General features: G+C 73.7%; 41 protein-coding genes and 1 tRNA gene (1 of these 42 running past the window's edge). 31 read left to right on the forward strand and 11 right to left on the reverse strand.

What is annotated here, in order from left to right:
* Positions 1–171 precede the first annotated feature (171 nt).
* On the forward strand, positions 172–879 hold the full coding sequence (locus IE305_RS00005) for a DegT/DnrJ/EryC1/StrS family aminotransferase (RefSeq protein WP_190127232.1): 708 nt from the start codon (positions 172–174) through the stop codon (positions 877–879).
* A 51-nt stretch (positions 880–930) separates the two neighbouring features.
* Positions 931–1003: transfer RNA gene (locus IE305_RS00010), tRNA-Thr, on the forward strand.
* Positions 1004–1062: 59 nt separating this feature from the next.
* Here IE305_RS00010 and IE305_RS00015 read toward each other — a convergent pair.
* The gene (locus IE305_RS00015; protein ID WP_190127233.1) at positions 1063–3699 is read right to left on the reverse strand and encodes a SpoIIE family protein phosphatase; all 2637 of its coding nucleotides are present in this window, start codon (positions 3697–3699) and stop codon (positions 1063–1065) included.
* Between the two features lie 254 nt (positions 3700–3953).
* On the opposite strand from IE305_RS00015, the gene IE305_RS00020 reads away from it, so the two are divergent.
* The 11 genes from IE305_RS00020 to IE305_RS00070 all read left to right on the forward strand — a co-directional run bounded on the left by IE305_RS00020 (position 3954) and on the right by IE305_RS00070 (position 18891).
* Entirely contained in the window at positions 3954–9458 is a 5505-nt protein-coding gene (locus IE305_RS00020) for a hybrid sensor histidine kinase/response regulator (protein WP_190127234.1), read from the forward strand.
* A gap of 282 nt (positions 9459–9740) precedes the next feature.
* The gene (locus IE305_RS00025; RefSeq protein ID WP_190127235.1) at positions 9741–10430 is read left to right on the forward strand and encodes a response regulator; all 690 of its coding nucleotides are present in this window, start codon (positions 9741–9743) and stop codon (positions 10428–10430) included.
* A 108-nt stretch (positions 10431–10538) separates the two neighbouring features.
* Positions 10539–13310: a DNA translocase FtsK gene (locus IE305_RS00030; RefSeq protein WP_190127236.1), complete on the forward strand. Its 2772-nt coding sequence runs from the start codon at positions 10539–10541 to the stop codon at positions 13308–13310.
* 198 nt (positions 13311–13508) lie between these two features.
* The gene (locus IE305_RS00035) at positions 13509–14330 is read left to right on the forward strand and encodes a helix-turn-helix domain-containing protein (RefSeq protein WP_190127237.1); all 822 of its coding nucleotides are present in this window, start codon (positions 13509–13511) and stop codon (positions 14328–14330) included.
* 153 nt (positions 14331–14483) lie between these two features.
* Entirely contained in the window at positions 14484–16004 is a 1521-nt protein-coding gene (gene rimO, locus IE305_RS00040) for a 30S ribosomal protein S12 methylthiotransferase RimO (protein WP_190127238.1), read from the forward strand.
* The gene (gene pgsA, locus IE305_RS00045; RefSeq protein ID WP_190127239.1) at positions 16001–16627 is read left to right on the forward strand and encodes a CDP-diacylglycerol--glycerol-3-phosphate 3-phosphatidyltransferase; all 627 of its coding nucleotides are present in this window, start codon (positions 16001–16003) and stop codon (positions 16625–16627) included. Before rimO ends, pgsA begins: the two co-directional genes overlap by 4 nt.
* A complete protein-coding gene (locus IE305_RS00050) occupies positions 16624–17172 on the forward strand; it encodes a CinA family protein (RefSeq protein WP_373311479.1) in 549 nt (182 codons plus the stop codon). The genes pgsA and IE305_RS00050 overlap by 4 nt, the downstream gene beginning before the upstream one ends.
* Positions 17173–17281: 109 nt before the next feature.
* Positions 17282–17665: a helix-turn-helix domain-containing protein gene (locus IE305_RS00055; protein WP_086566431.1), complete on the forward strand. Its 384-nt coding sequence runs from the start codon at positions 17282–17284 to the stop codon at positions 17663–17665.
* 219 nt (positions 17666–17884) lie between these two features.
* Complete coding sequence (locus tag IE305_RS00060; protein ID WP_190127240.1) at positions 17885–18355, forward strand: Dps family protein; 471 nt, start codon at positions 17885–17887, stop codon at positions 18353–18355.
* A gap of 73 nt (positions 18356–18428) precedes the next feature.
* A complete protein-coding gene (locus IE305_RS00065) occupies positions 18429–18644 on the forward strand; it encodes a hypothetical protein (RefSeq protein ID WP_190127241.1) in 216 nt (71 codons plus the stop codon).
* A gap of 13 nt (positions 18645–18657) precedes the next feature.
* Positions 18658–18891 (forward strand): hypothetical protein, encoded by a 234-nt coding sequence (locus IE305_RS00070; RefSeq protein ID WP_229890382.1) that lies wholly within the window; start codon positions 18658–18660, stop codon positions 18889–18891.
* A 93-nt stretch (positions 18892–18984) separates the two neighbouring features.
* Here the strand turns inward: IE305_RS00070 and IE305_RS00075 are convergent, their stop codons facing one another.
* The 3 genes from IE305_RS00075 to IE305_RS00085 form a co-directional block, all read right to left on the reverse strand.
* On the reverse strand, positions 18985–19788 hold the full coding sequence (locus tag IE305_RS00075) for a DNA-formamidopyrimidine glycosylase family protein (protein WP_190127242.1): 804 nt from the start codon (positions 19786–19788) through the stop codon (positions 18985–18987).
* Between the two features lie 21 nt (positions 19789–19809).
* Positions 19810–24555 carry an ATP-dependent helicase gene (locus tag IE305_RS00080; protein ID WP_190127243.1) on the reverse strand — a complete coding sequence of 1582 codons (4746 nt, stop codon included), beginning with the start codon at positions 24553–24555 and terminating at the stop codon, positions 19810–19812.
* Between the two features lie 67 nt (positions 24556–24622).
* Positions 24623–25543, reverse strand: coding sequence for a hypothetical protein (locus IE305_RS00085; RefSeq protein ID WP_190127244.1), 921 nt, complete (start codon positions 25541–25543; stop codon positions 24623–24625).
* A gap of 80 nt (positions 25544–25623) precedes the next feature.
* On the opposite strand from IE305_RS00085, the gene IE305_RS00090 reads away from it, so the two are divergent.
* The 4 genes from IE305_RS00090 (at position 25624) to recX (ending at position 28842) form a co-directional block, all read left to right on the forward strand.
* Positions 25624–25818 carry a DUF3046 domain-containing protein gene (locus IE305_RS00090; protein ID WP_190127245.1) on the forward strand — a complete coding sequence of 65 codons (195 nt, stop codon included), beginning with the start codon at positions 25624–25626 and terminating at the stop codon, positions 25816–25818.
* Entirely contained in the window at positions 25782–26951 is a 1170-nt protein-coding gene (locus IE305_RS00095; RefSeq protein ID WP_373311480.1) for an AI-2E family transporter, read from the forward strand. The genes IE305_RS00090 and IE305_RS00095 overlap by 37 nt, the downstream gene beginning before the upstream one ends.
* Positions 26952–27114: 163 nt before the next feature.
* A complete protein-coding gene (gene recA / locus IE305_RS00100; RefSeq protein WP_190127246.1) occupies positions 27115–28245 on the forward strand; it encodes a recombinase RecA in 1131 nt (376 codons plus the stop codon).
* 9 nt (positions 28246–28254) lie between these two features.
* The gene (gene recX / locus IE305_RS00105; RefSeq protein WP_190127247.1) at positions 28255–28842 is read left to right on the forward strand and encodes a recombination regulator RecX; all 588 of its coding nucleotides are present in this window, start codon (positions 28255–28257) and stop codon (positions 28840–28842) included.
* Between the two features lie 18 nt (positions 28843–28860).
* On the opposite strand, the gene IE305_RS00110 is transcribed toward recX, so the two are convergent.
* From IE305_RS00110 to IE305_RS00130, 5 genes are all read right to left on the reverse strand, one after another.
* The gene (locus IE305_RS00110) at positions 28861–30588 is read right to left on the reverse strand and encodes an FAD-dependent monooxygenase (protein ID WP_190127248.1); all 1728 of its coding nucleotides are present in this window, start codon (positions 30586–30588) and stop codon (positions 28861–28863) included.
* A gap of 218 nt (positions 30589–30806) precedes the next feature.
* Positions 30807–31718 (reverse strand): amino acid ABC transporter permease, encoded by a 912-nt coding sequence (locus IE305_RS00115; protein ID WP_190127249.1) that lies wholly within the window; start codon positions 31716–31718, stop codon positions 30807–30809.
* Positions 31715–32365, reverse strand: coding sequence for an amino acid ABC transporter permease (locus tag IE305_RS00120; protein WP_190127250.1), 651 nt, complete (start codon positions 32363–32365; stop codon positions 31715–31717). Before IE305_RS00120 ends, IE305_RS00115 begins: the two co-directional genes overlap by 4 nt.
* Before the next feature lie 83 nt (positions 32366–32448).
* Positions 32449–33366, reverse strand: a complete 918-nt coding sequence (locus IE305_RS00125; protein WP_190128136.1) for a glutamate ABC transporter substrate-binding protein — start codon at positions 33364–33366, stop codon at positions 32449–32451.
* A 167-nt stretch (positions 33367–33533) separates the two neighbouring features.
* A complete protein-coding gene (locus IE305_RS00130; RefSeq protein ID WP_190127251.1) occupies positions 33534–34310 on the reverse strand; it encodes an amino acid ABC transporter ATP-binding protein in 777 nt (258 codons plus the stop codon).
* A 263-nt stretch (positions 34311–34573) separates the two neighbouring features.
* Here IE305_RS00130 and IE305_RS00135 point away from each other — a divergent pair, with 263 nt between their 5' ends.
* Together IE305_RS00135 and IE305_RS00140 are read left to right on the forward strand one after the other, a co-directional pair.
* A complete protein-coding gene (locus tag IE305_RS00135; RefSeq protein ID WP_190127252.1) occupies positions 34574–35284 on the forward strand; it encodes a response regulator transcription factor in 711 nt (236 codons plus the stop codon).
* A 15-nt stretch (positions 35285–35299) separates the two neighbouring features.
* Positions 35300–36712: a sensor histidine kinase gene (locus tag IE305_RS00140; RefSeq protein ID WP_190127253.1), complete on the forward strand. Its 1413-nt coding sequence runs from the start codon at positions 35300–35302 to the stop codon at positions 36710–36712.
* A 38-nt stretch (positions 36713–36750) separates the two neighbouring features.
* Here IE305_RS00140 and IE305_RS00145 read toward each other — a convergent pair whose 3' ends face one another.
* Positions 36751–37749: a TAXI family TRAP transporter solute-binding subunit gene (locus tag IE305_RS00145; RefSeq protein ID WP_190127254.1), complete on the reverse strand. Its 999-nt coding sequence runs from the start codon at positions 37747–37749 to the stop codon at positions 36751–36753.
* A gap of 133 nt (positions 37750–37882) precedes the next feature.
* Positions 37883–39388 (reverse strand): M28 family metallopeptidase, encoded by a 1506-nt coding sequence (locus IE305_RS00150; protein ID WP_229890383.1) that lies wholly within the window; start codon positions 39386–39388, stop codon positions 37883–37885.
* A gap of 241 nt (positions 39389–39629) precedes the next feature.
* On the opposite strand from IE305_RS00150, the gene IE305_RS00155 reads away from it, so the two are divergent.
* The 12 genes from IE305_RS00155 to hflX form a co-directional block, all read left to right on the forward strand.
* Positions 39630–41201, forward strand: a complete 1572-nt coding sequence (locus IE305_RS00155; protein ID WP_190127255.1) for a TIGR02677 family protein — start codon at positions 39630–39632, stop codon at positions 41199–41201.
* The gene (locus tag IE305_RS00160; RefSeq protein WP_190127256.1) at positions 41198–42439 is read left to right on the forward strand and encodes a TIGR02678 family protein; all 1242 of its coding nucleotides are present in this window, start codon (positions 41198–41200) and stop codon (positions 42437–42439) included. Before IE305_RS00155 ends, IE305_RS00160 begins: the two co-directional genes overlap by 4 nt.
* On the forward strand, positions 42436–46533 hold the full coding sequence (locus IE305_RS00165) for a TIGR02680 family protein (RefSeq protein ID WP_190127257.1): 4098 nt from the start codon (positions 42436–42438) through the stop codon (positions 46531–46533). The genes IE305_RS00160 and IE305_RS00165 overlap by 4 nt, the downstream gene beginning before the upstream one ends.
* On the forward strand, positions 46530–47843 hold the full coding sequence (locus IE305_RS00170; RefSeq protein WP_229890385.1) for a TIGR02679 family protein: 1314 nt from the start codon (positions 46530–46532) through the stop codon (positions 47841–47843). The genes IE305_RS00165 and IE305_RS00170 overlap by 4 nt, the downstream gene beginning before the upstream one ends.
* Positions 47840–49363 (forward strand): tRNA (N6-isopentenyl adenosine(37)-C2)-methylthiotransferase MiaB, encoded by a 1524-nt coding sequence (gene miaB / locus IE305_RS00175; RefSeq protein ID WP_190127259.1) that lies wholly within the window; start codon positions 47840–47842, stop codon positions 49361–49363. Before IE305_RS00170 ends, miaB begins: the two co-directional genes overlap by 4 nt.
* Positions 49364–49457: 94 nt before the next feature.
* The gene (locus IE305_RS00180) at positions 49458–50177 is read left to right on the forward strand and encodes a class III extradiol dioxygenase subunit B-like domain-containing protein (protein WP_190127260.1); all 720 of its coding nucleotides are present in this window, start codon (positions 49458–49460) and stop codon (positions 50175–50177) included.
* 589 nt (positions 50178–50766) lie between these two features.
* On the forward strand, positions 50767–51705 hold the full coding sequence (miaA, locus tag IE305_RS00190; protein WP_190127262.1) for a tRNA (adenosine(37)-N6)-dimethylallyltransferase MiaA: 939 nt from the start codon (positions 50767–50769) through the stop codon (positions 51703–51705).
* Between the two features lie 107 nt (positions 51706–51812).
* Positions 51813–52289 carry a hypothetical protein gene (locus IE305_RS00195; RefSeq protein ID WP_190128138.1) on the forward strand — a complete coding sequence of 159 codons (477 nt, stop codon included), beginning with the start codon at positions 51813–51815 and terminating at the stop codon, positions 52287–52289.
* An 82-nt stretch (positions 52290–52371) separates the two neighbouring features.
* The gene (dapF, locus tag IE305_RS00200) at positions 52372–53262 is read left to right on the forward strand and encodes a diaminopimelate epimerase (RefSeq protein ID WP_190127263.1); all 891 of its coding nucleotides are present in this window, start codon (positions 52372–52374) and stop codon (positions 53260–53262) included.
* A gap of 199 nt (positions 53263–53461) precedes the next feature.
* Positions 53462–55594 carry a RelA/SpoT family protein gene (locus IE305_RS00205; RefSeq protein ID WP_190127264.1) on the forward strand — a complete coding sequence of 711 codons (2133 nt, stop codon included), beginning with the start codon at positions 53462–53464 and terminating at the stop codon, positions 55592–55594.
* 140 nt (positions 55595–55734) lie between these two features.
* The gene (locus IE305_RS00210; protein WP_190127265.1) at positions 55735–57231 is read left to right on the forward strand and encodes a M1 family metallopeptidase; all 1497 of its coding nucleotides are present in this window, start codon (positions 55735–55737) and stop codon (positions 57229–57231) included.
* A gap of 158 nt (positions 57232–57389) precedes the next feature.
* Positions 57390–57671, forward strand: partial view of a GTPase HflX gene (gene hflX, locus IE305_RS00215; RefSeq protein ID WP_190127266.1) — the 5' portion only. It continues 1221 nt past the right edge of the window; 282 of the gene's 1503 nt are visible here — the first part of the coding sequence; it begins with the start codon at positions 57390–57392; its stop codon lies off the right edge, out of view.

The following is a 57671-nucleotide window of genomic DNA, read 5'->3' on the forward strand; positions in this document are numbered from 1 at the left end:
TTCAGCGCCGATGGTACTGCAGGGGGGACCCTGTGGGAGAGTAGGACGCCGCCGAACAATCATTCAAAGCTCGGGTGTCTGAACTACGGTTCAGACACCCGAGCTTTTTTGTTTGCATGCGCCGCCGTGGGCTGTCATCCCTCGTTAACGTGTCGCGGGAAGTCTCCCCGCATGGCCACGGAAGACCAGGACGGTCGCGCCCTCACTGCCAGGCTCACCGCCGCGGGCATCGGCGCCGGTGACGAAGTCGTCGTCCCCTCCTTCGCCCCCGCCGAACCGGCCCTGGCGGTCCAACGCGCCGGCGCCCGGCCCGTGTTCGCCGACATCGACCCCGGCACCTTCTGTATCGACCCCGCCGCCGCGGCCGAGGCGATCACGTCCCGTACGGCCGCCGTTGTCGCTGTCGCGCTCTTCGGTCACCCCGCCGACCTCGAAGGTCTCGGAGCGCTGGCCGGCCGGCACGGGCTTCTCCTCCTCGGTCAACCGGACCCCGCCGACCTAGGCCCTCGCCCCGGCCACCGTCACCACGCCGCCTATCTCAACACCCACCTCACCGGTGTGATCACGCCCACTCCGGCGCCCGGTACGGTGCACTGCTACAGCTCGTACGTCGTGCGCGTCCCCGGCAACGGCCGTCCCGACCGGGACGTGTTCGCCCGCGCGCTCCGCGCCCGGGGCGTGCGGGCCCACGTGCCCGTACCCACACCCGTTCATCGACTTCCCCCGTTCCAGCGGGAGTTGTGGCTGCCCGAGGCCGAGCGGGCCGCGGCGGAATGTCTTGCGCTGCCGCTGCACGAGGCACAGTCACGGCGTGAACTCCAGCGGCTCGTCGCCGCGTGCAATGCCCTTGGCGGAGCCCTTCCCGCGGCGGCCGCCTAGCCGGCGGTCACAGACACGTCCGAACATCGGGTATGCTTTATCTCGTTGCCGGCCCCAATAGCTCAGTCGGCAGAGCGTCTCCATGGTAAGGAGAAGGTCAACGGTTCGATTCCGTTTTGGGGCTCAAGAAAAGGGTGAGGCCCCCGCCGATCGGCGGGGGCCTCACCTTTTTGCGTTGCCCGTTCACGGGTGCTCGGGCAGCTGCTCGGGCACTCGCATGGCCAGAATGGCCATGTCGTCCGAGGGCGGCTCCATGGCGAAGCGTTCGACCGCGCGGAGGATGCGCGCCGCCACCGCGCCCGCCGTGAGGCCGGTGCAGGTGGTGAGGACCTCGGTGAGGCCGTCGTCGCCGAGCATGCGCGTGCCCTCGCGGCGCTCCGTGACGCCGTCCGTCACGCACAGGAGGACGTCGCCCGGGTCGAGGGTGACCGTCTGCTCGTACAGCTCCAGGTCGTCCATGACGCCCAGCAGCGGCTGCGGTTCGGCGGCCGGCTCGACCGTGCCGTCCTGGCGCAGGCGCAGCGGCAGCGGGTGGCCGGCGCAGACCACCTTGAGTTCGGCGCTGCCGTCGGGCTGGGGGCGCAGCTCGCCGTAGAGGAGGGTGAGGAAGCGGCTGCGGGCGCCCTCGTCGAGGATGGCGGCGTTGAGGCGCTGGAGGACGGCCGGGCCGTCGAAGCCCTCGCGGGCCAGGAGGCGCAGGGCGTGCCGGGCCAGGCCGGTGACGGCTGCGGCTTCGGGTCCGGTGCCGCAGACGTCGCCGATGGCGAAGCCGTAGGCGCCGTCGCGGATGGGGAAGAGGTCGTAGAAGTCGCCGCCGACCTCGTTGCCCTCGCCGGCGGCGCGGTAGATGACGTCGACCTCCATGCCGGGGACGTCGGGCAGGCCGGGTGGGAGGAGGCTGCGCTGGAGGCTCTGGCTGATGGCGGTGCGCTCGCTGTAGAGGCGGGCGTTGTCCAGGGCGAGGGCGGCGCGGCGGGAGAGGTCCTCGGCGAGTTCGAGGATCTCCTGGCGGAAGTGGTCGTCGGTGGGTTTGCCGAGGGTGAGCATGCCGATGACGCGGTTGCGGGCGACGAGGGGCAGGACGACGGTCTCGCCGCCGACGGCCGCGGCGGTGGCGAAGGAGGTGCTGGGGCCGTTGAGCAGGTGGGCGTTGTCGTTGAGGCCGACGGTGCGCAGGGAGGTGCGCAGGGCGGCGGAGTGGGCGGCTTCGGCGGGGGCGGTCCAGACGCGGGCGCCGGGGGTGGGTACGGGGTCGGGCGGCGCGACCCTGGAGAGCAGGGCCTTGAGGCCGTCGATGCGGTCCTCGTCCTCGTGCAGCACGTAGGAGAGCTCGGGTTCGGAGGACTGGTCGGCGATGGTGTAGACGGCGCACCAGGTGGCGAGCGTGGGGACCGTCATCTGGGCCATGAGGGCGAGGGTCTGGTCGCGGTCGAGGGTGCCGGCGAGGAGGTCGGAGGCCTCGACGAGGAAGGAGAGGGAGCCGCGGCGGAGTCGTTCGAGCTCGCCGAGGCGGGCGGACTCGACGGCGAGGGCGATGCGGTCGGCGGCGAACTGGAGGCGCAGGGCCTCTTCGTTGCCGTAGCGTCCGGGGGCCTCGGCGGCGACGCCGAGGGAGCCGGTGAGGCGGCCCTCGACCTTGAGGGGGACGGTGACGACGGAGCGCATGCCGGTGTCGTTGAGGAGGGGGACGGCGCCGGGGACGGCGCTGAGGTCGTCGTGGACGGCGGGCATGCGGGCGGAGCCGTAGCGGCCGGTGCCGGCCTCGACGGGGACGCGGGCGAAGCGCTGGCGGGCGGAGGGCAGGCCGGTGGAGGCGCGGACCTCGAGCTCGGTCTCGTCGTCGGTGGCGAGGAGCAGGTAGGCGGCGTCGCCGTCGAGCATGTCGCGGGCGCGTTCGACGGTGCGCTGGAGGAGGCCGTCGAGGTCGTCGGGGGCGGGGGAGCCGATGAAGACCTCGAAGGGGTCGGTGGCGGTGCCGCGCTCGCTGCCGGTGTCGCCGCTGCTGTTGCGGGTGGGGCTCTGCAGGACGGCGCGTTCGTCGTCGCGGACGAGCAGGCAGACGGTGGAGGGGGCGCCGGTGGTGTCGCGGACGCGGAGGTGCGAGGCGTAGACGGGGATGACGCGGCCGTCGGCGCCTCTTATGCCGTAGGAGCCCTCCCAGCGGGACAGGCGCAGGGCGTCGGCGATGCCGGTGGAGGTGCCGGGGGTGTGCGGCCAGGCGGCGAGGTCGGCGAGGGGTTTGCCGGTGATCTGGTCGGCGGTGAAGCCGAAGAGGGCGTGGGCGTCGTCGTTCCACGCGGTGATGCAGCCGGTGCGGTCGATCTGGACGACGGCGACGCGGACCCGGGCGTCGGCGACGGGCAGGGCCTCGGCGGGCAGCGCGGGGCCGGCGGAGCGGGTGCCGGCGGGGCGGTCGGGCAGGTCGAGGTGGAACCAGACCGTTTTCTGCGTGGCGCTGTACTCGACGCCCCAGCGGGAGGCGAGGGCGGCGCAGAGCAGCAGGCCGCGGCCGCCTTCGCGGTCGATGCCGGCGGTGCGTGCGCCGGGGTTGTGCACGGGGAGCTCGCGCTCCGGGTAGCGGTCGGAGACCTCGATGCGGACGCCGCTGTCGGTGCGCGCGCACAGGACGTCGGCGTGGGTGCCGGCGTGGACGACGGCGTTGGTGACGAGCTCGCTGGTGAGCACGACGGCGTCGTCGATGACGTCGGGGAAGCCCCAGCCCTGGAGGGCGTCCCGGACGAAGGCCCGTGCGGCGGCGACCGAGCGTCCGACCGGCTCGAAAGTGGCGGCAGCCCGCGCGGTGATCACAGCACTCCTCATTGGCCTCTCATTGCTCCCCCGAGTCTGTGCCCATTTCCGGTGACGTCGATTCGTCCGCCAGGCTAAACCGTCCGCGCAGGTGGTGGGCGACCCTGTGGACAAAGGCGGGGGGCCGCGGGGTGTGCGGGCCGGGCCGGTGCGACCGCATGGTTACGCTCCGACTGGCAACAGCTTCCGTGCTCCGGAAGTGAAACACTGGGAAAGCTCGAAGCGGAAGCCCGAGAGGCGACGATCGACCCTGCGGGAGGGACACGGTGGAGTCTGGCGCAGCGGCGCGAGGCGCAAGCACGCGCGCGAAGGGCGGACGGTCCCGGCCCCAAGGGACGACGGAGGTGGACTCCGCTGCCCTGAGCCGGCTGCTGTCCGCCCTGGAGGCGATGCGGGACGGGAACTTCCGCAGGCGGCTGACGGTGTCCGGGGACGGCGTGATGGCCGAGATCGCCGCTGTGTTCAACGAGGTCGCCGACCGCAACCTGCAGCTCACGGGTGAGCTGGCGCGGGTGCGGCGGGTGGTGGGCCGGGAGGGCCGGCTGACCGAGCGGCTGGAGGTCGGCGCGTGCGAGGGCGCGTGGGCGACGGCGATCGACGCCGCCAACGCGCTGGTGGACGACCTGGTGCGGCCGGTGTCCGAGGTGGGGCGGGTGCTGTCGGCGGTGGCCGACGGCGACCTGGAGCAGCGCATGGACCTGCGGTCGCAGGGGCCGGAGGGGGCGGCGCACCCGCTGCGGGGCGAGTTCCTGAAGGTGGGGCGGACGGTCAACGGGCTGGTCGACCAGTTGTCGGCGTTCACCGACGAGGTGACGCGGGTGGCGAGCGAGGTCGGCACCGAGGGCAAGCTGGGCGGTCAGGCCCGGGTGCGCGGTATGTCGGGTTCGTGGAAGGACCTGACGGACTCCGTCAACACCATGGCGTCGCGGCTCACCGCCCAGGTGCGTGACATCGCGCTCGTGACGACGGCCGTCGCCAAGGGCGACCTGTCGCGGAAGGTCACGGTGCACGTGGCCGGCGAGATGCTGGAACTGAAGAACACCGTCAACACGATGGTGGACCAGCTGTCCTCGTTCGCGTCCGAGGTGACGCGGGTGGCCCGTGAGGTGGGCACCGAGGGCAAGCTGGGCGGTCAGGCGCAGGTGCCGGGCGTGGCCGGGGTCTGGATGGACCTGACCGACTCGGTGAACCTGATGGCGGGCAACCTGACGGCACAGGTGCGCGGCATCGCCCAGGTGACGACGGCGGTGGCCAATGGCGACCTGTCGCAGAAGGTCACGGTGAGCGCGCGCGGCGAGGTGGCGCAGCTCGCGGAGACCATCAATCAGATGACGGAGACGCTGCGGACGTTCGCCGACGAGGTGACGCGTGTGGCCAACGAGGTCGCCTCCGAGGGGCGGCTGGGCGGTCAGGCGCAGGTGCCGGGTGCGGCGGGGACGTGGAAGGACCTCACCGACTCGGTGAACACGGCGTTCCGCAACCTCACCGCGCAGGTGCGGGACATCGCGCAGGTGACGACGGCCGTCGCCAACGGTGACCTGTCGCAGAAGGTGACGGTGGACGTCTCCGGCGAGATGCTGGAGCTGAAGAACACCGTCAACGGGATGGTGGACCAGCTCCAGTCCTTCGGTGCCGAAGTGACGCGGGTGGCGCGCGAGATCGGCGTCGAGGGCGAGCTCGGCGGTCAGGCGCAGGTGCCGGGTGCGGCGGGCACGTGGAAGGACCTCACCGACTCGGTGAACACCGCGTTCCGCAACCTCACCGGCCAGGTCCGCAACATTGCGCAGGTGACGACGGCCGTCGCCAACGGTGACCTGTCGCAGAAGGTGACGGTCGACGTCTCCGGCGAGATGCTCCAGCTGAAGAACACCGTCAACACGATGGTGGACCAGCTGTCGGCCTTCGCCGACCAGGTCACGCGGATGGCGCGGGACGTGGGCACGGAGGGCCGCCTGGGCGGTCAGGCGCGCGTGCCGGGCGTGAGCGGCACGTGGAAGGAGCTGACCGACTCGGTCAACTTCATGGCGGGCAACCTCACCTCGCAGGTGCGGCAGATCGCCCAGGTGACGACGGCGGTGGCGCGTGGTGACCTGTCGCAGAAGATCGATGTGGACGCCCGGGGCGAGATCCTGGAGCTGAAGAACACGATCAACACGATGGTCGACCAGCTCTCGGCCTTCGCGGAGCAGGTGACGCGGGTGGCCCGCGAGGTGGGCACCGACGGCCGGCTCGGCGGTCAGGCGCAGGTGCCCGGCGTGGCGGGCGTGTGGCGGGACCTGACGGACTCGGTGAACGGCATGGCCGGGAACCTCACCGCCCAGGTCCGCAACATCGCCCAGGTGGCCACGGCGGTGGCGCGGGGTGACCTGTCGCAGAAGATCGATGTGGACGCCCGGGGCGAGATCCTGGAGCTGAAGAACACCCTCAACACCATGGTCGACCAGCTGTCGTCGTTCGCCGAGCAGGTGACGCGGGTCGCCCGTGAGGTGGGCACCGAGGGCATCCTGGGCGGCCAGGCCGAGGTGCAGGGCGTGTCGGGCACCTGGAAGGACCTGACGCAGTCCGTCAACTTCATGGCCAACAACCTGACGATGCAGGTCCGGAACATCGCGGAGGTCACCACGGCGGTCGCCAAGGGCGACCTGTCGAAGAAGATCACCGTCGACGCCAAGGGTGAGATCCTCGAACTGGTGACGACCGTGAACACCATGGTCGACCAGCTGTCGGACTTCGCCGAGCAGGTCACCAACGTCGCCCGCGAGGTGGGCACGGAGGGCCGGCTCGGCGGCCAGGCCCGGGTGCGCGACGTCACGGGCATCTGGAAGGACCTGAGCGACAACGTCAACCTGATGGCCAACAACCTGACCACCCAGGTGCGCAACATCTCCCAGGTGGCGGGCGCGGTGGCCAACGGCGACCTGACGAAGAAGGTGACGGTGGAGGCGCGCGGCGAGGTCGCGCAGCTGGCCGACACCGTCAACACGATGGTGACGACACTGTCGTCGTTCGCCGACGAGGTCACGCGTGTGGCCCGCGAGGTGGGCACCGACGGCATCCTCGGCGGCCAGGCGCGCGTACCCGGCGTGAGCGGCACCTGGAAGGACCTCACGGAGTCCGTCAACTCGATGGCCTCCAACCTCACCGGCCAGGTCCGCAACATCGCCATGGTGACGACCGCCATCGCGCAGGGCGACCTCACCAAGAAGATCGACATCGATGCGCGGGGTGAGATCCTCCAGCTGAAGACGACCATCAACACGATGGTCGACCAGCTGTCCTCGTTCGCCGACCAGGTGACCCGGGTGGCCCGTGAGGTGGGCACCGAGGGCATCCTGGGCGGCCAGGCGCGGGTCCGCGACGTGGACGGCACCTGGCGCGACCTGACGGAGTCGGTCAACGAGATGGCCGGCAACCTGACCCGTCAGGTGCGGGCCATCGCCGAGGTGGCCACCGCGGTGACCCGGGGCGACCTCAACCTGAAGATCGAGGTGGACGCGGCCGGCGAGATCCTGGAGCTCCAGGACAACATCAACACGATGATCGCCAACCTGCGCGAGACCACGCTCGCCAACAAGGAGCAGGACTGGCTCAAGGGCAACCTCGCCCGCATCTCCGGCCTGATGCAGGGCCGCCGCGACCTGGAGGACGTCGCCCAGCTCATCATGAGCGAGCTGACGCCGGTGGTCTCGGCGCAGCACGGCGCGTTCTTCCTGGCGATGCCCACCGGGCCGCAGGAGGGCGGCGAGCCCATGGACCCGGACGACTACGAGCTGCGGATGCTGGGCTCGTACGGCTACTCCAGCGGCTCGATGCCCACGTCCTTCCGGCCGGGCGAGTCGCTCATCGGGACGGCGGCCAAGGAGAAGCGCACCATCCTGGTGGAGAACGCCCCGCCCGGTTACCTGAAGATCTCCTCCGGCCTGGGCGAGGCGCCGCCGGCCCACGTCATCGTGTTGCCGGTGCTCTTCGAGGGGCAGGTCCTCGGCGTCATCGAGCTGGCCTCGTTCCAGCCGTTCACGCAGATCCAGAAGGACTTCCTCAGCCAGATCGCCGAGATGATCGGCACGAGCGTCAACACCATCAGCGTCAACACCAAGACCGAGGTGCTGCTCATGCAGTCGCAGGAGCTCACCGAGCAACTGCGCGAGCGGTCGGCGGAATTGGAGAACCGGCAGAAGGCGCTGGAGATCTCCAACGCCGAGCTGGAGGAGAAGTCGGAGCGACTGGCGCGCCAGAACCGCGACATCGAGGTGAAGAACACCGAGATCGAGGAGGCGCGGCAGGTGCTGGAGGAGCGCGCCGAGCAGCTCGCGGTCTCCATGCGCTACAAGTCGGAGTTCCTGGCGAACATGTCGCACGAGCTGCGCACGCCGCTGAACTCGCTGCTCATCCTCGCCAAGCTGCTGGCCGACAACCCCGAGGGCAACCTGTCGCCGAAGCAGGTGGAGTTCGCCGAGACCATCCACGGTGCCGGCTCCGACCTGTTGCAGCTGATCAACGACATCCTCGACCTGTCGAAGGTCGAGGCGGGCAAGATGGACGTCAGCCCGACCCGCATCGCCCTGGTGCAGCTGGTCGACTACGTGGAGGCCACCTTCCGGCCGCTGACGGCGGAGAAGGGCCTGGACTTCTCGGTGCGGGTCTCGCCCGAGCTGCCGGCCACCCTCCACACCGACGAGCAGCGGCTGCTCCAGGTGCTGCGCAACCTGCTGTCGAACGCGGTGAAGTTCACCGACACGGGCGCCGTCGAGCTCGTCATCCGGCCGGCCGGCACGGACGTGCCCGACAACATCCGCGAGCAGCTGCTGGAGGCGGGCGCGCTGCGCGACGCGGACGCCGAGATGATCGCCTTCTCGGTGACCGACACGGGCATCGGCATCGCCGCGAGCAAGATGCGGGTCATCTTCGAGGCGTTCAAGCAGGCGGACGGCACCACGAGCCGCAAGTACGGCGGTACGGGCCTGGGCCTGTCCATCAGCCGGGAGATCGCCCGGCTGCTGGGCGGCGAGATCCACGCCGCGAGCGAGCCGGGCCGCGGCTCGACCTTCACGCTGTACCTGCCGCTCAACCCCGGCGAACTGCCGCCGCAGGGCTACGGGCCGGCGACCGAGGACGGCGAGGGGCCGGCGCACGAGGCGGACGGCGGGCAGCTCGGCATGCCGGAGGGCGCGCAGGGGCAGCCCGCGCGCCAGGCGGCGGGCATGTCGCTGCGCCGCCGGCGGGCCGCGCAGGCGGCGGGCCGGACGGCGGCGCTGGCGGCGGCCGAGGCGGCGTCGCTCGTCGCCCGTGCGCCCGAGGCCGGCACGGCCGAGCCGTACGGACCGGCGGAGGTGCCCATGGAGGTGCCCGGCGGCGGCTTCGGGGGCGGCTTCGGCGGCGGGTTCGACGGGGGCTTCCACGGCGAGAAGGTGCTCATCGTCGACGACGACATCCGCAATGTGTTCGCCCTCACCAGCGTGCTGGAGCAGCACGGCCTGTCGGTGCTCTACGCGGAGAACGGCCGGGAGGGCATCGAGGTCCTGGAGCAGCACGACGACGTCGCGGTGGTGCTGATGGACATCATGATGCCGGAGATGGACGGCTACGCGACCACCGCGGCGATCCGCCGGATGCCGCAGTTCGCGGGGCTGCCCATCATCGCGCTGACGGCGAAGGCGATGAAGGGCGACCGGGAGAAGAGCATCGAGGCGGGCGCGTCGGACTACGTCACCAAGCCGGTGGACACCGACCACCTGCTGACGGTGATGCAGCAGTGGATGCGGACCCCGTGAGGCGGGTACGGAACGGTCGTCACCGTTTGACGACGTACTGTGGGGATCGGTGCCGACAGGTGTGGGAGCGCGGGCACCGGGGAACCTTCTGGTCCCCTGCCGCGTTCCCGCTACGTGCACAGTGACATCGCGGTGACAGGGTGTGGTGACAGGCGGGGTGCGGCTACCATGACCGGCACAAGGACGGGCGGCGCAAGGGAGTCGTCCCCGGGGGCGGCGCCCGGCGCCTCCCCGAGCTCTTCGAGCAGGGGAGGCCCCATGCCGGGGCGAGGAGGACGGGCCATGGTGCAGAAGGCCAAGATCCTCCTGGTCGATGACCGGCCGGAAAATCTGCTGGCGCTGGAGGCCATCCTCTCGGCGCTCGATCAGACACTGGTGCGGGCATCGTCAGGGGAGGAAGCGCTCAAGGCGCTGCTGACGGACGACTTCGCGGTCATCCTGCTGGACGTGCAGATGCCCGGAATGGACGGGTTCGAGACCGCGGCGCACATCAAGCGGCGGGAGCGGACCCGGGACATCCCCATCATCTTCCTCACCGCGATCAACCACGGCCCGCACCACACCTTCCGGGGCTACGCCGCGGGTGCGGTGGACTACATCTCCAAGCCCTTCGACCCGTGGGTACTGCGCGCCAAGGTGTCGGTCTTCGTCGACCTGTACATGAAGAACTGCCAGCTCCGCGAGCAGGCCGCCCTGTTGCGCCTGCAGCTGGAGAGCGGCTCGTCCGGGCGGGCCGGCGCGGTGGAGCCCCAGGAGTCGGCCGGGCTGCTGGCCGAGCTCTCGGCCCGGCTGGCCGCCGTCGAGGAGCAGGCCGAGGCGCTGTCCAAGCAGCTGGACGAGTCCGCCGACGCCGCCGCCGTGGCCACCGCCGCCCATCTGGAGCGCAAGCTCACGGGGCTGCGGCGCGCGCTGGACGCCCTGGAGCCGGGCACCGGCAGCAGCACCGCCGGCTCCCTGCCCTCCCAGGGCTGACCGGCCCTGACGTCACGTCAGCGGCCGTGCCGGGACCCGTGGCGACACGAACGGGTGAACGCCTGACCCCGCGTGTACCGCACGACGGACACCGGTAACCTCGGCATCATGGCCTCACGTACGTCCGGCAAGGGTTCCCAGAGCACGGCGGGCAACTCCACGCAGCGCGCCGGACGCTCGGGGAGCACGGCCCGCAAGGCGCCCGCGAAGTCCGCCGCGAAGGCGCCCGCCAAGAAGTCCCCCGCCCGGCCCGCCGGCCGTCCCCCCGTCCGCAGGGCGCCCGCCAAGAAGGCGGCCCCGCCGCCGCGCCCCGGCGCGGCCCGGCGCATCGGGCGGGGCCTCGCCCACGGCGCCGGCGCGCTGGTCCGCGGCGTCGGCCGCGGCGCCCGGGGGCTGGACCCCGCGCACCGCAAGGACGGGCTGGCCCTGCTGCTGCTCGGCCTGGCCCTCGTCGTCGCCGCCGGCACCTGGTCCAGCCTGCACGGCCCGGTCGGCGACCTCATAAGGCTGCTCGTCACGGGCGCCTTCGGCCGGCTCGACCTGGTCGTGCCCATACTGCTGGCCGTCATCGCCGTCCGGCTCTTCCGCCACCCCGAGCGGCCCGAGGCCAACGGACGGATCGTCATCGGCCTGTCCGCGCTGGTGGTCGGCGTCCTCGGCCAGGTGCACGTGGCCTGCGGCTCGCCCGGCCGCGGCGACGGCTCGCAGGCCCTCCAGGACGCCGGCGGCCTCATCGGCTGGGCCGCCTCCAAGCCCCTCGTCTACACGGTCGGCGAGATCCTGGCGGTCCCGCTGCTCGCCCTGCTGACCGTCTTCGGCCTGCTGGTGGTCACCGCCACGCCCGTCAACGCCATCCCGCGCCGCCTGCGCGAGCTCGGCATCCGGCTCGGCGTCGTCGAGCCGCGCCCCGGCGAGTACGTCCCCGGCGCCGGCCACGACGAGGCGGACGACTACGACGCGGAGTGGCGGGACGCCGCGCCCGCCCGGCGCCGGCCCCGGCGCACGGCGGCCGAGGCCGGCGACCCCGCCGCGGCGGAGGAGGAGGCGCTGGAGCGCCGCCGCGCCCCGCGCCGCAAGGCCGTCCCGGCGGCCGACCGGGAGATGGACGCGGTGGACGCCGCCGCGGCCGCCGCCGTCTCGGTGGACGGCGCGCTGGTCCACGGCATCCCGCCCACCCCCGTCGTCGCCGGCCTCAGCAGCGGCATCTCCACCGACACGGGGCGTGCCGCGGGCCGCCGGGGCGCCGCCCCCGCCGCGGACGAGCCCGGCCCCGGCGCGGACGGGCCGGCCGCCGCCACGAGTCGTACGTCCGTTCGGGAAACCGGTGTCGTGCCGGACCTGACCAAGCCCGCGCCCGAGCCGGACGGCGGGCTGCCCGCACGGGCCGAGCAGCTCCGGCTCGCCGGCGACATCACGTACGCGCTGCCCTCCCTGGACCTCCTGGAGCGCGGCGGGCCGGGCAAGGCGCGCAGCGCGGCCAACGACGCCATAGTGGCGGCGCTGACCACCGTCTTCGCCGAGTTCAAGGTGGACGCGGCGGTCACCGGCTTCACCCGCGGCCCGACGGTCACCCGGTACGAGGTCGAGCTCGGCCCCGCCGTGAAGGTCGAGCGGATCACCGCCCTCACCAAGAACATCGCCTACGCCGTGGCCAGCCCCGACGTGCGCATCATCAGCCCCATCCCCGGCAAGTCCGCCGTCGGCATCGAGATCCCCAACACCGACCGCGAGATGGTCAACCTGGGCGACGTCCTGCGCCTGGCGGCGGCCGCGGGCGACGACCATCCCATGCTCGTCGGCCTGGGCAAGGACGTCGAGGGCGGCTACGTCTCGCACAACCTCACGAAGATGCCGCACGTCCTGGTGGCCGGTGCCACCGGCGCCGGCAAGTCGTCCTGCATCAACTGCCTCATCACCTCGGTGATGATGCGGGCGACCCCGGAGGACGTGCGGATGGTCCTCGTCGACCCCAAGCGTGTCGAGCTGACCGCCTACGAGGGCATCCCGCACCTGATCACCCCGATCATCACCAACCCCAAGCGGGCCGCCGAGGCCCTCCAGTGGGTGGTGCGCGAGATGGACCTGCGCTACGACGATCTGGCCGCCTACGGCTTCCGGCACATCGACGACTTCAACGCCGCCGTACGCGCCGGCCGTGTCTCGCCGCCGCCCGGCAGCGAGCGGGAGCTGTCGCCCTACCCCTACCTGCTGGTCATCGTGGACGAGCTGGCGGACCTGATGATGGTCGCCCCGCGCGACGTCGAGGACTCCATCGTCCGTATCACCCAGCTCGCCCGTGCCGCCGGCATCCACCTGGTGCTGGCCACCCAGCGCCCGTCGGTCGACGTCGTCACCGGCCTGATCAAGGCGAACGTGCCGTCCCGGCTGGCGTTCGCCACGTCCTCGCTGGCCGACAGCCGCGTCATCCTCGACCAGGCGGGCGCCGAGAAGCTCATCGGCAAGGGCGACAGCCTCTTCCTGCCGATGGGCGCGAGCAAGCCGGTCCGGATGCAGGGCGCCTTCGTCACCGAGGCCGAGATCGCGGCCGTGGTGAAGCACTGCAAGGAGCAGATGGCGCCCGTCTTCCGCGAGGACGTCACCGTCGGGTCGGCCCAGAAGAAGGAGATCGACGAGGAGATCGGCGACGACCTGGACCTGCTGTGCCAGGCGGCCGAACTGGTGGTCACCACACAATTCGGTTCCACGTCGATGCTCCAGCGGAAATTGCGTGTGGGATTCGCGAAGGCGGGCAGACTCATGGACCTGATGGAGTCGCGCAACATCGTGGGCCCCAGCGAGGGCTCCAAGGCGCGCGACGTGCTGGTGAAGCCCGAGGAGCTGGACGGGATCCTCGCGGTCATCAGGGGCGGGACCCCGTAGGCCGGCGGACACCCCCGGCCAGGCCGTTTCCCTCGGGCCCGGTCGCAGTTGAGCGAGGGGGGAGGGGCGATGTGGCATCGCCGTTACGCCAGAGCATTCTGATGGCCTACAAAGTCCGGCTTCCCGCTTGCCCGACCGTTTCGCATGCCCCCTAGACTGAATCTCCAGCAGGTGGCTGCACGCTCGAAAGGCGCCCACGTGTCCATCGGCAATTCACCAGAGGGCGACGACCGGCCGGACGACCGGCCCTCCGTCGGACGCTCCCTCCAGCAGGCCCGCATCCATGCCGGACTGACCGTGGACGAGGTCAGTTCCTCCACCCGCGTACGCATCCCGATCATCCACGCGATCGAACAGGACGACTTCAGCCGCTGCGGCGGCCGCGTCTACGCGCGGGGGCACATCCGCACCCTGGCGCGGGCCGTCGGCGTGGACGCCGAACCCCTGGTGGCGCAGTACGACGCCGAGCACGGCGGCCGCCCCGTGCCCACCCCGGCCGCCCCCATGTTCGAGGCGGAGCGGATCCGCCCCGAGCCCCGGCGGCCCAACTGGACGGCGGCCATGGTGGCCGCCATCGTCGCCGTCGTCGGCTTCGTGGGCTTCACCCTCTTCAACGGCGGCGCCAAGGGCGGCCCCGAGGCGGCCGACCCCGCCACCGTCAAGCCCTCGGTCGCACCGAGCGCGAAGAAGAAGGCCCAGGAGAAGCCCACCGACCCCAAGGCCGAGGCGTCCGCCAGCGCCATCGCCGGCGTCCCCGCCAACAAGGTCACCGTGAAGCTGACCGCCGAGAACGGCCAGACCTGGATGTCGGCGAAGGACGGCAACGGCAAGATCCTCGACGAGGGCGTGCTGGAGCGGGGCGCCTCCCGCACCTTCACGGACAACAAGCGCATCGACCTCGTCCTGGGCAACGCCGGGGCCGTGCAACTGTTCGTCAACGGCAAAGAGGTCAAGAACGTCGGCGCCGACGGGCAGGTCCAGCGTCTGACGTACACCCGCGGCGACCCCTCGAACGGCTGACCGGCGGGCCGGGAGGAAACGGGCGGGGACCCGGACGGACACACGGGCGGGAACGGGCAGGGAACGCGCGGAGCGCCACCGTGATGTGGCTCTCCGCGCCCGTCCGGGCACTCGGCAGCGGATGCGGTGCCGGGACAAAGTAGGCTGAGCCCTATGCCCGAACGCCGTACCGTCGCTCTTGTCACACTTGGCTGCGCCCGTAACGAGGTGGACTCGGAGGAGCTGGCAGGCCGCTTGGCGGCGGATGGCTGGGACCTCGTCGAGGACGCCGCCGACGCCGATGTGGCCGTCGTGAACACCTGTGGCTTCGTCGAGGCCGCCAAGAAGGACTCCGTCGACGCCCTCCTGGAGGCGAACGACCTCAAGGAGCACGGCCGCACCCAGGCCGTCGTGGCCGTGGGCTGCATGGCCGAGCGGTACGGCAAGGAGCTCGCCGACGCGCTGCCCGAGGCGGACGGCGTGCTCGGCTTCGACGACTACGCCGACATCTCCGACCGGCTCCAGACCATCCTCTCCGGCGGCGTCCACGCCTCCCACACCCCCCGCGACCGGCGCAAGCTGCTGCCGATCAGCCCCGCCGAGCGCCAGCAGGCCTCCGGCGCCTCCGCCGTCGCCCTCCCCGGGCACGCCCAGGAGGCGCAGGAGCCCCAGGAGGCCCCGGCCGACCTGCCCGACGGCCTGGCCCCCGCCTCCGGCCCGCGCGCCCCGCTGCGCCGCCGGCTCGGCACCAGCCCCGTCGCCTCGGTCAAGCTCGCCTCCGGCTGCGACCGGCGCTGCTCCTTCTGCGCCATCCCCTCCTTCCGCGGCTCCTTCATCTCCCGCCGCCCCTCCGACGTGCTGTCGGAGACGCGCTGGCTGGCGGAGCAGGGCGTGAAGGAGATCATGCTGGTCTCCGAGAACAACACCTCCTACGGCAAGGACCTCGGCGACATCCGGCTGCTGGAGACGCTGCTGCCGGAGCTGGCCGCCGTGGACGGCCTCGAGCGCATCCGCGTCAGCTACCTCCAGCCGGCCGAGATGCGGCCCGGCCTGATCGACGTGCTGACCTCCACGGAGAAGGTCGCCCCCTACTTCGACCTCTCCTTCCAGCACTCGGCGCCCGGTGTGCTGCGCGCCATGCGCCGCTTCGGCGACACCGACCGCTTCCTGGACCTGCTGGCCACCATCCGTGACAAGGCCCCGCAGGCCGGCGTCCGCTCCAACTTCATCGTCGGCTTCCCCGGCGAGACCGAGGCCGACCTCGCCGAGCTGGAGCGCTTCCTCACCGGCGCCCGCCTGGACGCCATCGGCGTCTTCGGCTACTCCGACGAGGAGGGCACCGAGGCCGCCACGTACGACACCAAGCTGGACCCCGAGGTCGTCGCCGAGCGCCTGGCGCACATCTCCAGACTGGCCGAGGAGCTCACCGCCCAGCGCGCCGAGGACCGTGTCGGTGAGACCATCGAAGTACTCGTCGACCGTGTGGACGACGAGGACGGAGTGATCGGCCGCGCGGCCCACCAGGCCCCCGAGACCGACGGCCAGGTCACCCTCGCCATGGACCCGGAGCTCGCCGCCCCGGGCCGGATGGTGGTGGCCCGGGTCGTGGCCGCCGAGGGCGTGGACCTCGTGGCGGAGCCGCTGGAGCCCGTCGGCGGGCTCACGGGCGGGTGTACCGAGGAGGCGGCCAGATGAGCGGACTCCCGGCCTCGGCCGCGAGGGGCCCGGCCCCGGCCGGCGGCGTACGGCAGGCCGGGCTGTGGAACATCGCCAACATCCTCACGATGGTGCGACTGGTCCTCGTGCCGGGGTTCGTCGTGCTGATGCTGCACAACGGCGGCTACGACCCGGCCTGGCGCGCGTTCGCCTGGGCCGCCTTCGCCGTCGCCATGATCACCGACCTGTTCGACGGCCACCTGGCCCGGGCGTACAACCTGGTCACGGACTTCGGCAAGATCGCCGACCCCATCGCCGACAAGGCGATCATGGGCGCCGCGCTGATCTGCCTCTCCTACCTGGCGCTCCTGCCCTGGTGGGTCACCGGCGTCATCCTGCTCCGCGAGATCGGCATCACGCTGATGCGGTTCTGGGTCATCCGGCACGGTGTGATCCCGGCCAGCCGCGGCGGCAAGATGAAGACGCTCTTCCAGGGTGTGGGCGTGGGGATGTACATCCTGGTGCTCGACGGACCTTTGGCCACACTGCGCTTCTGGGTGATGGCGGTGGCCGTCGTGTTGACGGTCGTCACCGGCCTGGACTACGTCCGGCAGGCCCTCGTGCTGCGCCGGGCCGGGCGTGCCCGGGAGAACGCGTCGTGACCGGCCCGGACCTGCCGGATCCCGGGGGTACGGCCGGGCGGCTGCTGGACGCGCTCGTGGAGCGCGGGCAGACCGTGGCCGCCGCCGAGTCGCTGACCGGCGGCCTGGTCGCCGCCTGGCTGACCGCCGCCCCCGGCGCCTCGCGCTCGGTGCGCGGCTCGGTCACCGCGTACGCCACCGACGTCAAGCGGGACGTCCTGGGCGTGGACGGCGCGCTGCTCGACGAGCGCGGCGCCGTCGACGGCGAGGTGGCCCGGCAGATGGCGGCCGGCGTACGGACCGTGCTCGGCGCCGACTGGGGCCTGGCCACCACCGGTGTGGCGGGCCCGGAGCCGCAGGACGGCAAGGACGTCGGCACGGTCTTCGTGGCGGTCGCCGGGCCGGACGGCGCCGGTTCCGTCCGGGAACTGTCTTTGCGGGGCGGCCGGGCGGGTATCCGGAGCGAAAGCGCACAAGCGGTCCTCGCGCTGCTCCTCGGAGAACTCACCGGGGGACGCGTGGGGAACGCGGGGGCAAAGGATACGGAACACCACGGGGGGAATTGATGTTTGCAGCCCTGAGTGAACACGACATAGCTCCCCGCACGGCCGCACCCCGAGGCGGTACGGTGGGGCGTGAAGGAACCGGATTCGCGGTCCAAGGAGGGAGCCACCGATGATTCTGCTCCGTCGCCTGCTGGGTGACGTGCTGCGTCGGCAGCGCCAACGCCAGGGCCGCACTCTGCGCGAGGTCTCCTCGTCCGCCCGGGTCTCGCTCGGATACCTCTCCGAGGTCGAGCGCGGGCAGAAAGAGGCGTCCTCCGAGCTTCTCTCCGCGATCTGCGATGCACTCGACGTACGGATGTCCGAGGTCATGCGCGAGGTGAGCGACGAGCTGTCGCTGGCCGAGCTGGCGCAGTCGGCGGCGGCGAGCGAGCCGGTACCCGCGCCGATGCGGCCGATGTTCAATTCGGTGTCCGTCACCTCCGTGACGGGCGTTCCGGGGGAGCGCGTGACCATCAAGGCCCCCGCGGAGGCCGTGGACGTCGTCGCCGCCTGATCGTCCGGATCGAGCGGGCCACGACCCCGAGGCTTCCTGTTTCACGTGTTTGACGCACGGGATCCCGGTCAGATGTCTGACCGGGATCCCGTGTTTTTTGTGCCGCGTGGTCCTGGAGTGGCCCGGATTCGTGCCGTTCATCCGCCTGTGTCACGGTGGAGGGACGGGACGCCCGGACCACCACCGGAACAGGTAGACCCGGAACAGGAGGAACAGCGGATGTCTGTCGTGAAGAGCCCGCTCAACGAGCAGGACCGCAAGATCGTCGGTGATGCCCTCCAGGGCGCGCTCGTCGACCTGGTCGACCTCTCGCTCGTCGGCAAGCAGGTCCACTGGACCCTCGTCGGCCCCCGCTTCCGCTCCGTGCACCTTCAGCTGGACGAGGTGGTCACCACCGCCCGCGGGCACGGCGACACCGTGGCGGAGCGCGCCGCGGCGCTCGGCATCGCCCCGGACGGGCGGGCCGAGACGGTGGCCAAGACCAGCGGCATCGACACCCTGGGCGGCGGCTGGATCAGGGACACCGACGCCGTACGCACCCTCGTCGACGCGCTCGGCGCGGTGATCGGGCGCATGCGCGAGCGGATCGAGGCCACCGCCGAGCCGGACCCGGTCACCCAGGACATCCTCATCGGTCTCACCCGCGACCTGGAGAAGCACCACTGGATGTTCCAGGCCGAGAACGCCTGAGAACGCCTGAGCCCCGAGGTGCCCGGGCGGCCAGCGGTGGCGGGCCGCGCCCCGCGGGGGTCTCCTGGGGGACATGAGCCAGCCGCACCCGGTGATCCGCTTCACCAACGAGCTGATGACGGTCTGCGACCTCGACCAGGAGGCCGCCGGAACGTTTGTGCGGACCGTCTACCAGGAGGGCATGCACGAGGGCGAGCAGCGGGTGATCGTCGAGGTGCACCGGCGGGACCGGACGATCGCCGAGCTGGAGCGCGAGCTCGCCCGCCTGCGCGGCGAGCCCGCCGAGTGAGGCAGGGGCCGCCGTGGCCGTCCGCCCGTCCGCGCACCCGCCCCGCCGGCGTGCCGTGGAGCACGTGGCGAGGGCCCTGGTGCTGGTGTCGGCCGTGGTGTGGTGCGGGGCCGTCCTGCGGATCCTCACCCACCCGGGCCACACCGGTTTCGTGGAAGGGCTGCTGGCCGCCGGTGGCTGGAGCCTGAGCCTGCTGCCGGTGCACTGCACGCCCCGCTCCCGGCGGGGCGGCGAGCGGGAGGACTGACGGCCCGCCTCGCCCGCCCTCGTAGGTCTTTCCGGCACGCGTCCCACCCGTCACGGGTCTCACCCGTACGGGGGAACGGCGTGGCCGGAGCCGTCAGACCGGCGGGGCCGGGCCGTTCTGGCAGTGCGGGCACCAGTACGTGCTCCGCTCCTGGCCCGCCGGGCCCTGGTCCGCGGCGAGGACCGGTGTGCCGCAGCGGCGGCAGGGCCGGCCGCCGCGCCCGTACACCCACAGTCGCCGGTCGGGCCGGGCGTCGGCGGTGGTGATGCGGGCCGTGCGGTCCTTGTTGGCCTCCAGCAGCTTCTTGGCGAGGGCCGTCAGCCGTTCGGGCGACGGCAGGGACGCCACGGGCAGCCAGGGCGTGACCCGCAGCAGGAAGCACAGCTCCGACTTGTACACGTTGCCGATCCCGGCGAGGTTCCGCTGGTCGAGCAGGGCCTCGCCGAGCGTGCGGCCGGGGTCGGAGAGCAGCCGGCGCAGTGCCTCGTCCGGGTCCCAGTCCTGGCCCAGCAGGTCGGGGCCCAGGTGCCCGACGACGGTGCTCTCGTCCGCGGTGCGCAGGAGCTCCAGCACGGGCAGGCGGTAGCCGACCGCGGTGTGGCGGGCGGTGCCCACGACGGCCCGGATCTGGTGGGCGGGGCCGGCGGGGCGGACCCGCCCGCCCGTGGGGCCGGTCCGCCAGGTGCCCTCCATGCCGAGGTGGGAGTGCAGGGTCAGGCCGCCGCCGAACCGCATGAGCAGGTGCTTGCCGCGCGCCACCACCTCGATGACCTGCCGGCCGGCCAGATCAGTGGTGGCCAGCCGCGGCACCCGCAGGTCGCACCGGACGACCGGATCGCCCGCCAGCGCCCGGTGCAGGTCCCGGGCGGTGCGCCAGACGGTGTCTCCTTCGGGCATACCGCCCATGATGTCGCCTGCTCAGGGCGCCCGCAGACGCAGCCCCCGCGGAGTGGCGTGGAAGCCCTCGGACTCCAGCAGCGCGGCCAGCGGCGAGGAGAGCGCGGGGGAGCCGTTCACCCGCTCCACGGTGACGGTGCCCAGCGCGCCGCCGCGGGCCGCCTCGGCCAGCGCGGCCACCGCCTCGCGCAGCGCCGGGTCGTCCGCGTCCTCCGCCCCGCCCGCCGACGTGTCCCCTGCGGGCCAGGCCAGGAGCGTCTTGCCGCCCCGCTCGACGTACAGGGCGAGCGCGCCGTCGACCAGGACGACCAGCGAGCCCGCCTTGCGGCCCGGTTTGTGGGTGGCTCCCGCCGGCGGGTCCGGCCAGGACAGGGCCGCGCCGTACGCGTTGGCGGGGTCCGCGGCGGCCAGCACCAGCGCGCGGCGGCGCCCCGGCCGGCCGTGCCCGGGACGCCCGGTGTCCCAGGACGGACCATCGCCCGCCCGCTCACGGGCGGTGCTCGCCGCGCGCAGCCGGTCGACGGCGCCCTCCATGGCGAACTGCGCCGCGCCCAGCCCCTCCACGACGTAGCCCCGCCGGGCCTGCCCGCTCTCCTCGAAGGCGGACAGCACCCGGTAGGCGGCGGAGAAGCCGCCCTCGACGCCCTCGGCCGCGACGGCGCCGCGGGTCACCACGCCGTGCCGGTCCAGGAGCGTACGGGCCAGGGCGTGCGCCCGGTGCGTGGTGTCCGGCTCGCGCTCGGGCAGCAGGGCCCAGCGGCCGGCCACGGTGGGCGGTCCGCCGCGGGAGGCCGGGGGCCGCAGGCCGGGGCCGGCCAGGGCGGCACGGCCGGCGAAGCCGCCGTACCGGCCGCGCGGGACGGAGCGGCGGGCGCGGTGCGCGGTGGAGCCGGCCGTGCGCCCGGAGCCCAGCAGGGCCCGCAGCGGCGCGAGCGTGTCGTTGGTGAGCCGGCCCGACCAGGCCAGGTCCCACAGCGCCTCGGCGATGCGGGCCTCCGAGGCGGCCGTGTCGTCCACGTCCGCGCCGGCGGCCCGTACGCGTTCGGCGATCTGGCGGAAGAACAGGCCGTGGCCGCCGGAGAGGGCGTCGAGGACGGCCCGGTGCACCGGGGAGAGCTCCAGCGGGTGGGGCGGGGGCAGCAGCAGGGGCGCGGTGTCGGCCGGCAGCAGCGTCACCCAGCCGTCCTTCCCCGGCAGGGCGCCCGCCCCGGCCCACACGACCTCGCCGGCCGCCGTGAGCTCGTCGAGCATCGCCGGCTGATAATCCGTCACGCGCGCGGGCAGCACGAGCTTCTCCAGCGCGGAGGCGGGCACCGGGGCGCCCTGGAGCTGCTCCACCGCGCGCAGCAGGCCGTCGATGCCGCGCAGGCTGTCGGAGCCCACGTGCTGCCAGGCGGGCAGGAACGCGGCGAGTGTGGCGGGCGGTACGGGCTCCAGCTCGTGCCGCAGCGCGGCCAGGGAGCGCCGTCGCAGGCGGCGCAGCACGGCGGCGTCGCACCATTCCTGGCCCATCCCCGACGGATGGAACTCGCCCTGGACGATGCGGCCCGTGGCGGCCAGGCGTTGCAGGGCGCCGTCGGTCACCGCGGTGCCCAGGCCGAAGCGGGCGGCGGCCTGCGCGGAGGTGAACGGGCCGTGGGTGCGGGCGTAGCGGGCGAGGAGGTCGCCCAGCGGGTCCTTGACGGGCTCGGTGAACGCCTCGGGCACGCCCACGGGCAGCGCTGTGCCCAGCGCGTCGCGCAGCCGGCCGGCGTCCTCGACCGCCGCCCAGTGGTCCTGCCCGGCGATGCGGACGCGCAGGGCGCGGCGGGCGTCCGCCAGCTCCTGCGCCCAGCCCGGTTCGGCGCCGCGCGCGGCCAGCTCGTCACCGGTGAGCGGGCCCAGCAGCCGCAGCAGGTCGGCGACGCCCTCGACGTCCTTGGCGCGGCGGTCCTCCGTGAGCCACTGCAGCTCCTGTTCGAGCTCGGCGAGGACCTCGGGGTCGAGCAGTTCGCGCAGCTCGGCCTGGCCCAGGAGCTCGGCCAGCAGCCGCGAGTCGAGCGACAGGGCGGCGGCGCGCCGCTCGGCGAGCGGCGAGTCGCCCTCGTACAGGAACTGGGCGACGTAGCCGAACAGCAGGGAGCGGGCGAAGGGGGACGGCTCGGGGGTGGTGACCTCCACCAGGCGGACCCGGCGGGCCTCGATGTCGCCCATCAGCTCCGTCAGGCCGGGCACGTCGAAGACGTCCTGGAGGCACTCGCGGACCGCCTCCAGGACGATGGGGAAGGACCCGAACTCGCCGGCGACCTGGAGGAGCTGGGCGGCGCGCTGCCGCTGCTGCCACAAGGGGGTGCGCTTGCCGGGGTTGCGGCGGGGCAGCAGCAGGGCGCGGGCGGCGCACTCGCGGAAGCGCGAGGCGAACAGGGCCGAGCCGCCCACCTGTTCGGTGACGACCCGGTCGACCTCGCCCTTGTCGAAGACGACGTCCGCGGCGCCCACGGGCGACTGTTCGCTGTCGTACGCGGTGTCCTGCCGGGCCGGGCCGGCGTCCAGCAGGTCGAGGCCCATCAGGTCGGCGTCGGGCAGGCGCAGCACGATGCCGTCGTCGGCGTGCATCACCTGGGCGTCGAGCCCGTACCGCTCGGCGAGCCGGGCGCCCAGCGCCAGCGCCCAGGGGGCGTGCACCTGGGCGCCGAAGGGGGAGTGCACGACGACGCGCCAGTCGCCGAGTTCGTCGCGGAACCGTTCGACGACGATGGTGCGGTCGTCGGGCACGTGCCCGCAGGCGCGCCGCTGCTCGTCCAGGTACGACACGACGTTGCCGGCCGCCCATGCGTCGAGCCCGGCGGCCGTGAGGCGGGCGCGGGCGGCCTCCGCGTCGAGGGAGCCGACCTCGCGGAGGAACGCGCCGAGGGCGCGTCCCAGTTCGAGCGGGCGACCCAGCTGGTCGCCCTTCCAGAAGGGCAGCCTGCCGAGCGTTCCGGGGGCGGGGGTGACCAGGACGCGGTCGCGGGTGATGTCCTCGATGCGCCAGGACGTCGTGCCCAGGGTGAAGACGTCGCCGACGCGCGACTCGTAGACCATCTCCTCGTCCAGCTCGCCGACGCGGCCGCCGCCCTTCTTGGGGTCGGCGCCGGCGAGGAAGACGCCGAACAGGCCGCGGTCGGGGATGGTGCCGCCGGACGTCACGGCCAGCCGCTGGGCGCCGGGGCGGCCGGTGACCGTGTTGGCGATCCGGTCCCACACCAGGCGGGGCCGCAGCTCGGCGAAGGCGTCGGACGGGTAGCGGCCGGCGAGCATGTCGAGCACGCCGTGGTACGCCGACTCGGGCAGCGCCGCGAAGGGCGCCGCCCGCCGCACCAGGGCCAGCAGCTCGTCGACGTCCCAGGGGTCCAGGGACACCATGGCGACGATCTGCTGGGCGAGGACGTCCAGCGGGTTGGCGGGGACGCGCAGCGACTCGATGGCGCCCTGCCGCATCCGTTCGGTGACCACGGCGGCCTGGACGAGGTCGCCCCGGTACTTGGGGAAGACGACGCCCGTGGAGACGGCGCCGACCTGGTGGCCGGCGCGGCCCACGCGCTGGAGGCCCGAGGCGACGGACGGCGGCGACTCGACCTGCACCACCAGGTCGACGGCGCCCATGTCGATGCCCAGCTCCAGGCTGGAGGTGGCGACGACGGCCGGCAGCCGGCCCGCCTTCAGGTCCTCCTCGACCAGGGCCCGCTGCTCCTTGGAGACCGAGCCGTGATGGGCGCGGGCCAGCAGCGGCGGCGCGCCCCGGGCCGGGCCCGAGCCGCCCATGAGGTCGGCGGGGGCGTGGTCCTCGGGCAGCGCCTCGCCGGTGGCGCGCTCGTAGGCGATCTCGTTGAGCCGGTTGCACAGCCGCTCGGCCAGGCGGCGCGAGTTGGCGAAGACGATGGTGGAGCGGTGTGCCTGCACCAGGTCGGCGATGCGCTCCTCGACGTGCGGCCAGATCGACGGCTTCTCCTTGCCGTCGCCGCCCTCCTGCACGGGTGAGCCGCCCAGCTCGCCGAGGTCCTCCACGGGCACGACCACCGACAGGTCGAACTCCTTGCCGGAGGGCGGCTGGACGATCTCGACGCGACGGCGCGGCGAGAGGAAACGCGCCACCTCGTCCACCGGGCGGACGGTCGCCGACAGGCCGATGCGGCGGGCGGGCCGCGGCAGCAGGGTGTCCAGCCGCTCCAGCGACAGCGCCAGGTGGGCGCCGCGCTTGGTGCCCGCGACGGCGTGCACCTCGTCGAGGATCACGGTCTCCACGCCCGTCAGCGCGTCCCGGGCGGCGGAGGTCAGCATGAGGAACAGCGACTCGGGCGTGGTGATGAGGATGTCCGGCGGCCGGGTCACCAGGGCGCGGCGCTCGGGCGCGGGCGTGTCGCCGGAGCGGATGCCGACCCGGATCTCGGGCTCCGGCAGGCCCATGCGCACGGCTTCCTGGCGGATGCCGGTCAGCGGGCTGCGCAGGTTGCGCTCGACGTCCACGGCGAGGGCCTTCAGCGGCGAGACGTACAGCACACGGCAGCGCTTCTTGCGGTCGGCGGGCGGCGGAGTGCTCGCCAGCCGGTCCAGGGAGGCCAGGAACGCGGCCAGCGTCTTGCCCGAGCCCGTGGGCGCCACGACCAGGACGTCCGACCCCTGCCCGATGGCCTGCCAGGCCCCGGCCTGGGCGGCCGTGGGCGCGGTGAAGGCCCCCGTGAACCACGCGCGGGTCGCGGGGGAGAACCCGGCGAGGGCCGAAGTCGTGTCGTCCGCCATGCCCACCATCGTGCACCGCACCACTGACAACGGCTCCGGAGCGCAGGTCAGGGGTGGTTCGGGAGGGGCTGCGGGGTCAGACGGTGCGGCCGTACGCCCGCAGGGTCAGCAGCGCGTCGATCGTCACCATCGGCCGGCCCTCCAGGGCCGTGCCCGGGGCCCACGCCCGCCAGAGGACGGGCCAGCCGCCGTCGTCCTGCTGGGCGGCGGCGAGGTGGTCCAGCGCGCGGTCCACCTCGGCGTCGGTGAACCAGCGCCGGGCCAGCGAGTGCGGCGTGCGCGCGTAGTCGTACGGGAAGTGGTACTCGCCGGGCGCGTAGCCGTCCGGGAGGGGGTGGCCGTCGAGCCCGGCGGGGTCCAGCACGGCCAGCCGCTGCTCGCGCACCGCACGCCCCAGCCGCTCGGCCGCCGCCTCGGCCCGCCGCCGGTCCGGCGCCCCGTCCAGGAAGGCCACGGCCGCCATCACCTCGTACGGGTGGGTGCGCGCGCCCCGGCCCAGGGCCTCGACGGCGGCCCAGCAGAAGTCGGTGGCCCGGAACAGCCAGGCGTGCCACACCTCGTTCCGGTGCAGCAGGCCCACCACGGGGCCGGTGGCCAGCAGGTCGCTGGGCGGGTCGTCCACCAGGGGCAGCCAGGGGGCCGCGGGGTAGCCGCGCAGGGACGGGTGCAGGGCGGGCAGGGCACCGTCGGGCGTGGAGACCGCCGTCAGGTAGCGGCACACGCGTTCGGCCCGCTGGTCGCGGCAGCGGCCGATCTCGTCCAGCACCCGCAGCCCGAGCGCGGTGTGCAGCGGCTGGCTCACCGGGCCGCGCAGGTCCGGCTCCAGGCCGTGGCCGAAGCCGCCGTCGTCGCCCGCGTAGGCGGTCAGCGCCGCCTCCACGGCGTCGGGGTGGCCGCCGAGGAAGTGGAAGGCGAATCTGCGCTGCTCCAGGACGCGCGCGGTGAGCCAGACGAACTGCTCGGCGCGCGCGACGGCGGATGATCCGGACGGTGCCATGGACAAGACCGTAGGCCGCCGGACGCCCCGGGTCACCGGCTCGTGCGCGGCTGCACTCTCAGGAGCGGGATACTTGCCCCATGCGGTTGACGGTCTTCTGGCAGCGAATGGCGGATCACTTCGGTGGCGCCTACGCCGACTCCTTCGCACGTGACCACGTGATGTCCGAGCTCGGCGGGAGGACCGTCCACCAGGCGCTCGCCGCCGGCTGGGACGCCAAGGACGTCTGGCGCGGAGTGTGCGAGGCGATGGAGATCCCCCGGGACCGGCGGTGACGTCCCCGGGCTCCGGAATGCCCCGCTGGGTGCCCCGCGCGATCGTGGTGGGGCTCGCCCTCGTGGCCTGCTTCCAGGTCTCCGTCTGGGCCTTCCACCGGCTCTACGGCCTGTTTCTGGACGTGCTGATCGCCTTCTTCGTGGCCCTGGCCGTGGAGCCCCCGGTGCAGCGGCTGGCCGCCCGCGGCATGCGCCGCGGCCTGGCCACCGGGCTGGTGTTCCTGGTGGTGGCCGTGGTGACGACCGGCTTCCTCACCCTGATGGGCTCCATGCTGGCGGACCAGGTCGGCACGATGGTGGAGAACTTCCCCTCGTACCTCGACTCGGTGATCGCCTGGATCAACCACACGTTCGGCACGGACCTGTCCCGAGTGAAGATCCAGAAGAGCGTGCTGCACTCCGACTGGCTGCGGAAGTACGCCAGCAGCGGCGCCTCGGGTGTGCTGGACGTCTCCGCCACGGTCCTGGGCGGCCTGTTCGAGCTGCTGGCCGTCCTGCTGTTCTCGTTCTACTTCGCGGCCGACGGGCCGAGGCTGCGCCGCGCCCTGTGCTCGGTGCTGCCCCCGCGGCGCCAGGCGGAGGTGCTGCGCGCCTGGGAGCTGGCGGTGGCCAAGACCGGCGGCTACATCTACTCGCGCGCCCTGATGGCGCTGGTGTCCGGGGCCGCCCACTACGTGCTGCTGGCGGCGCTCGGCGTGCCGTACGCGCCGGCGCTGGCGGTGTGGGTCGGCCTGGTCTCCCAGTTCGTGCCCACCATCGGCACCTACCTCGCCGGGGCGCTCCCGGTGCTGCTCGCCTTCACCGTCGGCCCCTGGTACGCGGTGTGGGTGCTGGCCTTCGTGGTGGTCTACCAGCAGTTCGAGAACTACCTGCTCCAGCCGCGCATCACCGCGCGGACCGTCGACATCCACCCGGCCGTGGCGTTCGGGTCGGTCGTGGCGGGCGCCGCGCTGCTCGGTGCGGTGGGCGCGCTGATCGCCATCCCGGCGACGGCGACGTTGCAGGCGTTCCTGGGGGTGTACGTGCGGCGGTACGAAGTGGTGGGGACGGCCGGGGCTCCGGGTGCAGGTGGGGAGGACGGGGGTTCGTCGCCGGACCGCGACACGGGTGACGGCCCCGGCGATCCCGCTTGACACTAAATTCGAACATCCATTCTCATGGGGGTTCCGGGCCTGCTGGAGCGGGTGATTCCGCGGAGTTTTCCACAGGCCGGGCCGGCGCCCGGGCGCATTGTCAGTGGCAGGCGTTAGCGTCGTGAACGTGAAGCGATCGACTCAAGCAAACCGGGTGGAACCCATGGCAGGAACCGACCGCGAGAAGGCGCTCGACGCCGCGCTCGCGCAGATTGAACGGCAATTCGGCAAGGGCGCCGTGATGCGCCTGGGCGAGCGGCCGAACGAGCCCATCGAGGTCATCCCCACCGGGTCGACCGCTCTCGACGTCGCCCTCGGCGTCGGCGGCCTGCCGCGCGGCCGCGTGGTGGAGGTCTACGGACCGGAGTCCTCCGGTAAGACGACCCTGACGCTGCACGCCGTGGCCAACGCCCAGCGGGCCGGCGGCACGGTCGCCTTCGTGGACGCCGAGCACGCCCTCGACCCCGAGTACGCCAAGAAGCTGGGCGTCGACATCGACTCCCTGATCCTCTCCCAGCCCGACAACGGCGAGCAGGCCCTCGAGATCGTGGACATGCTGGTCCGCTCCGGCGCCCTCGACCTCATCGTCATCGACTCCGTCGCCGCGCTCGTGCCGCGCGCGGAGATCGAGGGCGAGATGGGCGACTCGCACGTCGGCCTCCAGGCCCGCCTGATGAGCCAGGCGCTGCGGAAGATCACCGGTGCGCTCAACCAGTCCAAGACCACCGCGATCTTCATCAACCAGCTCCGTGAGAAGGTCGGCGTGATGTTCGGCTCGCCGGAGACCACCACCGGTGGCCGCGCGCTGAAGTTCTACGCCTCGGTCCGCCTGGACATCCGCCGCATCGAGACCCTGAAGGACGGCACCGAGGCCGTCGGCAACCGCACCCGCGTCAAGGTCGTGAAGAACAAGGTCGCGCCGCCCTTCAAGCAGGCCGAGTTCGACATCCTCTACGGCCAGGGCATCAGCCGTGAGGGCGGCCTGATCGACATGGGCGTGGAGCACGGCTTCATCCGCAAGGCCGGCGCCTGGTACACGTACGAGGGCGACCAGCTCGGCCAGGGCAAGGAGAACGCCCGCAACTTCCTGAAGGACAACCCCGACCTCGCCAACGAGATCGAGAAGAAGATCAAGGAGAAGCTGGGCGTGGGCGTGAAGCCCGGCGAGCAGGCGCCCGAGGCCGGCCCGGACGCCGCGGCCGGCCCGGACGCCGCCGAGCCCGTCAAGACGGTGCCCGCCCCGGCGGCGAAGGCCGGCGCCAAGGCCGCCAAGGCCACGGCGGCCAAGGCCTAGTCCGCAGCCGTGTCCCACCCGTCTGACCCGTCCCACCACCGGACGGACGGCGACGCCCCCTCCCCGTCGAGGGCCGGGGGCGGGGCGCCGCCGTCTCCCGAGGAGCAGGCGCGGGCCATCTGCCTGCGCCTGCTCACCGGGTCGCCCCGGACACGCCGGCAGCTGGCCGACGCCCTGGCCCGGCGCGGCATCCCGGCCGAGGCGGCCGAGGAGGTGCTGTCCCGGTTCGAGGACGTGGGCCTCATCGACGACGCCGCCTTCGCCGGCGCCTGGGTGGAGTCCCGCCACCGCGGCCGCGGCCTGGCCCGCCGCGCCCTCGCCCGCGAGCTGCGCACCCGGGGCGTGGACTCCGCCGTCGTCGACGAGGCCGTGGGCCGCCTCGACCCGGAGCAGGAGGAGCGCACCGCCCGCGAGCTCGTCGACCGCAAGCTGCGCTCCACCCGTGGCCTGGACCGCGAGAAGCGGCTCCGCCGCCTCGCGGGCATGCTGGCCCGCAAGGGCTACCCGGAGGGCCTCGCCCTGCGCGTGGTGCGCCGCGCGCTGGAGGAGGAGGGCGACGACCCGGAGCTGCTGGAGCAGTACCTGCCGGAGGTGTGAGTCCGGCCGGGCAGGACTTCAGCGGTTCGCCGTCGCCTCCTCCGGCACTGCCGCACCGGAGGGCTCCGCGACCCGAGCGGGCGGGGGCGCCGGGGCCACCGCCCCGCCGCGGGCCGCGTCCGCGCACGCGTACAGCTCCGCCGGCCGCACCCCGGAGAGGGCCGCCACCAGGCAGCCGTCCGGGCGCACCACCAGGACCGTGTGCGCCGGCGCGCCCGGATAGTCCTCGGTCACCAGCAGTTCCGCGCGCATCGGCAGGGCGGAGACGGCCGCGGCGAGGCCGGGCATCAGTCCGGCGCCCATCCAGTGCCGCCGCTCCCACACACCCGTACCGGGCGCCACGAGCACCACCAGCAGGTCGCCGCCGAGCCGGTCCCGCAGCCCCGTGCAGGAGCCGTCCGGCGCGGTCACCGGCACGTCCGCGACCTGCGCCCCGGGCTCCGTGCCCACCAGCACCGAGCCCGCCGGGGGCGCGGCCGGCGCCAGCGGCGTCCGGGCGTGCACCGGCAGCGCGCCCAGCGCCCCCCGGCCCAGATGCCCCTCGGCCAGCAGCCGGTCGTGGCCGCGTACCGCTCCCGGCACCACCGTGCGCCGTACGGCGTGCCAGCCGCCCTCGCAGCGCACCGCCTGCAGGGCCCGGTCGGCGGCGCGCAGCCGGGCCGCCACCGCCGTCCGCCGCTCGGCCTGGTAGCTGTCCAGCAGGGCGTCGGAGGCACCGTGGTGCCAGGCCAGCGCCAGCTTCCACGCGAGGTTCTCGGCGTCCTGCAACCCCTCGTCGAGCCCCTGGGTGCCCAGCGCACCCATCAGGTGGGCGGCGTCGCCGGCGAGGAAGGCGCGCCCGCTGCGCCAGCGGCGCGCGAGGCGGTGGTGCACGGCGTGCACACCGGTGTCCAGGAGTTCGTACGCCGGGATGTCGCCGCACCACACCGTCAACGCGTCGTGCACGCGGGCCAGCAGGTCGTCCGGCGTGACCAGCGCGCCGTCCGGCGGAAGCAGCCAGTCCAGCCGCCACACGCCGCCCGGCAGCGGGCGGGCCGTCACCTCGCCGCCGCGCGGCGGCGAGCGGTGCAGCACCGCCTCGCCCGGCCACGGCAGCTCCGCCCGCAGCGCGGCCACGGCGTGGCGCTCCACGGCGGTGCGGCCGGGGAAACGGGCCCCCAGCAGCTTCCGGACGACGGACCGCGCGCCGTCGCAGCCGACGAGGTAACTGCCCCGCCAGCTCGTGCCGTTGTCGCCGCGCGTGTGCACCGTGACGCCCGCGGAGTCCTGCTGCAGTATCGTCACGCGGCTGTCCCCGGCCACCCGGACGTCGGCCTCCCGTTCGAGGGCGAGGCGGAGTTCGCGGACGAGGGCGTGCTGCGGCAGGTGCAGCGGAGACGGTTCTGCCGGCGCCCCCACCACGTCGTCGGCCCCGTCCGGGCCGCCCTCGGGCGCGTCGCGTTCGCGCTCGGCCGGCTTCTCGTCCTCCCCCGGCTCGGCGAACGGCACCCGCGCCACGACGGTCCTGCGGCGCATCGTGCGCCACGCCGTCCAGCGCGTCCCGCCGTCCGGGACGCATCCCAGCCGCGTCAGCAGGGCCGCCGTCTCCGGGCGCAGGACGACGGTGCGGGCCGCGCGCCGCTCCTCCTGGCCCGGTGGCTGCTGCGGTGCCTCGTCCAGGACCGTGACCGGCACCTCGTACCGGGCGAGCGCGAGGGCGAGGGTCAGCCCGACCGGGCCGGCCCCGACGACGATCACCGGGTCCACGGCACGGCCCCCCGACGCGCGGAGGGACCGGTGACCTCACCGCGCTCGTGGTGCGTACGGGACGTACGGGGACTGGCGGGAGGAAAACGGTGCGCGATCACAGAACGTATGCAACCCATTGCCGGTTCGTGCGTCAAGTGATCAGCCGTCCCGCCACGGCGCGCCGGACGCGTGCGCCCCGTCGGCCCGGGAGGCCCGACGGGGCGTCATGTCCACCGCTACTGCGCCGTGGTGCCCCCGCCCGCGCCGGAGCCGCCGTGGCCGCCCGGGTCCGTCACGGAGCCCGACTCGCCCACCACCGGGGCCATCGCCGGCGCCGCGCCCTTGCGGGAGCGCTGCGTGCGCCGTTCGACCCAGGTGGCCAGCGACGACAGCGCCAGGCACAGCAGGATGTAGATCGAGCCGAACACGATCACCATGGGGATGAAGGCGTAGACGCCGTTCACCGGCTGGGTCTGCTGCGCGAACGACTTGCCGACGAACAGCAGTTCCTCGTAAAGGATGATGAATCCGAGAGAGGTGTCCTTCAGCGTCACCACCAGCTGGCTGATGATGGACGGCAGCATCGACCGGACCGCCTGCGGGATCAGGACGCTCGTCATCACCTGCGTCTTGCGCAGCCCCAGCGCGTACGCCGCCTCGCTCTGCCCGCGCGGCACCGCGTTGATGCCGGACCGGAAGATCTCCGCCTGCACCGAGCCGTTGTACAGCGTCAGCCCGATGACCAGCGCCCACATCTGCTGCGTGGTGAACACCGCCGCGTACAGCAGGAAGATCATGATGAGCAGCGGCATGGCGCGGAAGAACTCCACGACCACCGTGGCCGCCCAGCGCACCGGCCGGTGGTCCGACAGCCGGGCCGCCGCCAGCACCGCGCCCAGCACGAGGGAGAAGACGGCGGCCAGGGCGAACGTCTTCAGCGTCGTCAGCAGGCCGTCGAGGATGCGCTGCTGGGTCTCGGTGTACTCGTAGTCGTCCCACAGGCCCGCCTGGAACTGCCCCGTCACGTCCAGCCGGTGGACGAGGAAGGCGATCAGGCCGAGGATCGCCACGGTGGACAGGACGCCGTAGACGCGGTTGCGGACGCGGGCCCGGGGGCCGGGGACGTCGTAGAGGACGCTGCCGCTCATCGGGCCACCGCCAGCCTGCTCTCCAGCAGCCGGAACAGGCCGCTGATCGCGAACGTGATGATGATGTAGCAGATCGCGATCCAGAGGAAGATCACGAAGATGTTGTAGCCGGAGTCGGCGTTGAGGGTCTTCTGCACCGAGCCCAGCTCGGAGACGTTGAAGCCCGAGGCGATCGCGGTGTTCTTGGCCAGCGCGATCAGCAGGCTGCCGATGGGCGGGATCGCCGTCCGCGCCGCCTGCGGCAGCACGATCTGGCCCAGCGTCTGGCCGAAGGTCATGCCCAGCGAGCGGGCGGCTTCCGCCTGGCCGACCGGCACGGTGTTGATGCCCGACCGGACGGCCTCGCATATGAAGGCCGAGGTGTAGCAGCCCAGGGCCATCACGGCCAGCCAGAACGAGTCCCAGCCCTTCAGGCCCAGCGCGGGCAGGCCCAGAGTGACGGCCAGGAACAGCAGCACCAGCGGGGTGTTGCGCAGCAGCGTCACCCACGCCGTGCCGAACGCCCGCAGCGCGGGCACCGGGGAGACGCGGAACGCCGCGACGACCGTACCCAGCACCAGGGCGAGCAGAGCGCTGAGCGCCGTCAGCTCGACAGTGCCCAGGAATCCTTCGCGGAACAGCGCGAAGTTGTCCGACAGAACGTTCACATCAAGTCTCCGGGAATCGCGTGGCGGTCATCCGGTCCCGGCCGCCCGCACGGGCGGCCGGGCGCCGCTCGTCAGCGCTGGGTTCAGTAGCGCTCGATCGCGGGCGGGTTGGGCGCCTGGGAGCCGGACTTGCCGAGCGTGGCGTCGAACGCCTTCTTCCAGTCGCCGTTCTGCATGTGGGCCTCCAGCGCCTTGTTCACCGCCTCGCGCAGGGCCGTGTCCTCCTTCTTCAGGCCCACGCCGTAGGGCTCCTTGGAGAACGTCGTCTCGGTGACCTTCAGTGCGCCCTTGTTCTCGGCGGCGTAGCCCTTGAGGATCGCGTCGTCCGTCGTCACCGCGTCGACCGAGCCGTTGACCAGGTCCTGCACGCACAGCTGGTAGCCCTGCTGGGCCTTGGCCTCGGCCACGCCGTACTTGGGGTCCTTGATGCGCTTCAGCGGGGTGGAGCCGGTCGCCGAGCAGACCTTCTTGCCCTTGATGTCGTCCGGGCCCTTGATGTCGCTGTCGGCCTTCACCAGGAGGGCCTGGCCGGCGATGTAGTACGGGCCGGCGAAGCCCACCTGCTTCTTGCGCTCGTCGTTGATGGTGTAGGTGCCGACGTAGAGGTCGACGCCGCCGCTGGCGATCTGCGTCTCGCGGGCCTCGGAGGGCACCGTCTTGAACTTGATGTGGGCCTCGTCGAAGCCCAGGTCGGCGGCGATCATCCGGGCGATCTCGACGTCGAAGCCCGAGCGCTTCTTGGTGCCGGGGTTCTCGTAGCCCAGCCCCGGCTGGTCGGCCTTGGTGCCGATGGTGATCGTCTTGCCCTTGATCTTCTCGAAGACCGGCGAGTCCTTGACGTCGGCAGCGGTGTTGACCTTGTAGCTGGACGCGGGGGCCGAGGAGCTGTCGCCGCCCTTGTCGCCCTTGTCGTCGGGGCTGCCGGACTTGCCGCAGGCGGTGGCGGTCGCGGCGAGCGCCAGCGCCACGACGGCAGCGGCGGCGGCGTTGCGGAGCTTCATGGAGGACATCGGACATCCTTTGCTTCTGCGGATGCTGCTGCGTACGGGGGTGGCATACGGGGCGGGCGTACGGGGTGCACGGGCCGTGCGGGGTGTGCGGGCCGTACGGGATGTACGGGCGTACGCGCCCGGGGCGTGACGGGACGGGCCGCGTGCCCGGGCCCGGGTCAGTGGTGCAGGATCTTCGACAGGAAGTCCTTGGCGCGGTCGCTGCGCGGATTGCTGAAGAACTGGTCGGGCCGGGCCTCCTCGACGATCCGGCCGTCGGCCATGAAGACCACGCGGTTGGCGGCGGAGCGGGCGAAGCCCATCTCGTGCGTGACGACGACCATCGTCATGCCGTCCCGGGCGAGCTGCTGCATGACCTCCAGCACCTCGTTGATCATCTCCGGGTCCAGCGCCGACGTCGGCTCGTCGAACAGCATGACCTTGGGGTCCATGGCCAGCGCCCGGGCGATCGCCACGCGCTGCTGCTGCCCGCCGGAGAGCTGCGCGGGGTACTTCCCGGCCTGGGCGCCCACGCCGACCCGGTCCAGCAGGGCGCGGGCCTTCTCCTCGGCCGCCTTCCGGTCCTTCTTGCGGACCTTCACCTGCCCCAGCGTCACGTTCTCCAGCACCGTCTTGTGCGCGAACAGGTTGAACGACTGGAACACCATGCCGACGTCGGCCCGCAGCCGGGCCAGCTCCTTGCCCTCCTGGGGCAGCGGCCGGCCGTCGATGGTGATGGTGCCGGAGTCCGTGGTCTCCAGCCGGTTGATGGTCCGGCACAGCGTCGACTTGCCCGACCCCGACGGACCGATGACGACGACGACCTCGCCACGGGCGATCGTCAGGTCGATGTCCTGGAGCACGTGCAGCGCGCCGAAGTGCTTGTTGACCTTGCTCAGGACGACCAGTGCCTCCGCGGCCCCCGCCGCGTCCTTGGTCACCGATATCTCGCTCATCGGCGTTCCTCGCTCCGTCCTCCTCGATTGGGAGGACCCTAATGAGCCGCAACGACCAACGTCATTACATCTGAGCTGAAATTGAGCATAACGATCGGGACTCAAACGGACACTCTGCGTCAACGGAGTGCCAGGGTCTTACCGGAGTACCGGCTGCATAACAGAAGGCGTCCCACCGGCGGAGAACCCTTGACGCGCCGGGTGCCCATCGGGATGGATGCGGGGGTGCCGCAGCCCACCCCAGAGTCGTCCGGAGGAGGCCGATGAGACTGCTGCTCGTGGAGGACGACGACCACGTCGCCGCGGCCCTGTCCGCCGTGCTCGGCCGGCACGGGTTCGACGTCACGCACGCCCGGAGCGGCGACGAGGCCCTGCGGGCCCTGCTGCCCGACGACGGGGCCCCGCCCTTCGGCGTCGTCCTGCTCGACCTCGGGCTGCCCGACCAGGACGGCTTCGAGGTGTGCGGCCGCATCCGCAAGCGCACCTCGACCCCCGTCATCATGGTGACCGCCCGCTCCGACACCCGGTCGAAGATCCACGGCCTCAACCTCGGCGCCGACGACTACGTCGTCAAGCCCTACGACACCGGTGAGCTGCTCGCGCGCATCCACGCCGTCGCCCGGCGCACCCCGCCCGCCGGACCGCCCCCCGGGCCCCCGGTGGGCACCACCACCGGCCCCGGAGCGCTGCGCCTGGGCCCCCTCACCATCGAGGTGCCCACGCGGCGCGTCAGCGTCGACGGCACCGCCGTCCCCCTCACCCGCAAGGAGTTCGACCTGCTCGCCCTCCTCGCCCAGCGGCCCGGCGTCGTCTTCCGCCGCGAACAGATCATCAGCGAGGTCTGGCGCACCAGCTGGGAGGGGACCGGGCGCACGCTGGAGGTGCACATCGCCTCCCTGCGCTCCAAACTGCGCCTGCCCGCCCTCATCGAGACGGTGCGCGGCGTCGGCTACAAGATCGTCATCCCGGTGTAGGGGCTGCGTCGGCCCGTGCGCACCCGCCTCCTCCCGCTCCTCATCGTCCTGATGGCGGGCGTCCTGCTGGCCCTGGGCTTCCCGCTCGCCGGCGGCATGGCCGCCGTCGCCCAGCAGGAGGTCGTCGTCGACCGCATCGACGACACCGCCCGCTTCGCCGCACTCGCCCAGTACGTCACCACCTGGCCGACCGGGATCGACGGCCCCTCCGACGAACGCCTGATCACCCTCAACTGGGAACTCGCCCGCTACCACGAGCTGTACGGCATCAACGCCGGCGTCCTCTACCGCGACGGCACCGCCATGTCCGCCGCGCCCGTCGACTGGCGTCCACGGCCCGGCAGCGCCACCCACGACGCCTTCCAGGAGGCCCTGGCGGGGCGGCGCAGCCACGACCCGGGCCAGGTGTGGCCCTGGCAGCGCGGCCGGCTCACCGTGGCCTCGCCCGTGATCCGCGACGGCGACGTCGTCGCGGTCGTCGTCACCGATTCGCCCACCGGCCCGCTGCGCGCCCGCATCCTGCACGAGTGGCTGGTGCTGGCCGCCGGGGAGACGGCCGCGATGCTGCTGGCCGTCGGGGCGGCCTTCCGCCTCACGGGGTGGGTGCTGCGCCCCGTACGGACCCTGGACGCCGCCGCCCACGGCATCGCCACCGGCCGGCTCAACTCGCGCGTCGCCGCCGACAGCGGCCCGCCCGAACTGCGCCGGCTCGCCCGGTCGTTCAACGAGATGGCCGACAATGTGGAGGACGTGCTGGAACAGCAGCGCGCCTTCGTCGCCGACGCCTCGCACCAGCTGCGCAATCCGCTCTCCGCGCTGCTGCTCCGCATCGACCTGCTGGCCCTGGACCTGCCCGACGGGCACACCGAGGTCGACTCGGTACGGACCGAGGGCAAACGGCTGGCCCGCGTCCTGGACGACCTGCTCGACCTGGCGCTCGCCGAACACGCCGCCGCCGACCCGCAGCTGACGGACATCGCCGAACTCGTCGCCGACCGGATCGGCGCCTGGTCGCCCGTGGCGGACCGGGAGGAGGTCGCCCTCGCCTGCACGGGGCCGGCCGCGGTCACCGGGTGGGCCGACCCGATCGCCCTGTCCAGCGCCCTGGACGCCGTGATCGACAACGCGCTGAAGTTCACGCCCGCCGGGTCCGGCGTCGAGGTCGGCGTCGAGGTCGTGGGCGACCGCGTCCACATCACCGTCGCGGACGAGGGGCCCGGCCTTACCGAGGAGGAGCTCACCCGCATCGGCGACCGCTTCTGGCGCAGCAACCGTCACCAGAACGTGTCCGGCTCGGGCCTGGGCCTGTCCATCTCCCGCGCCCTGCTGGCCTCGGGCGGCGCCACGCTCTCGTACGCGCGGAACGAGCCCACCGGCCTGCGCGCGACGATAGCGGTGCCCCGCCAGGAGCCGGCGGCGGGCGCCTGAGCCGGGCGGTCCGCGCCGGCCGGTCCGCGCCGGCCGTCTCACGGCTTGACCGAGACGTAGTAGCGGCGGGCGCCCTCGTGCAGGGGCAGCGGGTGGGTGAATATCGCCGAGCGCAGATCCACCTTCTGCGCGGCGTGCACCACCGTGCCGATGCGGTCCCGGCTGCGGATCACCGTGCGCGTGACGCTCTCGGCGAGGTCCGGATCGGTGTCCTGCACGGTGACGAGCAGGTTGGCCACGGCGATGGTCTTCACCACCTGGCTGGCGTTCAGCTCGGGATAGGCGTCCGCCGGCATCACGGCCGCGCGGTAGTACTGCGTCAGCCGCCCCAGCGAGTGCAGGGGGCCGACGAGGTCGCCGAGCTGGACCAGTCTGATGGGCGTGCGCCGCCCCAGCGCCTGCACCGCGTTGGTGGGCAGGCCGCCCGACCAGAAGAACGCGTCTATCTCGCCCCTGGCCAGCAGCTCGGGCATCCGGTCGATGCCCACCCGGACGGCGACGATGTCCTTGCCGAAGTCCAGGCCGGCCGCCTGCAGCAGCCTGCGCGTGATCAGCTGGACGCCGGAGGCGTCCGACCCCACCCCCACCCGCAGCCCGCGGAGGTCGCGGGCCGACTGCACCGGGGAGTCCCTGCGCGTCACCAGCTGCATGTAGTCGTCGTACAGCCGGGCGCACGCCCGCAGCCGGTCGGCGCCCGGCCGTCCCTCCTCCAGGTAGGCGGCCACGGCGTCGGCAGTGGCCAGCGTGAAGTCGGCCCGGCCGCCGGTCAGCCGCTGGAGGTTGTCCAGCGAGCCCTGGCTGTGACTGAGCCGTACGTCGAGGGCGGGCAGGTCGTGCGCCAGGTCCTGCTTGAGGAGGTCGCCGTACTTGGCGTACACGCCGGTCGGCACGCCCGTCGCCACCGTGATCCGCCCGCTGGGCGGGGGCGGCTCGTCCGGCGGCGTCAGCCACCACAGCAGCAGGGCGAGGACGGCAGCGGCCACCGCGCCCACCTCCAGGACGCGGCGCCTGCCCGGAGAGGTCATGCGCGAAGCCATGGCCGGGATCCTGCCAGCCCCGCCCGGCCCCGGCCAGGCCTGTGGAAAACTCACCGCCGCGACCGGTGGACGGTGGTCACCTGCGGCCCGTGGGGCAGGCGTGGGTGACGGCCGTCCCCGGCCGCGGGCCGGCTCAGTGCCCGGCGGGCTCGGTCAGCGAGCTCAGGTCGTGGGCGTAGATGCCGACGGTGTGGGCGATCACGTCGATGTTCGTGTCGAACGACTTCAGGTCGATGTTCTTCAGCGTGTCACCGGCCCCGTGGTAGTTCGGGTCGTACGCGGCGCCCGCGGTGCCGCCGAAGCGCGCCGCCTGCTCGGGGGTCTTGATGCCCTCGGCGCCGGTGAAGGTGCCGCCCGCGGGGATGCCGGCCGCGATGAACGGCCCGTAGTCGGAGCGGCCGTCGAAGTCCGTGCCCTCGTGGGGCGTGCGGCTGCGGTCGAGGAAGCCGTTGATCAGCCGCTCGATCTGTGCGGAGCCCTGCGGGCCGGGGCCCTCGCCCTTGTGGTCCGAGTCGTCGCCGTCGTAGACGAACTCCACCGGGTTCGGCGAGGCGATCATGTCGAAGTTGAGGTACAGCGCGATCTTCTTGCGCTGCTTCTCGTCGAGGCTCGCGACGTAGTGCTCGGAGCCCAGCAGGCCCAGCTCCTCGCCGGACCACCAGGCGAAGCGCACCTTGTTGGCGGGGCGGTGGCCGGGCTTGCGGAGCTCGTCGCCGAGCTTGAGCGCGACCTCCAGCAGGCCGGCGGAGCCCGAGCCGTTGTCGTTGATGCCGGGGCCGGCCGGAACCGAGTCGAGGTGGCTGCCGAGCGCCACCACGTGGTCGGCGCTGCCGCCCTTCGTCTCGGCGACGACGTTGCGCGTCTGCCGCTTGAGGGCCTCGGTCCGCACGTCCAGCGTGACGGTCACGGGGCCCTTGGCGACCGCCGCGGCCAGCGCCTCGCCGTCGGCCAGCGAGATGCCGCCGGCCGGGATGTGGGCGTTCTCCGGACCGCCGACCGAGCCGTGCACGGGAGTGGTGCCGGAGTGGTTGTAGAGGATGAGGCCCACGGCGCCGGCCTTGGCAGCGACCTCCTCCTTCTGCTTGAAGGTGCACGAACCGCGCTTGACCAGTGCGATCTTGCCCGCGAACGAGCCCGACGCGTAGTCGTCCAGGTCGCAGCCGGGCGTCTCGTCCACGCGCGCGGCGGCCAGCGGGGCGGTCAGGCCGCCCTCGGGGGTGGACTTGCTGAAGTCGTAGGCCGCGACCTTGATCTCGCGCTGCCCGGGAGAGACGACGGTCAGCTTCTCGCGCAGCGTCTTCGACTCGTAGAAGTCGAAGTCCTGGTACGAGACGTCGTAACCGGCCTTCTTCAGCAGCCGGTAGACGTATTCGGTCGAGGCCTTGTGGCCGGGCGTGCCGGCGGCACGGTTGCCGCCGTTGGCGTCCGCGATCTGCTGGAACGCCTGCAGATGACGGTAGGCGCCCTTCGCGGACGACGCCTTGACCAGCTTCTTGGCGAGCCGTTCGGCCTCTCTGTGCTGCTGCGACGAAGGCGTGGGCCGGGCCTGCGCGGGCGCGGCGGCGGTGAGCAGCAGGGGAGTGGCGACGGCGGTCGCGGCGAGAGCCGATATCGCCCGCCGGCGGGAAGGTAGGCGCACGGGGGTCCTTTCGGGCGTGGGACCGCCGGGATGACGGTGGTCCGGCACGGTTCGGGAGCGGTCGTGGGGCGACCGCGGTCGGAGGGACAGTAATCGAGACCACCACGGCGGCGGCAGGGGTTTTCCACGCCCCGACACAAGATCGAAACGCCCTGGACAAACCCCTGACGGGCGCCTGGCCTTGTGAGATTCCCGTCATCCGCCGCCCGCGCCGGCCTCCGTCGGAAAGAATGACCGGGCGATGACCTCGATGCCCGAGCCCCAAGAGCCCGCCGTTTACGCGCCGTTCGCCTACCTCGCCGCGCCCGACGCCGCCCTGTACCGCCGGACCATGCAGACCTTCCTGGCGGCGAAGCAGCGCTTCGCGGTGCACCTGCGCCCCGAGGACGTGTACGCCGCCCTGCCTCCCGACGAGCGTCCGGCCGGGCTCGAAACCGTCGTGAAGAAGCTCGACAGCCTCGTCGGGTGGGGCAACCTGCGCGCCGACCCCGACACGGCGCGCGTGACCGCCGTCGAGGACTTCTACCGCAAGAGGTTCGTCTACCAGCTCACCCGGGCCGGCGAGGCGGCGGAGGAGGCCCTGGGCACGTACGACGAGGCACTGGGCCGGCGCGGGGCGTTACAGGCGGTCGCCCTGCAGGACATCGTCACCCAGCTGCGGGCCCTGCTGGTCCTCGCCGCCGAGGACGACCCCGACCCCGCCAAGACGTTCCTCACGCTCGACACGCTGAGCAGCCGCTTCGCGGACCTGGCCGACAACGCCCGGGCCTTCATGGGCTCGTTGCAGCGCACCATCGACCTGTACGACGTCGAGGAAGAGGCCTTCCTCGCCTACAAGGACCGGCTCATCCAGTACCTGGACCGGTTCATCCACGACCTGATCACGCTCGGCGCGCGCATCGCCCAGCTGATCGCGGAGCTCGAGGACCGCCAGGTCATCGGGCCCCTGCTGCGGGTCGCCGGCGCCCGTGAGGCGCTCGACGCCGCCCCGGAGGACGCCGAAGCCGCCGAACGCGAGGCGTACGACCGGTGGCGGGAGCGGTGGGCCGGGCTCTCCGCCTGGTTCGTCGGCCGGGACGGGCGCGAGTCACAGGCACGGCTGCTGCGGGGCCGTGCCCTGGGAGCGATACCCCAGCTCCTGGCGGTCGTACGGTCGCTGAACGAGCGCAGAGCCGGGCGCTCCGACCGGTCCGCCGACTTCCGCACCCTGGCCCGCTGGTTCGCCGAGGCACCCGACGACGACGCCCGGCACCGCCTCTGGCGCACCGCCTTCGGGCTCTCCTCCGCCCGCCACCTGACCGTCGACGCCGACAGCCTCGCCGCCCGCACGGCCCACCCGGTGCCCGCCGCCACACCGTGGGCGGACGCCGAACCCTTGCGCATCAGCCCCCAACTGCGCCGCACCGGCAGCTACGAACGACGCGGCAGGCCCCGCAAGGTCGAGGACCGCTCCGAGGCGCGCCGCTACTTGGCGGAGATCGCCGCCAAACAGGCGGCCGAGACCGCGGCGGCCCGGGCACGGCTCGCCACGGACGGCCCGGTCCGCCTGTCGGCGCTGGGCGGGCTGGACCCCCTCTCCTTCGGCCTGTTCCTCCAGCTCCTCGGCGACGCCCTCGCCACCTGGCGGCCCGGCATGACCCACACCACCGCCACCAGCAACGACGGTTCCATGGAGATCCGCCTCCGGGCGCTCGACGACGGAACGACCGCCGAACTCGTCACCCCCGGGGGAACCTTCCGGGGACCCGACCACGTTGTGGAGATCACCGACCTGACGGAGACCGGCAGGTCCGAGGGGGACGGCAGCCGATGAACTCACCACTCGCAGAGGTACTGGACGGGCAGCACGCCGCGGAGCTGCGCAAGGCGGCGCGGGCCCTCCTCAAGGAGCCGCTGCTGCGGGCCCACGGCCCCCAGGCGGACGGCTTCCGGCTCGTACGGCGCCACGCCGCCGAACTGCGCGAGTGGTTCGACCGCAATACGGGCTGGGGCCTCCGGGCGGACGCCGGGACCGCACGGCTGCTGAAGACCCCCGGCTCCCTCGACGGGCCGCTGCACCCCGCCCGCGACGCCACCCGGGCCGGCGCTCCCTTCACCCGGCGGCGCTACGTCCTGCTCTGCCTCGCCCTCGCCGTGCTCGAACGGAGCGAGGCCCAGATCACCCTCGGACGCCTCGCCGACCACGTCGTCCTGGAGGCGGGCGACCCTCACCTGACGGCCGCCGGCATCCACTTCACCCTGGACCGCCGGGACGAGCGCCTCGACCTCGCCGCCGTCGTCCGCCTGCTGCTCGGCCTCGGCGTCCTGCGACGCGTCGCCGGGGACGAGGAGGCGTACGTCAGCGGCGCCGGAGACGTCCTGTACGACGTCGAGCGACGCGTCCTGGCGGGGCTTCTCGCCGCCCGCAGGGGCCCCTCCACCGTCGTGGCCGCCACGCTGGACGAGCGGCTCGCGGAGCTCGTCGCCGAAACCGCGCTGGACAGCGACGACCTGCGGTTCCGGGCCATGCGCCACGCGCTCACACGCCGCCTCCTGGACGACCCGGTGCTCTACTACGACGAGCTGACCGACGCCGAACTCGCCTACCTCACCCGGCAGCGCGGCTTCCTCACCGCCCGCATCACCGAACTCACCGGCCTCGTCGCCGAAGTGCGCGCCGAAGGCATCGCCATGGTGGACCCCGACGACGACCTGACCGACGTCCGCATGCCCGAACAGGGCACCCACGGCCACGTCACCCTGCTGCTCGCCGAACGCCTCGCGGCGGCCGGCACGCCCCTCACCACCGGCGACCTCCGGCAGACCGTGCGGGAACTGGCCGCCGAGCACGCCGGCTTCTGGTCGAAGTCGGCCAGGGAACCCGGGGCGGAGGGCGAACTCGTCGAGCAGGCCCTCGGCAAGCTCGCCGCGCTGAAACTCATCACCCGGCAGGGCGACCAGGTGGCCGCACGGCCGGCCCTCGCCCGCTACGCCGTCGGCGAGGCCGTCGTCGAACCCCGCACCGCCCGCGCCCCGCGCACGCCCCACCAGCGAAAGGCGAACCAGCGTTGACCGCCCTCCCCGTCCCCGCACGCTCCCGCTGGCAGCCCCTGCGCATCGGGCTCGTCGACCTGTTCCACTACGACGCCGAGGAGTTCCCCTTCCGCGACGGGCGGCTCCTGCTGCGCGGCAACAACGGCACGGGCAAGTCCAAGGTGCTCGCCCTGACCCTGCCCTTCCTGCTGGACGGCGACCTCACCCCGCGCCGCGTCGAGCCCGACGGCGACCCCGGCAAGCGCATGGAGTGGAACCTCCTCCTGGGCGGCGAACACCCCCACCCCGAGCGACTCGGCTACACCTGGATCGAGTTCGGCCGCCGCGACGACACCACCGGCGAGGAACAGTTCCGCACCCTCGCCTGCGGGCTCAAGGCCGTCGCCGGGCGCGGCATCGCCCGCCACTGGTACGTGGTGACCGACCAGCGCATCGGCAAGGACCTCAGCCTCCTCGACGCCACCGGCACCGCACTGTCCCGCGACCGGCTCGCCGAGGCCGTCGACGGCCACGGCCTCGTGTACGACCAGGCCAAGGCCTACCGGAGGGCCGTCGACGAGGCACTGTTCGGACTGGGCGAGCAGCGGTACGCCGCCCTGGTCGACCTGCTCATCCAGCTCCGCCAGCCGCAGCTCTCCAAACGCCCCAACGAAGCGGCCCTCTCCCGCGCCCTCACCGAGTCCCTGCCGCCCATGGACCAGCGGGTGATCGCCGACGCGGCCGAGGCGTTCCGCTCCCTGGACGAGGAGAAGGAGGAACTGCGCGCCGCCGCCGAGGCCGAACGCGCCGCCTCCGCGTTCCTGGAGCACTACCGGCGCTACGCCCGGATCGCCTCCCGCCGGCGCGCCCGCCTGCCACGTACCGAGCACTCCCGGTACGAGCGCCTGCAACGGGACCTCGCCGAGGAACAGGAACGCAAGGAGGAGGCGGAGCAGAGCCGGGCGGCGGCCGCCACCGAGACGGCGACCCTGGAGGAGACGGAGACCCGGCTGCGGGCCCAGGACGCCGCCCTGCGCGAAGGCCCGGAGATGCGCAGCGCCCGCGAACTGGAGCAGGCGGCCGCGGAGGCCGACCGCGCGGCGAGAGCCGGGCAGCAGGCCGGGAACGACCGGGAACAGGCCGAGAGCGCCCACCGACGGGCCCTGGCACGGCTGGCAGCCGCGGAGAACCGGCTCGCCGCGGCCGGGCGACAGGCCGCCGCGGTCCTCGACCGCGTGCACGAGTCCGCCCGGCACGCGCGCGTCACCCTCCCCGAGGAACCGACGCGCGAGACGGCCGAGGAGGCGACGGACCGCAGGAGCCGCACCCTTACGCACGTCGAGCACCTGGCGGACGAAGCGGACCGCGCGGCACGCGCGCGTGACGAGGAGGCCCGGCGGCTCGACGAGGCGGAGTCCGACCTCACCCAGGCCGCCGACGAGGAGGACCGCGCCCAAGAGGCGGTCCGGTCCGCCGGCACCGCCCTGCTGGACGCCGTACGGCAGCACGCCCGGGGATGCCGCGAACTGGCCTGGCCCGATCCGGCCGTGCTGCTCGACGAGATCCAGGAGTGGACCCGGCACCTCGACGGGCCCTCGCCCGCCCGCACCCACGCCCGGCACGCCCACAGCGCCGCGGCGTCCGCGCTGGCCGACGAGGCGGCGGCCCTCGCCCACCACGCGGCCGCCCTCACGGCACGCCGGCGCGACACGGAACAGGAACTCGCCCGCCTCGAAGCCGGAGGACAGCGCGGCCCCGAGGCGCCGTACACCCGTACCCCGGGCCTGCGCGACCGCACACCCGGCGCCCCCTTGTGGCGACTGGTCGACTTCCGCGACGTCCTCGGGGACGGCGAACGCGCCGGGCTGGAGGCCGCACTCGAGGCGTCCGGGCTGCTCGACTCCTGGGTGCGCCCCGACGGCACCGTCCTCGACCCGGACGGCCACGACGTGCTGCTCGCCCCCGGCACCGAGCCCGTCCCCGGGCCGTCCCTCGCCATGGCACTGTGCCCCGCCGTCGACCACGGCGACGCCCGGGCCGCCGGCATCGGCGACAGCACGGTGGCCGGACTCCTCGCGGCGATCGGCCTGGGGGAGAGGGCCGACGCCGGCACGTGGGTGGCGCTCGACGGCCGGTTCCGGATCGGTGCCCTTACCGGCCGGTGGGCGAAGCCCGCCGCGGAGTACGTCGGCGAGGGAGCCCGCGAAATGGCCCGCCGCGCCCGCATCGGCGCCCTCCACGGCGAACTGGCCCGGCTCCAGGAGGAACTCACGGCCGCGTCCGCCCGGGCGGACGCCGTGGCGGACCGGCGCCGCAGGCTCGACGCGGAACTGGCCGCCGTACCCGACGACGGCCCGCTCCGCCAGGCGTACGCGCGGGCGGCCGCCGCCACCGCGACCGCCACCCGGACCCGCGCCCGGCGCGACGAACGGGCCAAGGGCTTCGCCGAAGCGGCGGAGGCGGCCGAGCGGGCCGCCGCCGAACGCGACACGACCGCCGCCGACCTCGGGCTCCCCGCCGACCGCGAAGGGCTCGCCGCCGTGCGCCGCGCGCTCACCGCCACGGCCCTCGGCCTCGCCGACCTGTGGCCCGCCCTCCGGGAGCGCGGCGAGGCGCTCCGGCAGGTGGAGGACGAACGCGACGAGACCGGCCGGACGGGACAGCGCAGCGCCGACTTCGCGCAGCGTGCCGAGGAAGCGGTCCGCGCCGCTGCCGCCGCCGAGGAACGCCACCTCACCCTGCGCTCCACCGTCGGCGCGGCCGTCGCCGACCTCGAACGCCGCCTGGCCGGCAACGCCGCCGCACTGCGCGAGTGCCGCGCCGGACAGCGCCGCGCCCGCGAGCGGCACACCGAGGCCGACCGGCGGGCCAGCCGCGCCGAAGGCCGCATCGAGGAGCTGACGCGCGGGCTCGGCGAGGCCGCCGCCGCCCGCACCGAGGCGATCGCGGGGCTCCAGCGGTTCACGGCCACCGGGCTGCTGACGGTCGCCCTGCCCGACCTGCCCCTGCCGCCGCAGGGCGACGGCCCCTGGGCGGCCAGCCCGGCCATCGCCCTGGCCCGCTCCGTCGAGACCCACCTGGCCCGGACGGACGACTCCGACGGAGCCTGGGAACGCGTACAGCGGCGGCTCAGCGAAGAACTCAAGACCCTGCAGGACGCCCTCTCCCGCCACGGGCACAGCGCGTCCGCCCGCATGGTCGAGGACGGCATGGTCGTCGACATCGTCTACCAGGGCCGGGAACGCGGCGTGCCCGACCTCGCCGCCGCACTCGCCGTCGAGGTCGGCGAGCTCACCCGCATCCTCTCCGCGCACGAGCGGGAGATCCTCGAGACCCACCTCGTCACCGAAGTGGCGGGAACCCTCCAGGAACTGATCGGCGCCGCCGAGCGCCAGGTCCAGGCCATGAACAACGAGCTGGAGGAGCGCCCCACCTCCACCGGCATGAAGCTGCGCCTGGTGTGGCGCCCCTCGCGCAAGGCCCCCGCCGGCCTCGCCCGGGCCCGCGAGCGCCTGCGCCAGTCCGCCGACGCGTGGACGCCGGAGGACCGGGCCGCGGTCGGCGAGTTCCTCCAGGAGCAGATCGCGCAGCAGCAGACCGGCGACGCCGCCGGCAGCTGGCTCGAACACCTCACCGCCGCCCTCGACTACCGGGCCTGGCACGAGTTCGGCATCGAGCGCCGCCAGCAGGGCCGCTGGGTCCCGGCCACCGGGCCGGCCTCCGGCGGCGAACGCGTCCTCGCCGTCTCCGTGCCCCTGTTCGCCGCCGCCTCGTCGCACTACGCCAGCGCGGGCAACCCGCACGCCCCGCGCCTGGTCATGCTCGACGAGGCGTTCGCCGGCGTCGACGACGACTCGCGCGCCAAGTGCCTCGGCCTGCTGCACGCCTTCGACCTCGACGTGGTGATGACCAGCGAGCGCGAGTGGGCCTGCTACCCGCAGGTCCCCGGCATCGCCATCGCCCAGCTCTCCCGCGTGGACGGCGTCGCCGCCGTCCTGGTCACCCGCTGGGAATGGGACGGGGCCGCGCGCTCGCGCCAGGAGGAACCGGCCCGCTCCGGGGGATGGGCGCCAGGGGAGTGGCCCCCCGGGGAGACGGGTTCCGCCGACACCCAGGAGTCGCTGTGGGCGTGAGCACCGGGCCGCCGGAGGAGGCGGTCGACCTCGGACGGCTGCGGCGGCTGCTCGGCACCCCCGACCTCGCCTGGCTGGTCGAGCGCACCAGGCGGCGCATGGAACGCGAGCAGCCCCTCACCGGGTCCGTGTCCCTGGACCGGCCCACGGAGGCCCAGCGCCTGGCGGCCGAGCGCCTGCTGGGCCGGGCACCGCGCGGCGGCCGCTCGCTGTCCGTCCGGCTCGACGCCGTCGACGCCGTCCTGCGCCGCTCCGGCATCAGCCCCGCCGGCCTCGCCACCGCCGTCACCGCCCTCACCGGGCCCGTCACCCGGCTCGGCCAGGCCCGCCGCGACGCCTCCCGGGCCTGGGAGCAGGCCTACGAGCCGCTCCACGCCCTCGGCGGCGACCTGCCGCGCCTCCGCGCCTGGACGGACCGGCTGCGCGCCGACGGCCTCGTGCGGCGCCTCGCCCGCGACCCCGCCGCAGCCCGCACCCTGCTCGACAGCGCCGCCCGCGTCCTGCGGGAACTGCCGGCCGACCCCGCCGTGTCCCTGCCCGCCTTCGCCGCCCGGGTGACCGGCAGTGCGCACGCCCTGGACGACGGCACCCCCCTGGCCACCCTGACCCTGTCGGGCATCCGCGCGCTCACCGGCTTCCCCGACGGCAGCGGCGCCGAGTGGCGGCGCGACGCCTGGGCCTCGGCGGGGCTGCTGCGCGACGAGCTGTCGTCGACCGTCCTCACCCTGAACCTGCGCGGCACCCCCGCGCTCGACTGGGCGGCCGGCCAGGGAGAGCCCTGCGTCCTCACCCTCCGGCAGCTCGCCCGCGCGCCCCTTCCCACCGCACCGCCGGTGGTGCACGTCTGTGAGAACCCCGCCGTCGTGGCGGCCGCCGCCGACGCCCACGGGCCCGGCTGCCCACCGCTGGTCTGTCTCCAGGGCCAGCCCTCCGCGGCCGCCGTCACCCTGCTGCGGCACCTGCACGCGGGCGGTACGACGCTGCTCTACCACGGGGACTTCGACTGGGGCGGCATCCGGATCGCCGCCGCGCTGCTCCGCCGCGTGCCGTGGCGGCCATGGCGCTACGAGGCCGGCGACTACGTGGCCGTCGCCGGTACGGCGCGCTCGCTGCCGCCCCTGGCCGGGGCACCGGCCGAGGCGCCCTGGGACCCGGCGCTGGCGCCGGCCATGGCGGAGGCCGGGGTGCGGGTGGAGGAGGAAGCGGCCCTCGGCCTCCTCCTCGGCGACCTCGCCCCCGAAGGCCGTGGCGGCCGGGGAGTGCGACGGCGCGCGGGGGGTGGTTCGCGCGCCGTTACCCTGGAGGAATGACCAGCATCGACCGGAGCCGAGACGTGGGCGCAACCAAGAGCTACGAGATCCGCACCTACGGGTGCCAGATGAACGTCCACGACTCCGAGCGGCTCTCCGGCCTGCTGGAGGACGCGGGGTACGTCCGCGCGCCCCAGGGCGCCGCCGAGGGCGAGGCGGACGTCGTCGTCTTCAACACCTGCGCCGTGCGCGAGAACGCCGACAACAAGCTCTACGGCAACCTGGGCCGGCTCGCGTCGGTCAAGGCCCGGCGGCCCGGCATGCAGATCGCCGTGGGCGGCTGTCTTGCGCAGAAGGACCGCGACACCATCGTCAAGAAGGCGCCGTGGGTCGACGTCGTCTTCGGCACGCACAACATCGGCAAGCTGCCCGTCCTCCTGGAGCGCGCCCGCATCCAGGAGGAGGCGCAGGTCGAGATCGCCGAGTCGCTGGAGGCGTTCCCCTCCACGCTGCCCACCCGCCGCGAGAGCGCCTACGCGGCCTGGGTGTCGATCTCCGTCGGCTGCAACAACACCTGCACCTTCTGCATCGTGCCCGCGCTGCGCGGCAAGGAGAAGGACCGCCGTCCCGGCGACATCCTCGCCGAGGTCGAGGCGCTGGTCGCCGAGGGCGTCACCGAGATCACCCTGCTCGGCCAGAACGTCAACGCCTACGGCTCCGACATGGGCGACCGCGAGGCGTTCTCCAAGCTGCTGCGCGCCTGCGGCGCCATCGAGGGCCTGGAGCGCGTCCGCTTCACCTCCCCGCACCCCCGCGACTTCACCGACGACGTGATCGCGGCGATGGCGGAGACCCCGAACGTCATGCCGCAGCTGCACATGCCGCTCCAGTCCGGCTCGGACACGGTCCTCAAGGCGATGCGCCGCTCGTACCGGCAGGAGCGCTTCCTGGGCATCATCGAGAAGGTCCGCGCGGCCATGCCGGACGCGGCCATCTCCACGGACATCATCGTGGGCTTCCCCGGCGAGACCGAGGAGGACTTCGAGCAGACCATGCACGTGGTGCGCGAGGCCCGCTTCGCGCAGGCCTTCACCTTCCAGTACTCCAAGCGCCCGGGCACGCCGGCCGCCGAGATGGAGGGCCAGATCCCCAAGGAGGTCGTGCAGGCCCGCTACGAGCGGCTGGTCGCCCTCCAGGAGCAGATCTCCTGGGAGGAGAACAAGAAGCAGGTCGGCCGCACCCTGGAGGTCATGGTCGCCGAGGGCGAGGGCCGCAAGGACGACGCCACCCGGCGCCTGTCCGGCCGCGCCCCCGACAACCGCCTGGTGCACTTCACCCGGCCCGAGGAGCCGGTGCGCCCCGGCGACATGGTGACCGTCGAGATCACCTATGCCGCCCCGCACCACCTGCTCGCCGAGGGCCCCGCCCGGGGCGTGCGGCGCACGCGCGCGGGCGACGCCTGGGAGAAGCGCAGCGCCGCCGCTGCCGAGAAGCCCAAGGGCGTCATGCTCGGCATCCCCTCCATCGGCGCCCCTGCTCCCACCCCCGCCCCGGCGGGCGCGGGCTGCGGCTGCGACTGAGCACCGATGCACTGATCACCACCCGTCCCCGACGGGCCCGGGGCCCACGCCGTCCTCGCTGACGCGTGGGCCCCGTTGTCAGTAGGCTGCGGCCATGCTCGTCGCCGCTGCCGTATGCCCCTGCCCGCCGCTGCTCGTCCCCGAGGTCGCCGCGGGCGCCGCGCCCGAACTGGACGGGGTGCGGGCCGCCTGCCTCGACGCCGTGGCCGTCCTGGCCGCCTCCCGGCCCGCCCGGCTGGTCGTCGTGGGGCCCGGCGGCCCCGGCGAGCCGGAGCTGTTCCCGCAGGGCTCCCCGGGCTCGTTCCGCGGCTTCGGCGTGGACCTGGACGTCCGGCTGGGGCGCGGCGGCACGGCGGCCGGTACGGGCGGCAAGGCGCTGCCGGCGGCCCTGGCCGTGGCCGCGTGGCTGCTGGAGCGTACGGAGTGGGCCGTGGCGCCGGTGGAGGGCGTGGCGGTCGGGGACGCGCTGGAGAGCGGGCGCTGCCTGGAGCTCGGCCGCGAGCTGGCGGCCGGCGACGAGCGGATCGCCCTGCTGGCCATGGGTGACGGCAGTGCCTGCCGCACGCTGAAGGCTCCGGGCTACCTGGACGAGCGTGCCGAGCCGTTCGACGCCGGTACGGCGCGGGCCCTGGGAGCCGCCGACGCCGCCGCGCTGGCGGCGCTGGACGCGGGCCTGGCCCGGGAGCTCCAGGCGGCCGGCCGGGCGTCCTGGCAGGTGCTGGCGGGCGCGGGCGAGGGCGCCGGGCTGCGCGGCCAGTTGCTGGCGGACGAGGCGCCGTACGGCGTCGGGTACCACGTGGCGGCCTGGTCGTAGCGGCGGCGCCCGGGGAGGCGCGGGCCGGCGGGGTGCAGCGACGGCCGTGGAGCCGTGCTCCACGGCCGGTCGCCGACGAGGGTCAGGCCGCTCCCGCGGGCCTTCCCGTGGTCTGCTCGTCGGCGGGCCGCGCGGCTGTCACGCTGCTTGCACGCTACTTGCGGGCGCCCTCACCGGCCTCGCTGTCGGCCGCCTTCTCCGCGGACTGCTGCTTGGGGATGTCGACCTCGGCGGCCTCGTCCGTGGCCTCCTCGGCCCGGTCCTCGGCCACGGCCTCCTCCGGCTTGGCCCCGTCCGTCTCCGCGGCGTCGGTGGATTCCGCCGTCCGGGTGGCAGTCGCGGCCTCTTCCGTTGACGTGGAGGACGTCGAGGACGACCTACGGAGAATCCTTGAAAACACGCCCATATCTACTCCATTACCTTACTGGTGTGAGCGAGATCCCGGGTCGTCCGGGGCGTCCCCGGAGGCCGTTCCCGGCCCCCGGTCCGTGAACCGGCTCTCGGAACCTCGCAACAGGCAACGAACCCACCGTCGTCCCGTCACGTCGCTCGTTCGTGGGGCACTCGGGAGGTTTGGGAGACTGATGGGGTGAGAAACGCAGCTCCCGCACCCAGGGTCATCGCCGTCGTCGGCGCCACCGCCGCCGGCAAGTCCGACCTCGGCGTCGCCCTCGCCCGGCACCTGGGCGGCGATGTCATCAACGCCGACTCCATGCAGCTCTACCGCGGCATGGACATCGGCACCGCCAAGCTCACGGCGGCCGAGCGGCAGGGGGTCCCGCACCACCTGCTCGACATCTGGGACGTGACGGTGACCGCCAGCGTCGCCGAGTACCAGCGGCTGGCCCGCGCGGAGATCGACCGGCTGCTGGAGCGCGGGCGCGTACCGATCCTGGTGGGGGGCTCCGGCCTCTACATCAAGGGCACCATCGACGCCATGGACTTCCCCGGCACCGACCCGGCCGTCCGCGCGCGGCTGGAGGCCGAGCTCGAGGAACAGGGCCCCGGCGCCCTGCACGCCCGGCTCGCCGCCGCCGACCCGGCCGCCGCCCACGCCATCCTGCCGGGCAACGGGCGCCGCATCGTGCGCGCGCTGGAGGTCATCGAACTGACCGGCCGTCCCTTCACCGCCAACCTGCCCGGCGAGGAACCCGTCTACGACACGCTGCAGATCGGCGTGGACGTGGAGCGCCCGGAGCTGGACGAGCGCATCACCACGCGCGTGGACCGCATGTGGGAGGCCGGGCTCGTGGACGAGGTCCGCGCGCTGGAGCGCGAGGGCCTGCGCGAGGGGCGCACCGCCTCGCGCGCGCTGGGCTACCAGCAGGTGCTCTCCTTCCTGGCGGGGGAGTGCAGCGAGGACGAGGCGCGCGCCGAGACCGTGCGCGCCACCAAGCGGTTCGCACGCCGTCAGGACTCCTGGTTCCGCAGGGATTCGCGTGTCCACTGGCTGAGCGGCGCGGCCGCCGACCGGGCGGAACTCCCCGGGCGAGCGCTGGCGTTGGTCGAACGGGCGGTTACAGCCTGATCACGTGATGGCATCGGGACGCCCCGCGCGCCCTGCGCGCCTGCTCCGACGTGCCATCATCGAGCTTCGATCGAGCCGTGAAGTCCGAGTTGGGAGGGCGCGTGGCGATGGAGGCCGGCCCTCGTGACCGACAGCAGCGGCCGCCGCGCGGGGGACCCCTCCCGGCGACGGCCGGGGGCGACCCGGAGACGCTGACACCGGACGGCCCGGAGGACACCGCGGACGAGGTGACCGGCGGCACGGCCCCGGCGTCCTTCCGCGAGCTCCGTCCGCCGCGCCGGTTGCGCGCCTGGCAGCTCGCTCCGATTGTCATGCTCGCCGCGATCGGGTCGCTGATGTTCGCCTTCCCGCTCGCCTTCGAGTTCGGCGACGGCGGCCCCGTGGTGGCCATGCTGGGCCTGCTGCTCAGCTGCTGCGCCGCCGGCTGGGGCGTGATGGCCGCCCGCCGGGTCGGCTACACGTGGCCGGGGCTCCCGCCGCGCGGCTCGGGCCGCCGGCCCGACTGGCGATACGTCGCCGCGTACACCGTCCTCGTCGCCCTGCTCGCCGTGCTGGCCGTCTGGCGGGTGGCCCGGCTCCGCTGAGCCCGCCGGGGCCACCGCCCTGCCCGGGGGTCGCCCGCCGCCCGCGGGAGGCCTGCGAGGGGGCACCCGTACCATCGGAGACGTGAGCACCGCACCGATCGAGTTCCTCAAGGGTCACGGCACCGAGAACGACTTCGTGATCATCCCCGACCACGACGGCCGCCTCGAGCTGTCCCCTGCCGCCGTCGCCCGGCTGTGCGACCGCCGCGCCGGCCTCGGCGCCGACGGCGTGCTGCGCGTCGTGCGCTCCGCCGCGCACCCCGAGGCCCGCGCGATGGCCGGCGAGGCCGAGTGGTTCATGGACTACCGCAACAGCGACGGCAGCGTCGCCGAGATGTGCGGCAACGGCGTCCGCGTCTTCGCCCGCTACCTCCAGCACGCCGGCCTCGTGGGGGAGGGCGACCTCGCCGTCGCCACCCGCGCGGGCATCCGCCGCGCCCACATCGCCAAGCCCGGCCCCGACGGCCAGCCCGGCGACGTCACCGTCTCCATGGGCCGCGCCGCCCTCCCCGAGGGCGAGGTGACCGTCACCGTGGACGGCCGCAGCTGGCCCGCGCGGAACGTCAACATGGGCAACCCGCACGCCGTCGCCTTCGTCGACGACCTGGCCCACGCCGGCAAGCTGTTCGACGCCCCCGCCGTCACCCCCGCCTCCGCCTACCCCGAGGGCGTCAACGTCGAATTCGTGGTCGACCGCGGCCCCCGCCACGTCGCCCTGCGGGTACACGAGCGCGGCTCCGGCGAGACCCGCTCCTGCGGTACGGGCGCCTGCGCCGTGATGGTCGCCGCCGCCCGCCGGGACGGCGCCGACCCCGCCGTCCTGGGCCACCCCGTCACGTACACCGTGGACGTCCTCGGCGGCCGGCTCGTCATCAGCGAGCTCCCCGACGGCACCGTCGAGATGACCGGCCCCGCGGTGATCGTCGCCGAGGGCGTCCTGGACGCCTCCTGGGCGGCCCGGGTCCTGGCCTGACCGCCGGGCGCCTCCCGGCGCCCCTCCGGCCCGCCCGCCCCGGACGTCCCACGCCGCCGTCCGGTTCCCCCTCTCGCTCGAATGGGTGATCCGTTTCACTCTGGGCGAGAGGGGGTGAGCAGTGCGTGATGGGGTCGGTAGCATCAAGCACCGGCTGGCGGCGCGAGCCCACCACCGGTCGACGCTGCCGGAGGTGCCCATGAGCGCAGAGGCCACGAACGCCGGTGCTCCCGGCCGCAGGCGCGGCCGCCGTATCGATCTCAGACGGCTCGGGCGCGCGGCGCTGAGCGGCGCCGGCGCCCGCGGCCGGCTGCCCGATGCGATCGACCACATCGCCAAGGTCCACCGCTCCCACCACCCCGGCGCCGACCTGGACCCCCTCCGCCGCGCCTACGTCCTGGCCGAGTCCTCGCACCGCGGCCAGACCCGCAAGAGCGGCGAGCCGTACATCACGCACCCCCTCGCGGTCACCCTGATCCTCGCCGAACTGGGCGCCGAGACCACCACCTTGACCGCCTCGCTGCTGCACGACACCGTCGAGGACACCGAGGTGACCCTCGATCAGGTCCGCCGGGAGTTCGGCGAGGAGGTGCGCTTCCTGGTCGACGGCGTCACCAAACTGGAGAAGGTCGACTACGGCGCCGCCGCCGAGCCCGAGACCTTCCGCAAGATGCTCGTCGCCACCGGCAACGACGTCCGGGTGATGTCCATCAAGCTCGCCGACCGGCTGCACAACATGCGCACGCTCGGCGTGATGCGCCGCGACAAACAGGTGCGCATCGCCCAGGTCACCCGTGACGTGCTCATCCCGCTCGCCGAACGGCTCGGCGTGCAGGCGCTCAAGACCGAGCTGGAGGACCTCGTCTTCGCCGTCCTCCACCCCGAGGAGTACGCGCGTACCCGCGACTTCGTCCTCGCCCACGCCGACCGCCCCGACCCCCTCCGGGCCACCGCCATGCGCGTGCGCGGCGTGCTGCGCGAGGCCGGCATCCCCGCCGAGGTCCAGGTGCGCCGCCGGCACTACGTCTCCGTGCACCGGGTCCGCCTCAAGAGGGGCGAGCTGACGGGCGCCGACCTCGGCCGGCTGCTGGTGCTCGTCGCCGAGGACGCCGACTGCTACGCGGTCCTCGGCGAGCTGCACACCTGCTTCACCCCGTTCATCTCGGAGTTCAAGGACTTCATCGCCGTCCCCAAGTTCAACCTCTACCAGTCGCTGCACACCGCCATCGCCGGCGAGGGCGGCCACGCCGCCGAGGTCCTCATCCGCACCCACCAGATGCACCGGGTCGCCGAGGCCGGCGTCATCGCCCTGGGCAACCCCTACGCCGCCGCCGACACCACCGACGCCGCCGACGGCGAGCGCATCGACCCCACCCGCCCCGGCTGGCTCTCCCGGCTGCTGGAGTGGCAGCGCGCCACCCCCGACCCCGACACCTTCTGGACCTCCCTGCGCGACGAGCTCGCCCAGGACCGCGAGGTCACCGTCTTCCGCGCCGACGGCGGCACGCTCGGCCTGCCCGCCGGCTCCAGCTGCGTGGACGCCGCCTACGCCCAGTACGGCGACGAGGCGCACCACGTCATCGGGGCGCGCGTCAACGGCCGGCTGGCGTCGCTGGGCACCGTGCTGCGCGACGGCGACAGCCTCCAGCTGCTGATGTCCGCCGACGTCGCCTCCGGCCCCTCACCGGACTGGCTGGAGCACGCCCGGACGCCCGCGGCCCGCATCGCCATCGGCCGCTGGCTGGCCGCCCACCCGGCCCCCGATCCCGCGGCCGCCCCCGCCGAGCCGCCGCCCCCCGCCGCCCCGCCCCGGGACCTCCCCCGCGGCGGGGCGCCCGTCACCCGGGGCCCCGCGGCGGTCGTCGCCGACGGCGACGGCCCCGCCCTCGCGCACGTACGGCTGGCCCGCTGCTGCACGCCCGTGCCGCCCGACGAGGTCACCGGCTTCACCGTGCGCGGCGGCACCGTGACCGTGCACCGGGCGCACTGCCCCGCCGTCGACCGGATGGTGACCTCCGGCCGCGCGCCCGTACGCGTCCGCTGGCGCAGCCCCGATGGCGAGGGGAGCGGCGACTACCGGGTGACGCTGCGCGCCGAGTCCTTCAGCCGCCCGCGTCTGCTCGCCGACCTCACCGAGGTCATCGCCGCCGAGGGCGCCGCCGTCATCGCCGCCGCCGTCGAGCCGCCGCACGAGCAGCGCGTCCGGCACACGTACACCCTCCAGCTGGCCGACGCCGCCCGGCTGCCCGAGCTGATGCGCGCCATGCGGCGCGTCCCCGGCGTCTACGACGTGGAGCGGGCCGGGCGCCCGGTGGCCACGGCTCCCCTCTAGCCCGCCGGCGCCCGGCGCCCGTCACGCCGTCGCCGAGGGCGGCCGATACGACACTCGTACCATCATTCGAGACGCTCGTACGGGTGGGCCGGCGCCGCGCCGCCCACAGGTGCCGTGCGCGCGCTGGTAGCGGTGGACCCATGCCGTACTCACCCGTGCCGCACCCGTCCCCCCCGACCCGTCGGAGCGCGCTGCGGCGCCGGTACCGGCGGGGCCGCCGGGCCGCCCTCGTGCCGGTCCTCGCCATCCTGCTGCTGGGCGCCACCCTGCCGCCCGCCCCGGTGGCCCTGGGCGTCGGCGACCGCCTCTTCCCGTACCTCGGCAACCCCGGCTACGACGTCGCCGCCTACGACATCTCCCTCACGTACCAGGCCAACGACCGCCCCCTGGACGCCGTCACCCGCATCGTCGCCCGCGCCACCACCCGGCTCGACCGCTTCAACCTGGACTTCACCCACGGCACCGTCGGCGGCGTCGAGGTCGACGGCAGGGCCGCCCAGGTCGCCCCGGCCGGCGAGGACCTGGTCGTCACGCCCGCCCACGAGGTGCCCGCCGGCCGCTCCTTCACCGTCACCGTCCACCACACCAGCGACCCGCGCGGCGAGGGCGAGGGCGGCTGGGTGCGCACCGCCGACGGGCTGGTGATGGCCAACCAGGCGGACGCCGGCCACCGCGTCTTCCCCGGCAACGACCACCCCTCCGACAAGGCGCTGTTCACCTTCCGCGTCATCGCGCCCAAGGAGCTCACCGTGGTGGCCAACGGCCGCGCCGCCGGGCGCACCACCCGGGGCGAGACCACCACCTGGGTCTACCGCACCCTCCACCCCATGGCCACCGAGCTCGCCCAGGTCGCCATCGGCCGCTCGGCCGTCACCGAGCACACCGGCCCGCACGGCCTGAACCTGCGCGACGTCGTCCCGGAGGCCGACCGCAAGGCCCTGGAGGGCTGGACCGCCCGCACGCCCGGGCAGATCTCCTGGATGGAGGCCAGGGTCGGGCCGTACCCCTTCGAGAACTACGGGCTGCTGATCGCCGACGCCTCCACCGGCTTCGAGCTGGAGACGCAGACCCTGTCCCTGTTCGAGCGCGACCTGTTCACCCGGTCCGGCTTCCCCGAGTGGTACCTGGAGTCGGTGCAGGTGCACGAGCTGGCCCACCAGTGGTTCGGCGACTGCGTCAGCCCCCGCTCCTGGTCCGACCTGTGGCTCAACGAGGGACACGCCACCTGGTACGAGGCCCTCTACGCCGAGGCCAGGGCCGGGCGCCGGCTGGAGGACCGCATGCGCGCCGCGTACGCCCGGTCCGACGAGTGGCGCGCCGAGGGCGGCCCGCCCGCGCAGCCCCGGGCCGCCGAGCCCGGCCGCCGGATCAGCATCTTCCGGCCGGTGGTGTACGACGGCGGCGCCCTCGTCCTGTACGCGCTGCGCAGCCACATCGGGGCGGCCGCCTTCGACCGGCTGGAGCGCACCTGGGTCCGCCGCCACCACGACGGCACGGCCACCACCGCCGACTTCGTCGCGCTGGCCTCGGAGGTCAGCGGGCACGACCAGAGCGCCTTCCTGCGCCCGTGGCTGTACGACGACAAGACGCCGCCGATGCCCGGCCACCCCGACTGGACCACCGGGAAACCCGCGTGACGCCTGCACCACGGCATGGGACCATCGACGGGTCGGCGCGGCCGCCGGCCCCGGGAATCCACGGGGCCGCCCGGACGTTCTCGACAGCAAGAGCCGTAGTGGACGGCCCCGTGCCGGGGCCGCCGCCGAAGGCACCGACGACGACGCAAAGGACCCCATTGACCTCCTCTTCTTCCCCTTCCCAGGACCGGCAGGACCGGCAGAGCCTCCCGGAGAGCCTTCGGGCCGACGCCCTGATGGAAGAGGACGTCGCCTGGAGCCACGAGATCGACGGGGAGCGCGACGGCGACCAGTACGACCGCTCCGAGCGCGCGGCGCTGCGGCGCGTCGCCGGTCTCTCCACCGAGCTGCAGGACGTCACCGAGGTCGAGTACCGGCAGCTGCGCCTGGAGCGCGTGGTGCTCGTCGGGGTGTGGACCTCGGGCACGGTCCAGGACGCC

The organism is Streptomyces mashuensis (assembly GCF_014654785.1).
GTDB lineage: Bacteria > Actinomycetota > Actinomycetes > Streptomycetales > Streptomycetaceae > Streptomyces > Streptomyces mashuensis.

Excerpts from the sequence above, each read along its gene's own strand:
- miaB (WP_190127259.1), top strand. The coding sequence starts at position 47,840 with ATGACCAGCATCGACCGGAGCCGAGACGTGGGCGCAACCAAGAGCTAC.
- IE305_RS00090 (WP_190127245.1), top strand. The coding sequence starts at position 25,624 with ATGCGGTTGACGGTCTTCTGGCAGCGAATGGCGGATCACTTCGGTGGC.
- recA (WP_190127246.1), top strand. The coding sequence starts at position 27,115 with ATGGCAGGAACCGACCGCGAGAAGGCGCTCGACGCCGCGCTCGCGCAG.
- IE305_RS00015 (WP_190127233.1), bottom strand. The coding sequence starts at position 3,699 with ATGAGGAGTGCTGTGATCACCGCGCGGGCTGCCGCCACTTTCGAGCCG.
- IE305_RS00130 (WP_190127251.1), bottom strand. The coding sequence starts at position 34,310 with ATGAGCGAGATATCGGTGACCAAGGACGCGGCGGGGGCCGCGGAGGCA.
- IE305_RS00085 (WP_190127244.1), bottom strand. The coding sequence starts at position 25,543 with ATGGCACCGTCCGGATCATCCGCCGTCGCGCGCGCCGAGCAGTTCGTC.
- IE305_RS00060 (WP_190127240.1), top strand. The coding sequence starts at position 17,885 with ATGTCTGTCGTGAAGAGCCCGCTCAACGAGCAGGACCGCAAGATCGTC.
- IE305_RS00075 (WP_190127242.1), bottom strand. The coding sequence starts at position 19,788 with ATGCCCGAAGGAGACACCGTCTGGCGCACCGCCCGGGACCTGCACCGG.
- IE305_RS00055 (WP_086566431.1), top strand. The coding sequence starts at position 17,282 with ATGATTCTGCTCCGTCGCCTGCTGGGTGACGTGCTGCGTCGGCAGCGC.
- IE305_RS00065 (WP_190127241.1), top strand. The coding sequence starts at position 18,429 with ATGAGCCAGCCGCACCCGGTGATCCGCTTCACCAACGAGCTGATGACG.
- IE305_RS00030 (WP_190127236.1), top strand. The coding sequence starts at position 10,539 with ATGGCCTCACGTACGTCCGGCAAGGGTTCCCAGAGCACGGCGGGCAAC.
- pgsA (WP_190127239.1), top strand. The coding sequence starts at position 16,001 with ATGAGCGGACTCCCGGCCTCGGCCGCGAGGGGCCCGGCCCCGGCCGGC.
- IE305_RS00210 (WP_190127265.1), top strand. The coding sequence starts at position 55,735 with ATGCCGTACTCACCCGTGCCGCACCCGTCCCCCCCGACCCGTCGGAGC.
- IE305_RS00160 (WP_190127256.1), top strand. The coding sequence starts at position 41,198 with ATGAACTCACCACTCGCAGAGGTACTGGACGGGCAGCACGCCGCGGAG.
- rimO (WP_190127238.1), top strand. The coding sequence starts at position 14,484 with ATGCCCGAACGCCGTACCGTCGCTCTTGTCACACTTGGCTGCGCCCGT.
- IE305_RS00025 (WP_190127235.1), top strand. The coding sequence starts at position 9,741 with ATGGTGCAGAAGGCCAAGATCCTCCTGGTCGATGACCGGCCGGAAAAT.
- IE305_RS00195 (WP_190128138.1), top strand. The coding sequence starts at position 51,813 with ATGGAGGCCGGCCCTCGTGACCGACAGCAGCGGCCGCCGCGCGGGGGA.
- IE305_RS00155 (WP_190127255.1), top strand. The coding sequence starts at position 39,630 with ATGACCTCGATGCCCGAGCCCCAAGAGCCCGCCGTTTACGCGCCGTTC.
- IE305_RS00115 (WP_190127249.1), bottom strand. The coding sequence starts at position 31,718 with ATGAGCGGCAGCGTCCTCTACGACGTCCCCGGCCCCCGGGCCCGCGTC.
- IE305_RS00205 (WP_190127264.1), top strand. The coding sequence starts at position 53,462 with ATGAGCGCAGAGGCCACGAACGCCGGTGCTCCCGGCCGCAGGCGCGGC.
- IE305_RS00005 (WP_190127232.1), top strand. The coding sequence starts at position 172 with ATGGCCACGGAAGACCAGGACGGTCGCGCCCTCACTGCCAGGCTCACC.
- IE305_RS00135 (WP_190127252.1), top strand. The coding sequence starts at position 34,574 with ATGAGACTGCTGCTCGTGGAGGACGACGACCACGTCGCCGCGGCCCTG.
- IE305_RS00145 (WP_190127254.1), bottom strand. The coding sequence starts at position 37,749 with ATGGCTTCGCGCATGACCTCTCCGGGCAGGCGCCGCGTCCTGGAGGTG.
- IE305_RS00180 (WP_190127260.1), top strand. The coding sequence starts at position 49,458 with ATGCTCGTCGCCGCTGCCGTATGCCCCTGCCCGCCGCTGCTCGTCCCC.
- IE305_RS00080 (WP_190127243.1), bottom strand. The coding sequence starts at position 24,555 with ATGGTGGGCATGGCGGACGACACGACTTCGGCCCTCGCCGGGTTCTCC.
- IE305_RS00125 (WP_190128136.1), bottom strand. The coding sequence starts at position 33,366 with ATGAAGCTCCGCAACGCCGCCGCCGCTGCCGTCGTGGCGCTGGCGCTC.